The 55,492-nt window shown below is 65.8% G+C and carries 53 protein-coding genes, 1 tRNA gene and 3 pseudogenes (1 of these 57 cut by a window edge); 10 read left to right on the forward strand and 47 right to left on the reverse strand.

All coding sequences use genetic code 11. The features are described 5' to 3' along the window. Positions 1 to 71 precede the first annotated feature (71 nt). Positions 72 to 686, reverse strand: a complete 615-nt coding sequence (locus tag FHW94_RS00510) for a TetR/AcrR family transcriptional regulator (RefSeq protein ID WP_168553860.1) — start codon at positions 684 to 686, stop codon at positions 72 to 74. A gap of 91 nt (positions 687 to 777) precedes the next feature. On the opposite strand from FHW94_RS00510, the gene FHW94_RS00515 reads away from it, so the two are divergent. From FHW94_RS00515 to FHW94_RS00525, 3 genes are all read left to right on the forward strand, one after another. Next, positions 778 to 2,289, forward strand: coding sequence for an efflux transporter outer membrane subunit (locus tag FHW94_RS00515; RefSeq protein WP_210425428.1), 1,512 nt, complete (start codon positions 778 to 780; stop codon positions 2,287 to 2,289). Further along, positions 2,286 to 2,744 (forward strand): 3-hydroxyacyl-ACP dehydratase FabZ, encoded by a 459-nt coding sequence (fabZ, locus tag FHW94_RS00520; RefSeq protein ID WP_168553861.1) that lies wholly within the window; start codon positions 2,286 to 2,288, stop codon positions 2,742 to 2,744. Before FHW94_RS00515 ends, fabZ begins: the two co-directional genes overlap by 4 nt. Before the next feature lie 401 nt (positions 2,745 to 3,145). Then, the gene (locus tag FHW94_RS00525; RefSeq protein WP_168553862.1) at positions 3,146 to 5,143 is read left to right on the forward strand and encodes a GH32 C-terminal domain-containing protein; all 1,998 of its coding nucleotides are present in this window, start codon (positions 3,146 to 3,148) and stop codon (positions 5,141 to 5,143) included. Here FHW94_RS00525 and FHW94_RS00530 read toward each other — a convergent pair. Beyond that, on the reverse strand, positions 5,125 to 6,120 hold the full coding sequence (locus FHW94_RS00530) for a LacI family DNA-binding transcriptional regulator (protein WP_168553863.1): 996 nt from the start codon (positions 6,118 to 6,120) through the stop codon (positions 5,125 to 5,127). The two genes, FHW94_RS00525 and FHW94_RS00530, sit on opposite strands and share 19 nt — an antisense overlap. Positions 6,121 to 6,304: 184 nt before the next feature. On the opposite strand from FHW94_RS00530, the gene FHW94_RS00535 reads away from it, so the two are divergent. After that, on the forward strand, positions 6,305 to 9,172 hold the full coding sequence (locus tag FHW94_RS00535; RefSeq protein WP_168553864.1) for a TonB-dependent receptor: 2,868 nt from the start codon (positions 6,305 to 6,307) through the stop codon (positions 9,170 to 9,172). Positions 9,173 to 9,346: 174 nt separating this feature from the next. On the opposite strand, the gene FHW94_RS00540 is transcribed toward FHW94_RS00535, so the two are convergent. The 8 genes and pseudogenes from FHW94_RS00540 to FHW94_RS23130 all read right to left on the reverse strand — a co-directional run bounded on the left by FHW94_RS00540 (position 9,347) and on the right by FHW94_RS23130 (position 17,066). After that, the gene (locus FHW94_RS00540; protein ID WP_168553865.1) at positions 9,347 to 10,792 is read right to left on the reverse strand and encodes a glycoside hydrolase family 32 protein; all 1,446 of its coding nucleotides are present in this window, start codon (positions 10,790 to 10,792) and stop codon (positions 9,347 to 9,349) included. A gap of 55 nt (positions 10,793 to 10,847) precedes the next feature. Beyond that, complete coding sequence (locus tag FHW94_RS00545; protein ID WP_168553866.1) at positions 10,848 to 11,939, reverse strand: ABC transporter ATP-binding protein; 1,092 nt, start codon at positions 11,937 to 11,939, stop codon at positions 10,848 to 10,850. A 3-nt stretch (positions 11,940 to 11,942) separates the two neighbouring features. Beyond that, positions 11,943 to 12,830 (reverse strand): carbohydrate ABC transporter permease, encoded by an 888-nt coding sequence (locus tag FHW94_RS00550; RefSeq protein WP_168553867.1) that lies wholly within the window; start codon positions 12,828 to 12,830, stop codon positions 11,943 to 11,945. Continuing rightward, positions 12,827 to 13,876, reverse strand: a complete 1,050-nt coding sequence (locus tag FHW94_RS00555) for a sugar ABC transporter permease (RefSeq protein ID WP_168553868.1) — start codon at positions 13,874 to 13,876, stop codon at positions 12,827 to 12,829. The genes FHW94_RS00550 and FHW94_RS00555 overlap by 4 nt, the downstream gene beginning before the upstream one ends. Then, complete coding sequence (locus FHW94_RS00560; protein ID WP_168553869.1) at positions 13,873 to 15,156, reverse strand: extracellular solute-binding protein; 1,284 nt, start codon at positions 15,154 to 15,156, stop codon at positions 13,873 to 13,875. The genes FHW94_RS00555 and FHW94_RS00560 overlap by 4 nt, the downstream gene beginning before the upstream one ends. Position 15,157: 1 nt before the next feature. After that, positions 15,158 to 16,063, reverse strand: coding sequence for an ROK family protein (locus tag FHW94_RS00565; protein WP_168553870.1), 906 nt, complete (start codon positions 16,061 to 16,063; stop codon positions 15,158 to 15,160). A 400-nt stretch (positions 16,064 to 16,463) separates the two neighbouring features. After that, positions 16,464 to 16,660, reverse strand: a pseudogene (locus tag FHW94_RS23125) (IS21 family transposase); the annotation flags it as partial. 133 nt (positions 16,661 to 16,793) lie between these two features. Continuing rightward, on the reverse strand, positions 16,794 to 17,066 hold the full coding sequence (locus FHW94_RS23130) for a hypothetical protein (protein ID WP_179506203.1): 273 nt from the start codon (positions 17,064 to 17,066) through the stop codon (positions 16,794 to 16,796). 76 nt (positions 17,067 to 17,142) lie between these two features. On the opposite strand from FHW94_RS23130, the pseudogene FHW94_RS23135 reads away from it, so the two are divergent. Next, positions 17,143 to 17,434: pseudogene (locus FHW94_RS23135) on the forward strand (transposase); the annotation flags it as partial. A 342-nt stretch (positions 17,435 to 17,776) separates the two neighbouring features. Here FHW94_RS23135 and FHW94_RS00575 read toward each other — a convergent pair. After that, on the reverse strand, positions 17,777 to 18,442 hold the full coding sequence (locus tag FHW94_RS00575; RefSeq protein ID WP_168553871.1) for a TetR/AcrR family transcriptional regulator: 666 nt from the start codon (positions 18,440 to 18,442) through the stop codon (positions 17,777 to 17,779). 136 nt (positions 18,443 to 18,578) lie between these two features. Between FHW94_RS00575 and FHW94_RS00580 the strand changes: the two genes are divergently transcribed. Both FHW94_RS00580 and FHW94_RS00585 read left to right on the forward strand, forming a co-directional pair. Continuing rightward, positions 18,579 to 20,897, forward strand: coding sequence for a TonB-dependent receptor (locus FHW94_RS00580; RefSeq protein WP_168553872.1), 2,319 nt, complete (start codon positions 18,579 to 18,581; stop codon positions 20,895 to 20,897). After that, on the forward strand, positions 20,897 to 22,189 hold the full coding sequence (locus FHW94_RS00585; protein ID WP_168553873.1) for a family 1 glycosylhydrolase: 1,293 nt from the start codon (positions 20,897 to 20,899) through the stop codon (positions 22,187 to 22,189). Before FHW94_RS00580 ends, FHW94_RS00585 begins: the two co-directional genes overlap by 1 nt. A 188-nt stretch (positions 22,190 to 22,377) precedes the next feature. Here FHW94_RS00585 and FHW94_RS00590 read toward each other — a convergent pair whose 3' ends face one another. The 8 genes and pseudogenes from FHW94_RS00590 to FHW94_RS00625 form a co-directional block, all read right to left on the reverse strand. After that, positions 22,378 to 22,611 carry a DUF2274 domain-containing protein gene (locus FHW94_RS00590; protein WP_168553874.1) on the reverse strand — a complete coding sequence of 78 codons (234 nt, stop codon included), beginning with the start codon at positions 22,609 to 22,611 and terminating at the stop codon, positions 22,378 to 22,380. 10 nt (positions 22,612 to 22,621) lie between these two features. Then, positions 22,622 to 23,818, reverse strand: a complete 1,197-nt coding sequence (locus tag FHW94_RS00595; RefSeq protein WP_168553875.1) for a TrbI/VirB10 family protein — start codon at positions 23,816 to 23,818, stop codon at positions 22,622 to 22,624. Continuing rightward, positions 23,815 to 24,795, reverse strand: a complete 981-nt coding sequence (trbG, locus tag FHW94_RS00600; protein ID WP_168553876.1) for a P-type conjugative transfer protein TrbG — start codon at positions 24,793 to 24,795, stop codon at positions 23,815 to 23,817. The genes FHW94_RS00595 and trbG overlap by 4 nt, the downstream gene beginning before the upstream one ends. Continuing rightward, entirely contained in the window at positions 24,792 to 25,625 is an 834-nt protein-coding gene (gene trbF / locus FHW94_RS00605; protein WP_168553877.1) for a conjugal transfer protein TrbF, read from the reverse strand. Before trbF ends, trbG begins: the two co-directional genes overlap by 4 nt. Positions 25,626 to 25,630: 5 nt before the next feature. Then, on the reverse strand, positions 25,631 to 26,935 hold the full coding sequence (gene trbL, locus FHW94_RS00610; RefSeq protein WP_168553878.1) for a P-type conjugative transfer protein TrbL: 1,305 nt from the start codon (positions 26,933 to 26,935) through the stop codon (positions 25,631 to 25,633). A gap of 126 nt (positions 26,936 to 27,061) precedes the next feature. After that, a complete protein-coding gene (gene trbJ, locus FHW94_RS00615; protein WP_168553879.1) occupies positions 27,062 to 27,820 on the reverse strand; it encodes a P-type conjugative transfer protein TrbJ in 759 nt (252 codons plus the stop codon). A gap of 17 nt (positions 27,821 to 27,837) precedes the next feature. Beyond that, positions 27,838 to 29,235 (reverse strand): annotated as a pseudogene (locus tag FHW94_RS00620) (conjugal transfer protein TrbE); the annotation flags it as partial. Beyond that, positions 29,172 to 29,393: a DUF6771 family protein gene (locus FHW94_RS00625; RefSeq protein ID WP_168553767.1), complete on the reverse strand. Its 222-nt coding sequence runs from the start codon at positions 29,391 to 29,393 to the stop codon at positions 29,172 to 29,174. The gene FHW94_RS00625 and the pseudogene FHW94_RS00620, both read right to left, overlap by 64 nt. An 83-nt stretch (positions 29,394 to 29,476) precedes the next feature. On the opposite strand from FHW94_RS00625, the gene FHW94_RS00630 reads away from it, so the two are divergent. Continuing rightward, the gene (locus FHW94_RS00630; protein ID WP_168553880.1) at positions 29,477 to 30,076 is read left to right on the forward strand and encodes an SOS response-associated peptidase family protein; all 600 of its coding nucleotides are present in this window, start codon (positions 29,477 to 29,479) and stop codon (positions 30,074 to 30,076) included. A gap of 12 nt (positions 30,077 to 30,088) precedes the next feature. On the opposite strand, the gene FHW94_RS00635 is transcribed toward FHW94_RS00630, so the two are convergent. From FHW94_RS00635 to FHW94_RS00650, 4 genes are all read right to left on the reverse strand, one after another. Next, positions 30,089 to 30,439 (reverse strand): excalibur calcium-binding domain-containing protein, encoded by a 351-nt coding sequence (locus FHW94_RS00635; RefSeq protein WP_168553881.1) that lies wholly within the window; start codon positions 30,437 to 30,439, stop codon positions 30,089 to 30,091. Between the two features lie 70 nt (positions 30,440 to 30,509). Beyond that, positions 30,510 to 31,400 (reverse strand): S1/P1 nuclease, encoded by an 891-nt coding sequence (locus FHW94_RS00640; RefSeq protein ID WP_168553882.1) that lies wholly within the window; start codon positions 31,398 to 31,400, stop codon positions 30,510 to 30,512. 309 nt (positions 31,401 to 31,709) lie between these two features. Then, positions 31,710 to 32,951, reverse strand: a complete 1,242-nt coding sequence (locus FHW94_RS00645) for an integrase arm-type DNA-binding domain-containing protein (protein WP_168553883.1) — start codon at positions 32,949 to 32,951, stop codon at positions 31,710 to 31,712. Positions 32,952 to 33,116: 165 nt separating this feature from the next. Then, a tRNA-Leu gene (locus FHW94_RS00650) sits at positions 33,117 to 33,203 on the reverse strand. Positions 33,204 to 33,475: 272 nt separating this feature from the next. On the opposite strand from FHW94_RS00650, the gene FHW94_RS00655 reads away from it, so the two are divergent. After that, entirely contained in the window at positions 33,476 to 34,441 is a 966-nt protein-coding gene (locus tag FHW94_RS00655) for a complex I NDUFA9 subunit family protein (protein WP_168553884.1), read from the forward strand. Positions 34,442 to 34,601: 160 nt separating this feature from the next. Here FHW94_RS00655 and FHW94_RS00660 read toward each other — a convergent pair whose 3' ends face one another. From FHW94_RS00660 to FHW94_RS00700, 9 genes are all read right to left on the reverse strand, one after another. Further along, positions 34,602 to 35,273 (reverse strand): glutathione S-transferase family protein, encoded by a 672-nt coding sequence (locus tag FHW94_RS00660; protein WP_168553885.1) that lies wholly within the window; start codon positions 35,271 to 35,273, stop codon positions 34,602 to 34,604. 98 nt (positions 35,274 to 35,371) lie between these two features. Next, the gene (locus FHW94_RS23140; protein ID WP_246865834.1) at positions 35,372 to 35,797 is read right to left on the reverse strand and encodes a hypothetical protein; all 426 of its coding nucleotides are present in this window, start codon (positions 35,795 to 35,797) and stop codon (positions 35,372 to 35,374) included. Positions 35,798 to 35,836: 39 nt separating this feature from the next. Then, positions 35,837 to 36,280 (reverse strand): chemotaxis protein CheW, encoded by a 444-nt coding sequence (locus FHW94_RS00670; protein ID WP_168553886.1) that lies wholly within the window; start codon positions 36,278 to 36,280, stop codon positions 35,837 to 35,839. Positions 36,281 to 36,311: 31 nt separating this feature from the next. Beyond that, complete coding sequence (locus FHW94_RS00675; protein WP_168553887.1) at positions 36,312 to 36,683, reverse strand: response regulator; 372 nt, start codon at positions 36,681 to 36,683, stop codon at positions 36,312 to 36,314. Between the two features lie 20 nt (positions 36,684 to 36,703). Next, positions 36,704 to 37,258 carry a chemotaxis protein CheD gene (locus FHW94_RS00680; RefSeq protein WP_168553888.1) on the reverse strand — a complete coding sequence of 185 codons (555 nt, stop codon included), beginning with the start codon at positions 37,256 to 37,258 and terminating at the stop codon, positions 36,704 to 36,706. 3 nt (positions 37,259 to 37,261) lie between these two features. Next, the gene (locus FHW94_RS00685) at positions 37,262 to 38,302 is read right to left on the reverse strand and encodes a chemotaxis response regulator protein-glutamate methylesterase (RefSeq protein ID WP_168553889.1); all 1,041 of its coding nucleotides are present in this window, start codon (positions 38,300 to 38,302) and stop codon (positions 37,262 to 37,264) included. Next, positions 38,299 to 39,168: a protein-glutamate O-methyltransferase CheR gene (locus FHW94_RS00690; RefSeq protein ID WP_168553890.1), complete on the reverse strand. Its 870-nt coding sequence runs from the start codon at positions 39,166 to 39,168 to the stop codon at positions 38,299 to 38,301. Before FHW94_RS00690 ends, FHW94_RS00685 begins: the two co-directional genes overlap by 4 nt. Next, positions 39,165 to 41,447, reverse strand: a complete 2,283-nt coding sequence (locus FHW94_RS00695; protein ID WP_168553891.1) for a chemotaxis protein CheA — start codon at positions 41,445 to 41,447, stop codon at positions 39,165 to 39,167. The genes FHW94_RS00690 and FHW94_RS00695 overlap by 4 nt, the downstream gene beginning before the upstream one ends. Further along, positions 41,444 to 41,704: an STAS domain-containing protein gene (locus FHW94_RS00700; RefSeq protein WP_168553892.1), complete on the reverse strand. Its 261-nt coding sequence runs from the start codon at positions 41,702 to 41,704 to the stop codon at positions 41,444 to 41,446. The genes FHW94_RS00695 and FHW94_RS00700 overlap by 4 nt, the downstream gene beginning before the upstream one ends. Positions 41,705 to 41,973: 269 nt before the next feature. On the opposite strand from FHW94_RS00700, the gene FHW94_RS00705 reads away from it, so the two are divergent. Continuing rightward, positions 41,974 to 43,014, forward strand: coding sequence for a chemotaxis protein CheB (locus tag FHW94_RS00705; RefSeq protein WP_168553893.1), 1,041 nt, complete (start codon positions 41,974 to 41,976; stop codon positions 43,012 to 43,014). Positions 43,015 to 43,236: 222 nt separating this feature from the next. Here FHW94_RS00705 and FHW94_RS00710 read toward each other — a convergent pair whose 3' ends face one another. The 15 genes from FHW94_RS00710 to fliG all read right to left on the reverse strand — a co-directional run. Next, positions 43,237 to 43,608 carry a flagellar protein FliS gene (locus FHW94_RS00710; protein ID WP_168553894.1) on the reverse strand — a complete coding sequence of 124 codons (372 nt, stop codon included), beginning with the start codon at positions 43,606 to 43,608 and terminating at the stop codon, positions 43,237 to 43,239. Position 43,609: 1 nt separating this feature from the next. Then, complete coding sequence (fliD, locus tag FHW94_RS00715; protein WP_168553895.1) at positions 43,610 to 45,058, reverse strand: flagellar filament capping protein FliD; 1,449 nt, start codon at positions 45,056 to 45,058, stop codon at positions 43,610 to 43,612. Between the two features lie 30 nt (positions 45,059 to 45,088). Then, entirely contained in the window at positions 45,089 to 46,246 is a 1,158-nt protein-coding gene (locus tag FHW94_RS00720; protein ID WP_168553896.1) for a flagellar type III secretion system protein FlhB, read from the reverse strand. Between the two features lie 4 nt (positions 46,247 to 46,250). Then, the gene (fliR, locus tag FHW94_RS00725; RefSeq protein ID WP_168553897.1) at positions 46,251 to 47,033 is read right to left on the reverse strand and encodes a flagellar biosynthetic protein FliR; all 783 of its coding nucleotides are present in this window, start codon (positions 47,031 to 47,033) and stop codon (positions 46,251 to 46,253) included. Positions 47,034 to 47,048: 15 nt separating this feature from the next. Then, the gene (locus tag FHW94_RS00730) at positions 47,049 to 47,321 is read right to left on the reverse strand and encodes a flagellar biosynthetic protein FliQ (protein ID WP_168553898.1); all 273 of its coding nucleotides are present in this window, start codon (positions 47,319 to 47,321) and stop codon (positions 47,049 to 47,051) included. Between the two features lie 12 nt (positions 47,322 to 47,333). After that, positions 47,334 to 48,083 (reverse strand): flagellar type III secretion system pore protein FliP, encoded by a 750-nt coding sequence (gene fliP / locus FHW94_RS00735; protein ID WP_349237475.1) that lies wholly within the window; start codon positions 48,081 to 48,083, stop codon positions 47,334 to 47,336. A 155-nt stretch (positions 48,084 to 48,238) separates the two neighbouring features. Then, positions 48,239 to 48,511 carry a flagellar biosynthetic protein FliO gene (locus FHW94_RS00740; protein ID WP_168553899.1) on the reverse strand — a complete coding sequence of 91 codons (273 nt, stop codon included), beginning with the start codon at positions 48,509 to 48,511 and terminating at the stop codon, positions 48,239 to 48,241. Then, the gene (gene fliN / locus FHW94_RS00745) at positions 48,511 to 48,786 is read right to left on the reverse strand and encodes a flagellar motor switch protein FliN (protein ID WP_168553900.1); all 276 of its coding nucleotides are present in this window, start codon (positions 48,784 to 48,786) and stop codon (positions 48,511 to 48,513) included. The genes FHW94_RS00740 and fliN overlap by 1 nt, the downstream gene beginning before the upstream one ends. 25 nt (positions 48,787 to 48,811) lie before the next feature. Further along, entirely contained in the window at positions 48,812 to 49,717 is a 906-nt protein-coding gene (locus FHW94_RS00750) for a FliM/FliN family flagellar motor switch protein (RefSeq protein WP_168553901.1), read from the reverse strand. A gap of 43 nt (positions 49,718 to 49,760) precedes the next feature. Then, positions 49,761 to 50,360: a flagellar basal body-associated FliL family protein gene (locus FHW94_RS00755; RefSeq protein ID WP_168553902.1), complete on the reverse strand. Its 600-nt coding sequence runs from the start codon at positions 50,358 to 50,360 to the stop codon at positions 49,761 to 49,763. An 82-nt stretch (positions 50,361 to 50,442) separates the two neighbouring features. Beyond that, positions 50,443 to 52,362: a hypothetical protein gene (locus tag FHW94_RS00760; protein ID WP_168553903.1), complete on the reverse strand. Its 1,920-nt coding sequence runs from the start codon at positions 52,360 to 52,362 to the stop codon at positions 50,443 to 50,445. Between the two features lie 38 nt (positions 52,363 to 52,400). Further along, entirely contained in the window at positions 52,401 to 52,880 is a 480-nt protein-coding gene (locus FHW94_RS00765; protein WP_210425429.1) for a hypothetical protein, read from the reverse strand. A 7-nt stretch (positions 52,881 to 52,887) separates the two neighbouring features. Then, positions 52,888 to 54,210, reverse strand: a complete 1,323-nt coding sequence (locus FHW94_RS00770) for a FliI/YscN family ATPase (protein WP_168555369.1) — start codon at positions 54,208 to 54,210, stop codon at positions 52,888 to 52,890. A gap of 23 nt (positions 54,211 to 54,233) precedes the next feature. After that, positions 54,234 to 54,860, reverse strand: a complete 627-nt coding sequence (locus FHW94_RS00775) for a FliH/SctL family protein (RefSeq protein WP_168553904.1) — start codon at positions 54,858 to 54,860, stop codon at positions 54,234 to 54,236. Beyond that, positions 54,853 to 55,492, reverse strand: the 3' portion of a protein-coding gene (gene fliG, locus FHW94_RS00780; RefSeq protein WP_168553905.1) for a flagellar motor switch protein FliG. 374 nt of this gene lie beyond the right edge of the window; 640 of the gene's 1,014 nt are visible here — the last part of the coding sequence; the start codon falls outside the window, past its right edge; the stop codon is at positions 54,853 to 54,855. The genes FHW94_RS00775 and fliG overlap by 8 nt, the downstream gene beginning before the upstream one ends.

The following is a 55,492-nucleotide window of genomic DNA, read 5'->3' on the forward strand; positions in this document are numbered from 1 at the left end:
CAGATTTCGAGGGTCCATTTGTTTTCATGTGACCAATCTGTCAATAGGTCACAACTTAAAACTTGGGGCAGTCAGAGCGAAAGGCTGCGCAGGATCAGGTTGGCAACCTCGGTCTGCGCATCGGGCAGCAAGTCCAGGTTGCGTTCGAGGTGGAGCGGATCGACAAACGGCATCATCGCGTAGAAGATCGCGCGACAAGTCTCGTCCAGCGGCGTCTTGCGTTCGAATTCGCCGCTCTCCCGCCCGAGCCGGACGATCTCCTCGATCATCTCGCGCAAGGTTGCCTTATAGGCCTGGGCAGAGCCCCATTGCTCCGCCGCGGAATGGGCGGTGATGTCGTAGATCTTGCGATCGTGAAAGAAAAGCGCGACGCTAAGCTGGGTCAGCGTCTTGAACATGCGGCGAAAACGTTCTGATGCGCTGCCGCCTTCATCCACCGTTTGGCGTGTCTCCGCGGCGATCCGCTGCAATCTGCTGCTGCAGATCGCTTCGCCGATCGCCTGTTTCGATTCAAAGAAGCGATAGATGTAGGCCTTGGAAAAGCCGATCTCGCGGGCAAGGTCGGCCACGGTGGTCTTGGCGTAGCCATAGCGTGCGAAGCATTCGTTCGCCGCTTCGACGATCTGGTCGCGCACGGCATGTTCGGCAGGGCCGCGGGTGTGGGTTTCGGGCGTAGCATCAGACATGGATATCAGCATAAGCCGGGCCGAGTAGATTGACAACGAGTGACCAAATAATATAATGGTCACTACTCAATTTTCGCGGCTCGAGGAAAAGATGCGGTTGCTCCCCTTGATCATCACTGCCGGTTGCGCCCCCTTGCTGCTTGCGGGCTGTGCCACTGAAGGCGGCCATGCCCCGTTAGCGCTGGCGCCCGCTCCGACCCTGCCAACCGCATTCCAGGGCAGCGCGGCGGTGGAAGCGCGGCCGGTGGCGGCAGGCGCAGCGTCTGCGGATCTCATAGCCTGGTGGCACACGTTCAACGATCCCGTGCTCACCAGCCTGGTCGAGCGGGGGCTGGCGCAGAATCTCGATCTGCAGCAGGCGGCCGCCCGCGTGAGCCAGGCGCGCGCCGCGCTCAAGGGCGCGAACGCCGCGATGCTGCCCTCGGGCCAGGTCAGCGGGCAGGGCGGAGAGGTCTACCAATCCCGCGAGACGCCGATCGGCCGCCTCGGCAGTGCCTTCCCGTCGTTCGAGCGATCGACCCAGACTTATGAACTCGACCTGGGAGCAAGCTGGGAAGTCGATGTCTTCGGCGGCCGTGACGCGGCGCGCGATGCGGCGAGGGCGGATTGGCAGGCCTCGCAAGCGGGTGCGGTGGCAGCGCGGCTGGCCGTGACCGCCCAGATTGCCGATACCTATATCGGCATCCGAATGCTGCAGGCCCGGCTCGACGTGGCCAGAGCGCAGCTTGGCACCCAGCAACGCCTCGCCGATCTGGTAGCGCTGCAATATCGCAAGGGCTTTGCGGCAGAGCTGCAATGGAAGCAGGCGGAAGGCGCGCTGGCGCAAGTGCGGGCATCGATCCCCGCACTGCAGAACGAACTGGACATGACCCTCAATGCGCTGGATGTGCTGATCGGGGTGCAGCCGGGAACCACGCGGGCAGAGCTTGCCGCCAGCGCTCCCGTTCCCGCGCCGCCCGCGATTTCCACGGCGGGTGGGCCGGCGGCCATGTTGCGCCGCCGACCTGACATCATCGCGGCCGAGCGCACCCTCGCCGCGTCGAACGCGCGCATCCGGGTAGCGACGGCGGAATACTATCCCAAGTTCTCGCTGAGCGGCCTGCTCGGCACCGCGACAACCTCGGCCGGCAGCCTGCTCTCGGGCGGCGCGACGCAAGCCAGCGGCATTCTCGGGCTGCGCTGGCGCCTGTTCGATTTTGGCCGGGTCGATGCCGAAATCAAGGCCGCCAAGGGGCGCAATGTCGAAGCGCTGGCGGCCTATCGCCTCGCGGTGCTGCGCGCCTCGCAGGATGTCGAGGATGCCTTCTCCTCCCTCGTCCAGCAGGAAGCGCGGGTCCAGGCGCTGGGCGAGGGGGAAACCGCGCTGGCGCGTGCACGCGACGCGTCGCTGGCGGCCTACAAGGGCGGAATGGTCAGCCTGGTCGAAGTGCTCGACGCCGATCGCCGCCTGCTGGAAACCCGCGATGGCCTGGTCCAGGCGCGCGCTGCCGCCGCGCGCGGCGCCATCGCCTCGTTCCGCGCGCTGGGTGGCGGCTGGGATGCTGCGGCAGGCAGTCCGGCGCTGGCCCTGGCCGACATGCCACGGCCTGCCGCCCGGCCATGAGTAGAGGGCCCAGCCTGATCGGCGCAGCAGCGCTCGCTGCCGCGCTGCCGCATCGGTATCCAATGCTGCTGGTCGACCGGGTTGAGACGCTCGTTCCAGGAGAGCGCATCGTGGCGATCAAGGGGGTGACACTGAACGAGGCGTTCTTTGCTGGCCTACTTCCTGGCAATCCTGTCATGCCAGGCGTGCTCGTGGTTGAAGCACTGGCCCAGGCGGCGGGAATCCTGGCGATGGAAACCTTCGGGTTGAGCGGGTCGCGCCGCCTAGTTTACTTCACCGCGATCGATCGGGCTACGTTTACCCGGCCGGTGTTGCCCGGCGCGTTGCTTGTTCTCGATGTCGTGTTGCGTCAGCGCCGAGCGAACATGGCCAAGTTTGGCGGACTGGCGCGCGTTGACGGATTTGCCATGGCCGAGGCGCAGTTCACCGCTATGATCGGACCGGCGCCGGCCTGAGGGTTTTATCCCCGCTCGCAAGATCACGAACAGCAATTTGTCGACGTCGACATTTTCCAATTGACGCTCTTGCCGGGCTCGGTCACATTTCGCGGGAAGCAAGGGCACAGCCCGCGCCAAGAACGACTGGAGAGACCGTGCCCCTGAATTCCTCCATGCATCGCGCCGTTCGGTTGGGTGTGCTCGCACTTTCCTGCTGGACGAGGCCTGCCTGCGCCGATGCGCCGAAGCCGATCGCTGACAAGCCCCTGGTCGCATGGTCGTTCGAAGCGTCTGACTCTGGCGGTCCGGCGTATCATACCCAGTTTCCCCAACCGGATTTCGTTCCTGGCGTTGTCGGACAGGCCTGGCGCAGCGACGGCTTCTCGAGCTGGGCGTCGGGTGCTCTGGCGCTGGAGTCCGTGCGAGGCTTTACCGTCAGTACGTGGATTGCGCTGGAAAGTTATCCCTCGGGCTATGAGGCGCCAGTAGACCAGCTCGTTCCGGCATCGATCGTGCAACAAGCCACGCGGGACAGAGGCTTTGACATCTTCATCGATGCTTTTGGCCGTTGGGGCGCGCGCATCTCGACCGACGCTGGTGCGATACGCCTCCGGGCCAAGGGGCCGTTTCCGCTCAACGCATGGGTCCACCTCGCACTGACGTTCGATCCGCCTAGTGGGGAGGCATGCCTCTATCTGTCCGGGCAGCCGGTAGCCTGCCAGAAGCACCGGCCGACGACGTTTCGCGCTGCCGCGGTACCGTTCCAGATTGCCCACAGTTGGCAACAGGCACCGCTTGGCCTGTTCAACATCAATGGCCTCAACGCTGCCTATGACGAGGTGCGGGTCGATGCCGGGCGCTTGCCGCCAGTGGCCGTGGCGGCGGCGGCCGCGACTGTCAAGCCGCCTCCGGCCGTGCGATCGCTGATCGTCCCTGCCTCCCGCTTTGCCGGGGACTTGCAGCGTCCCACCTATCACGCCCTGCCGCCGGCCAACTGGACCAACGAGCCGCATGGGCTGGTCCGGCGTGGTGCGACCTGGCACATGTTTTATCAGCGCACGCCCAACGGGCCCTACAAGACCCTGATGACCTGGGGCCATATGCGCAGCGACGACCTCGTGCACTGGACTGATCTGCCATTGGCCCTGCGCCCGGAACTGCAGACCGACGATTTCGGGTTCGACATGAAGGGCATCTGGTCGGGCGACGTGGTCATCGGCCCGGCCGGATTCGCCTATGCGTTCTACACCAGCGTCAACCACAGCGCGGCCTTCTTCAACCCTGGCGTTTCGCTGGCCATCAGCGACGATCCGGGGCTTTTGCGCTGGACCAAAGTGGGGCCGTTGATCGACCGCACTGGCGCGCAGGACATGCGCGATCCATTCGTGTGGTTCGAAAACGGCGAGGCGCGGATGATCGTGGGGGCGGCGCTGGGCGGATCAGGCGGGCTGGCCTACTACCGGTGCGACAACCTGGCCAGCCGGCGATGCTGGAAACGGCAGCCGCCGTTGGCGCCCTTTGCCGCCATGGACGTCGGCTCGCAGATCTGGGAAATGCCGGTCTTCGAGAAGATCGCGGCAGACCGCTATATCCTGGTGGCCAACCCGATCGGCGGCAAGGTCAGCAAATATGGCGAGCCGGCCACGCGCGCGGTCTATTGGATCGGGCGCTGGGACGGCACGCAGTTCATGCCAGATAACGTCGAGCCCAAGATGCTGGATGTGGTGCCGGGCCATCTCAGCCCGACCGTTTCGCGAACCGCCGATGGCACCCTGGTGGGTATCGGCATTGTCGACGAGCGGCGTACGCCCGAGGCGCAGCGCCAGGCCGGCTGGGCGCATACGTTCGGCTTGCCGCGCGCTTGGCGCCTACTTCCCGATGGCAGGACGTTGGGCCAGTCGCCATTGCCCGCCCTGGCGAGCCTGCGCAATGCGGACGGCGCGATCGTCGTCGGCGCAGCCGGTGTGGGGGAGCGACATCTGGGCGATCTGGGGCATGCGATCGAGCTCGACGTCCAGTTCGCCACGCCACCGGCCACCGGACAATATGGCGTGATTCTGGCTGCGTCTGCCGATGGGCAGGAAACCACGCGCCTCTATTACGACGCGGACAAGCACGAACTCGTCGTCGACAAGAGCCGTTCAACGTTGGCCGCCACCGGAGAAGGGCCGCAGGTCCTGCGCGGCGCCTTTGACGAGGTCGCGTTTGGCAAGCCACAGGATTTTCACGTTTATGTCGACCATTCCGTAGTCGATGTGTTCATCAACGATGCGGCGGCGCTGTCCTTCCGCATCTATCCGACCAGGGCGGACAGCACCGGGTTCGGCATTGTCTCGAGCATGGAAACGGCCGCGAACGCGAGGGCCTGGCGGCTTCGCCCGGCGCCGGTCGTGCTGGATCAGGTCGAGGCGCGCTGAACAAGCGGGCAGGGCAGCCGCTCCACCGTCGGCTGTTCGTCCGCCTCGGCCAGCAACGCGAACAGCCGATCTGCGGCGCGCACGCCGATCTGGTAGTAGGGCAGGGCAACCGTGGTGAGCGGCGGAACCACTTGTTCCGAGATCATGCGGAAATCGTCGAAACCGACAATGGCGATGTCGTTGGGGATCCCGAGGCCCAAGCTGGCTGCGGCAAACATGCATTGCATGGCGATTTCGTCGTTACCGGCGAGGATGATGGTGGGACGCGAGGCAGCCGGCGCGTCCAGCAGCTGGCGCGCCGCTGCATAGGCCTGCATCGTTTCGCTGCCAATGGCGCCGGATATGCCCGGCACGATCCATTCCTCGCGAATCGGCACGCCGGCTTCGGCCATGGCGCGGGCAAAACCTTCGCGACGCAGGCTCGACGCCAGGATCAGTGGGTTGAGCGTGACGAACGCAATGGAGGTGTGGCCCTTGTCGAGGGCATGGCGCGCGGCGGCATAGCCGCCGTCACGGTCGTCGGGAACCACCGCAGGAACGTTTGCGCGCGCTGCAAAGCAATTGACCAGAACCGCGGGAATGTTGTGCACGTTCGGGTCGAAGTCGATTTCATGGTGATACATGGTGGCGAATAGCACGCCATCGATGCGGTGCTCCTGGAATGTGCGCCAAACGCGCTTTTCTCCTTCGGCCGTGCCGGATGTGTTGGCGATCAGCAGGCTTTGGTTTGCCTGGGAGACCCGTTCCTGCACGCCGCGGATGATTTCCACGGAATTCGGCGTGGTCGACACCACGTCGGTGATCAGCCCGATAACCCCTGACCGGTTGGTGCGGACCATGCGCGCGGCTAGGTTGGGAATGTAGTTGAGACGGGCAATCGCTTCCTCGACCCGGGCGCGGGTCTTGCTGCTGATGTTGGGCTCGCCATTGACGACCCTCGACACAGTCCTGTCCGACACGCCAGCCAGCGCGGCCACGTCCTTGATCGTCTGCAAACTGTCACTCCCGCATTGCGAACCGCACCTTAGCGGCAAATCCCTGCGCCGCCATCACATTGTCGACGTCGACATTTTTAGATTGACGACGTCGACAATGTGATGCTCTATCCGCTTCACCATCGACTCGGATCAATAACGATCAGGTAATGGGGGAGGAGACGAGATGATCATGCGTTCCAGTCGGCCAATGACCATACTGGTGGCGACCGCGTCCGTTGCGGCGCTGTGCGCGCCCTTGGCGGCACAGGCGCAGGCCGCGCCCGGGCGGGATGCCGCGCAGGACAGGGACACGGCGGCTGCGCGCGCCGCCAACCCCGAAATCGTGGTGACCGGCGTGGTGCGCAAGACGCGCAAGCTCGATACCACGTTCACCATCGACACGCTCAGTCAGGACGATATCAAGCGGCTGGCGCCGATCAGCACGGCGGACCTGCTCAACAACATTCCCGGTTTCTTTGCCGAAGGCAGCACGGCGGGCGAGCGCAGCAACAACGTGACGGTACGCGGCCTGCCCAGTAGCGGCTATCGCTATGCGCCGCAGCTGATCGACGGCCTGCCGGTCTACCAGGATTCCGACGTTCCGTTTGCCAACAACGACGTGTTCTTCTCCACCGACCTGATGACCGACCGGGTCGAGGTGGTCAAAGGCGGGCCGGGCGGGGTGCTCTATTCCAACGGCCTGGGTGCCATCGTCAACTATGTCACCAAGACCGGCGGTGACCGCTTCGAAGGCGGCTACAAGCTGGAGCTGGCGACCTACGATTTCATTCGCAACGATGTCTACCTGGCCGGCCCGATCAACAAGAACCTGCACTTTGCCGTCGGCGGGTTCTACCGCACATCCGGCGGCCTGCGCGACACCGGCTATACTGCCGACAAGGGTGGCCAGGTTCGTGGCAACATCACTTACAAGAGTGACGACGAGAAGACCACGTTCGGCCTCTACGTCTCGCACCTGAACGATCGCACGGCCGTCTACAACAACCTGCCGATCGAAGTGCCGGGGTTCAGTTCGCCGGGGACGGCGCAGAATCCGATCGTGATCGACCAGTCCACCGTGAAGCCGATCGGCATCAATTTCCAGAACGGCACGCTGCTTTCGCCCGCCACGCGCTACATCACGCAGATCGATGACAGTGGCCGCGTCACGACGGCGGACTTGGCCGACGGCATCCATCCCGATTTCACCACGATCACGGCCAAGTTTTCCAAGGAACTCGATTCCGGCTGGCGCTTCGATGTCGACGCGAACTACACCTCGGGCACGTCGGGCTTCAATGCGATGTTCGCGGGCAACGATGCGGCCACGGCGGCCTCGTTCCTCAACAACCGCTGGATCGGGGACGTTCTCCAGCCCGCATTCGATGCCAATTTCCAGGCGTCGGAAGGCCATCCCAACAATGCCTCGTTCTATAACCGCAATATCCTGGCGACCTATTTCAACGCGCTGAGCCCGGCGGATTTCGACGCGCAGTACCGCACGCCGCTGATCAATGCCGGCTTCAGCAATTTCGAGCAATTGCGCGCGCAGTATGGCGCAAACCAGAATATCGCCGGGCCGGGCGGCTCGCTGGGCGCGTTCTATGCCCGCAATGGCCAACCCATTGCGGCGGGCAGCAACCTGAGCTTCCAGATCCCCTGGATCGTCCGCTCGCGGCTTTCTAGCGCGGCACAAAACCTGAAAGTGCAGAAGGAGTTCAGCCTGTGGGGCAAGCATAACCTGACCCTGGGCGCCTATCACAGCACCAACAGCGACGATTACAATTTCCAGCAGAGCCTGGTGATCACCACACTGGCTTCGCCGGTCGAACTGGTCGACCTCTACATGGTCAACGCCGCCGGCAGCAAGGTCGGCCCGGCGCTGTCGCTTAATGGCAGCTATCTGCCCGGTTTTGCCGGCAACGCGGCAAGTGGGGATGCGGAGAACGCGGCGCTGTTCATCCAGGATCACTGGGAAACGCTGGGTGGGCGGCTGCGCATCGACGCCGGTTTCCGCTGGGAGACCGAGAAGCTCAACGTCCGCTTCCAGACCCGGCAATGCTGCACCAGCTTCCTGCCCGGCGGTGCCGAGACGGGCAACCGCGCCTATACCCAAGTGCAGACCCTGGGCGCGCCGCAATATCTCGATGAGCGGTATTACGGCCATGGCTGGTCGGTTGGCGCCAACTACAGTTTGATGCGCAACCTGGCGGTCTATGCGCTGGCCTCGCAATCGTTCCGCCTGCCCAGCTTCAACGATGGGGTCGCCTTTGCGCAATCGGCGCCGATGGGCAACCCGGTGGAGCATATCGACCAGTACGAAGGCGGCGTCCGATTCCAGAGCCGGATCTTCGATTTCTCGGCAACCGGTTTCTACAACAAGTTCACGCCGCGCACGCTGATCAACATCTACCAGGATATCAATGCCCCGGTCTGCACCGGCGGCGGGACCGTGGCCACGACGGCGACGATCACGTCCTGCCCCAATGTCTATCAGCCCTATTCCTATGGCACCACGAACTATGGCACCGAACTCGAACTGGTGGTGCGCCCGCCATTCATTCCGGGGTTCGATATCAAGGCCAACGTCGTGCTGCAAAATCCAAAGGTCAACGGGTCCAGCTACACCATCGTGAACCAGGTGGGGAACAGCTACCAGTATGGCACGGTCAGCCAGGATGGCCGCCGCGAAGGACGCCAGGCCACCACGACGCTCAATATCCAGCCGCGTTGGGACATGAAGCCCCTGACCGGGCTGCCGGTCAAGCTCTATGGGCAATACGAGTATCGCTCGGCGCGCTATTCCAATTCGCAGGATCTCAATGTCACGATCTATCCGTCGTACTATATCGTCAATGCCGGTGCGTTGATCGATCTGACCGACAAGCTCTCGATCCAGTTCCACGTGGCGAACTTGACCAACCAGCTTTCGTTCACCGAGGGCGATCCGTTGTTCTTCGATCTGAAGGCCCCCAACGGGCAGGGCAATCGCGGCGTGGCGCGGCCGCTGTTCGGCCGCACCGGGCGCTTCACGCTCAACTACCGGTTCTGACCAGCAGCCTGCCGCTGCCGGTTCCGCCATGCCAGCCAAGCGAGGAAGGGTCTTTGTCGACCCTTCCTTTTTTGTATGCGTGTGGCGTGTCGCGCCGATCCGCTGGATGATGCGGGTGCAAAAAAAGGCGCCCACCGCTTTGGCTGCGGTGGGCGCCGGTTGCTCTTGGCGCGGTCAGGCTTCGGTCGGCACTTCGGCCGGCAAGGCAAAGTCGATGCGCGCGCCGGGGTGCGCGATCAGTTCGACCGTGGTTTCGCCGAGCGGGAAGTGGCAGGCGGTCAGCACCACGGCGCCATCGTTGACGAACAGTTCGACCGACGAGGCATCGACGATGATGGTCATCTCGATCGTGTCGCCCGCCGGCATGGTGCAGGCGGTTTCCGCAGCGAAGGCCTCGACCGGCAGGGCGGGGTGACGGCCACGCCGCAGGCGGATCTGGTTGGCGGCAAAGTCCAGCGTGATGGCGATCCCGCTGTCATCCTGCCCGGCGATGGCAAACGTGCATGCGCCCTGCGAGGCCCTGTCGGCCCGCAGCAGGACCTGGCCGCGCAGCGGCTGCCCCTCGCGGTCCAGCCTGTGCCGCTGGCCATCAGCGAGGACGCCACCGAACCCGTACTCGGGCAGGCGGTCGCGCACCTGGCGGGCCGGGCGTTGGGCGAGGACCATGGTGCCGCCGATGTCTTTGACGTGCAGTTCGCGGGGGATGGTCATTGCACCGCGCCAGGGATGGGTGGGGTAGTCCTTGCCGGTGAGATGATTGCTCATCCAGCCGATCCATAGCGGGCCGTGCGCATCGCCGGGAAGATCGGACCAGCATTGGGCGGCATAGAAATCCGGCCCCATATCCACGATCTGTGCGGCACTGCCCGCGAGCGGCGTGAACCTGTGGCCATCGAATGTGCCGATGAAGACTTGCGCGCCGGAAGCACCGCAGACCATATCCTTGTCGACATCGACCTTCAGCGCCCAGGCGCTGCCGCTCTGCCCCGCCATCGGTGCTTCGAACAGGTCGGGGCATTCCCATTGGCCGCCGGTGTGGCCGGCCGGTCCGAATTCCGATGCGAGCTGCCAGTCGATCAGGTTCGCGGAGCGGTAGATCTGCACCTTGTGATCGCGCGCCAGGGCAACCACCAGCACCCAGGCCTGGCTGGGGGCGTGCCAGAACACCTTGGGATCGCGAAAATGCACTTGCTCTGCGGTGATCACCGGATTGCCGGGATATTCGATCCAGGACCGCCCGCGGTCGTGGCTATAGGCCACGTGTTGCGACTGGCGCTCCGTGGCGGGGTGAAACGCGGTGTAGAGCGCGACCAGCGGCGGCGCCCAGTCGATCCCGAAGCCACTGGTGTTGGCCCAATCGACCACCACCGATCCGGAAAAGATCATGAATTCCCGCTCTGGCATGGCGACGGGCAATTCTTCCCACTGGACAAGGTCAGTGCTGATCGCATGGCCCCAACTCATGTGGCCCCAATCCTTGCCATGCGGATTGTATTGGAAGAACAGGTGATATTCGCCCTCGAAATAGACCAGGCCGTTGGGATCGTTGATCCAGTTGCGCTGCGGCGTGAAATGAAAGTCTGGCCGATAGTGGGGGGTGGCTTCGTCAGGTGTGGTCATGATGCATTCCAAAATGCCCGTTGGGCCGTGCCCATGCGGAGGGCAGCGGTGATGACTATGCGGCCAGGCGCGGCAGGGTGACGCCGTCGCTGGCAAACAGGTGGGCGCGTGCCGGGTCGAACGTGACGCCAACCGCGTGTCCGGCGGCAACCGTGTGGCCGGCGCCCACGCGCACGGCCACCGGTTCGGTCCCCGTGCTTTCGACAAACGCGAACGTGTCGCTGCCCAGCCGTTCGACCTGCAGCACCGCACCGGCGAAATGGCCGTCTTCGGGCGCGCAGAGCGTGCAGTCCTCGGGCCGGATGCCGATCGTCACCGCGCCGGCGTGGGCGCCATGGTGCGGGAAGGCGAGAACCTGCCCGGATGCGGCGATGCGCACGGCCAGGGCATTGCCGTTCAGGCCCAGGGCCTGCGCAGGCAGGAAACCCATCTGGGGAGAGCCGAGAAACCCCGCGACGAACCTGTTGGCCGGCCGCTCGTAAAGCTCCAGCGGCGCGCCGATCTGTTGCACGGTTCCTGCTTCCAGCACCACGATCCGGTCGGCCAGGGTCATGGCCTCGACCTGGTCGTGCGTGACATAGACCACCGTGTTGCGCAGCCGGTTGTGCAGGCGGCTGATTTCCAGGCGCATCTGCACCCGCAGCGCGGTGTCGAGGTTGGACAATGGCTCGTCGAACAGGAAGACCGCCGGATTGCGCACGATCGAGCGGCCAATCGCAACCCGCTGCCGTTGCCCGCCCGAAAGCTGGCTGGGCCGGGCATCGCGCAGCGCGCTCAACTGCAGGGATTCCAGCACAGCATCCACGCGGCGCTGGCGTTCGTGGGGATCGATCCGCGCCAGTTTCAGGGCAAAGCCGACGTTTTCCGCCACGGTCATGTGTGGGTAGAGGGCATAGGATTGGAACACCATGCCCACGTTCCGCTCTGCCGGCGTGCGATCGTTGACCACGACACCATCGAACCGGATTTCACCGGCATCGACGGATTCGAGGCCGGCGATCATGCGCAGCAGGGTCGATTTGCCGCACCCGGAAGGGCCGACCAGTACGATGAACTCGCTGGGCTGGATCGCCAGGTCGATACCCTTGATGATCTGCCTGTCGCCAAAGCCCTTGCGGACATCGTTCAATTCAACCTGTGAAGGCATGACTTATCCTTTGACTCCGCTGCCCATCACGCTTTGCACGAACCAGCGCTGGAAGAAGACGAAGGCCAGGAACACCGGCAATGTTGCCAGCGTGGCATAGGCCATGACCTCGCCCCATTCGGTTTGAAAACGGAAGAACTGTTGCAGCCCGACCATCAGCGGCCGCGCCTCGGCGCTCGGCACCACGATGACCGGCCACAAGTATTGATTCCACGCGGCAAGGCCCTGGATGATCGCCACCGTCGCGAACGTGGTGCCCGAAAGCGGCACGATCACATGGCGGAAGACCTGGTAGGGGGTGGCGCCATCGACATAGGCGGCTTCGTCGAAATCGCGCGGAATGTCGTTGAACGCCTGGTAGAAGAAGAAGATCGAGAAGGCATTGGCCACGAACGGCACGATCTGCACCAGCCGGGTATCCAGCCACGACCACTGGATGGTCAGGCCACCATCGAAACCCAGCGTGGGCAGGGAGGCAACCAGCAACATCATCGGCACGGCGATGGCTTCGAGCGGGATGATCAGCATGATCACGATCAGGCCCAGCACCAGGCCCTTGCCGCGCCATTCCAGCCGGGCGAGCGCAAAGGCGGCAAGGCTGTTGACGAACAGCCCGGCGCCGACCGTGGACACGGTGATGAACGCGGAATTGAGCGCGTAGGAGCCTATGCCCGACGTGGCGATCACGTCGCGATAGTTCTGCAACGATACCGCCCCCACCGGCAGGAAGGCGCGAAAGGAGCCAAGATCGCCGAAGATCTGCTGGTTGGGCTTGAACGAGGCCATCACCATGAACACGAACGGCGAGACGAACACGATCACGAAAAGCAGGGCGATGGCATAGAGGCCCACGCGCACGGCGGCCGTGCGGCTGTTGATCGGCCGCCTCATCGCGCACCCGCGCGCCGCGCAAAGAAGCGCTGTTGGAGAATGGCCAGCGTGGCGATCAGGACGAAATAGACAACGGTTACGGTAGAGCCATAGGCGATGTCCTGATCGCGGACGCCGCGTTCGATCGCATAGAACATGACAGTGCTCGTGGCATTGGCCGGCCCGCCCTGCGTCATCACGTCGACCTGGGTGAAAAGGCCGAAGGCGGCGATCGTGGTGATCACCACGACGAAGGCGATCGTGTTGGACAGGCCGGGCAGGGTGACGTGGACAAAGCGTTGCAGCGGCGTGGCGCCGTCGATCCGCGCGGCATCGTAAAGCTCGGTGGGGATGGCCTGGAGACCCGCCAGGAAAATCAGCATCTGCAGCCCGGCGCCCTGCCAGGCAGACATGATGACGATGGCAGGCATGGCCGTGGCCGGATTGCCGAGCCAGTCGATCCGCGTGCCCTGGCCGCCCGAAAGCCAGCCAAGCGCCTGATTGACGAGCCCCAGATCGCGGTTGAACAGGAACGCCCAGATGACTGCGACGACCACCATCGACATGACGACCGGCGAAAAATAGATCGTGCGGAAGGCGCGCTGGCCGCACAATCCGGCATTGACCAGCAGGGCCAGCCCCAGCGCCAGGCCGCATTGCAGCGGCACCACCATGACCGCGAACAGCGCCGTGTTAAGCAGCGAACGCATGAACACCGGATCGCGCGCCAGCAGCACGAAGCGCGTGCTTTCCCAGGTCATCGCGCCAAGCGGGCGGTAGGGCCGCAGGGTGGGGCTGGGCCGCGTTACGTCACGAATGCGCGGGAACGTCACATGGCCATCACTGCTGGCGAGGCCATCCTGGCGCATCACTTTCAGGCCGAGCAGCCGTTCATAGTTGGCGAGGCCGACAGCCTGCACATGCTGGGGCGACAGCAGCTTCTGGTTGGTGAGCGTAAGGGCGATCGCCATCGCGAAGGGGATCACCAGGAACGTGATCAGGCCCAGCATGGCCGGCGTGCCGAACAGGAACGCGAGGCGCCCCTTGCGTGCCCATCGCGGGGTCATTTCGTCTTCTCCGCAGCAGGCGCATAGCCATTGTTGTCGGCAATCGACTGGTCGATGGCGTCGGCGGCGTCGTCCAGGGCGTCGCGCGGGTCCGTGCCGTCCATGATGTCGCGCGCGGCGTGGTACCAGGCGTTGGAAATCGCGGTGAATGCCGGCGTGGCGGGGCGGGGCCGGGCAAAGGCGCGCGACATGTCGTAGAACACGCGCCAGTCTCCCCCCTTGCGGAAGCGCTGGGTGCGCTGCGCCGCGGCTTCGGTTGCCGGGATCATGCCCGCCGCCGTGGCCATGGCGGCGATCTCCGGCGTGCTGATGAGATGGCGGATGAACGCCGCGGCTTGCGCCGGCTGCGTGCAGGTAGAACTGACCGCCCACTGCCAACTGCCGCCGCCGATTGCCACGCCATGGCCGAAGTCTGGCGGCGGCAGGATCAGCAGGTCGTTGCCGAAGGCCTTTTCAAGATCGGGGGCTCGCCAGTTTCCGGTATAGGCAAGGGCAACGCGGCCCCGCATCAGGCTCTGGTCGTCGGGCTCCAGGCGCCGCGCCCATTCGTTGGCGAACAGCGCGTGGAACCAGGCCGCCCAGGCCCGGGCCGGCGCGCCGTTGAGCACGCCGTCTGCCGTGCGATTGGTCTTGCGGTCGATCAGGTCACCGCCAAAGCTCTGCAGCATCGGGCTGTAGGCATAAGTCCACCAGTTCGGGTTGGGTTCGCGGGTGCCCAGGTCCAGCGGCACCTGCCAGCGTCCCGTGGCCTTGAGCTTGCGCAGCACGTCGTCGAATTCCGCGCGCGTCCACGGCTGTGCCAGCGTGGGGATGCGGGCGTGGATCTGCGCCAGCGTCGATCGCCGGGTGAAGATCGCCAGCGCCGCGTCGAACTGGCCGACCGCATAGATATGGCCCTGATACTGGCCAAGCGCGGGTGGCGCGATGGCGGCAAACGCCTGGCGGTCGATCAGCGTGTCGAGCGGGCGGATGTGCCCTGCCCAGACGAACGCGGGAACCATCGGGCTGTCGACCGTCAGCACGCAGGGCAGGCGGCCGGCCATGGCGGCGGCCATGATCGATTGCGGATAGGACCCTTGCGGAATGGTCTGCGCGTCGACGGCAAAGTTGTTCCGGCCGGCGGCGAAGCGGGCGATCATCTGCTGGTTGGCGGCGGCTTCCTCCGGCCCGGTCTGGTGCTGCCAGACATGGAGCACGCGCCCGCCTGCACCGGGCTTGTCCGTGCAGGACGCGGTGGTGGCAAGTAGGGTGCCGATGCACAGGCGCAGTATGCGGCGCATGTCAGGCGTCCCCGGCCGCGCGCCGGGCCATCGCCATCGCGCCGATCAGCGCTGGCGACGTTTCGAGCAGGGCCGTCGGCATGATGAATGTCTCCGTCGCCACTGCGCGTGGGCCCAGGGCATAGCCGGCCATCAACCGGGCAAAGCCGGCGCGCACGCGATCGACCAGGAACGGCGGCGACATGACCCCGCCGCCCAGCACGATGCGATCGAGCCGCAAGGTATAGGCCAGGTTCACACATAGTGCCGCGATATAGTGTGCGGCCATGTCCCAACCCGGATGATCGGGCGCCAGTTCCTGTGCCGCGCGACCCCAGCGTGCCTTCATGGCCGGCCCGGAAGCCAGGCCCTCAAGGCAATCGCCGTGGAACGGGCAGGTGCCGGCAAAGCCATCGCCCGGTGCGCGCGAGACCTGGAGATGTCCGATTTCCGGGTGAGGGAATGTCTGGCGCAATTGGCCGTCCAGCACGACGCCAACCCCAATCCCGGTGCCGATGGTGACATACGCAAAATTGGCAAGACCGGTGGCCTGGCCTTGCAATCCTTCGCCAAGTGCCGCGGCATTCACGTCGGTATCGGCAACTACCGGGGCGCCGACGGCACTGGCCACGGCGCGCACGATATTCGTTCCCGACCAGCCAGCCTTGGGCGTGGTGACCAGGCATCCTAACGATGGGGATGCGGGATCGAGGTCGATCGGGCCGAACGCGGCCAGGCCCGTGCGGACTGCATCGCCGTGGCGTGCCTGCGCGGCCCGGAAGAAGTCCGCAATGTCGGCAAAGGTTTCAGCCGGTGTGCGGGTGGGGAAGGCGGCCTGTGCCAGCACGTCACCCTCGGGCGTGCTCAACGCACAGACGAACTTGGTTCCACCCGCTTCGATCGCGGCGAGATTTCTTGGTGTGGGCATGGGCGATAACTCGTTGCCGGAGCGGAATGAGGGCAGCGGGTGCGGCCAACCCGCAGCCTGGGACGGGCGTTGCGGGAATGGTCCTGGCACTGCGGGTGGTGCGGCCGCAGGCCAGACGTGCAGTCAGTTTCGACCCACGCCGGCATCTTCCATGCGCGATGCTGTTGCTGTCATCCGTCCTCTCCGGCTTCTTCCGATGAGATGATTGTGTAAGCTGCTCATGTCGACGTCGTCAACAGCTAATTGTCGACGTCGACATTTACGCATTTATGCATGCTCTGTGGAAAATTCTGAGCGCTCGGGCACCCGTCGTTGCGGCGTGAACGGGGCAGGGGGCAATCGTCGGGCCGCATGTTCCGTCCCGTTGAACCGCCAGTGCGTGCCCGTGTGCGCCGTGGTGGCCGATTTTGTCGTCCGTTGTCATCATGCTATCAAAAACTCCGCACTGTGGCACGCCGCCCGGCACCCGGAATGCCTGCGCCAAGGCAACGAACAGCATCTAGCTGCGCTGAACTTCGTTTCCTGCGACTGCAGCGGGTGAGCCCGCATCATGACAGTGCGGCTGTGCGAACGCTTGGTATGGGCCACCTTGACCTTGATCCGCTTGTGGAGCGGCGTGCAAAATTGGGTCTGACTCAAATTCCGTGCAATTCAGATCATACTGGCGCCATAACTTTGGTATAGAGTAGGTCGATCTTGGCGCAGCCGTACATCTGTCGCTTGATGGCTTTCAGGCGGTTGACCTTGCCCTCACTTGTCCGCTGGACCACGGCGTCGAGATTGCGGTGGCGACGGCGTCCTTGTCAGCCTGAACGCCGGCGGCAAAGGCAGCAACTTTGTATATGACGATCCACGGATCGAGCCGCGCCTTGTCTTTCGAGCGCATCATCCCGTGGAAGCGATCGAGAGCCTCGCGCGCGGCTATCGGCGTTGGCACGGCCTGTTCGATTCCTGCGTTGATCAATGCGGTCTTGACCGAGCCGGTGTTGCGCTCGGTGGTCATGCTGCGCGCTGATCTGACCCCGGAAAACTGGATCGCCTGGAGTTAGAGTTTTTTGCCGTAATCTCCCCCTGGCTGGGAGGAGGGAGCGGACGGCGTTCTCTTTACGGATATCTGCCGCAAGGCAGGGTCAGCCAGGCGATCTACTTCAACTGGAAGAAGAAGTGCGACGGCATGCTGCCGCCAGACATGCGGCTGCTGAAGCAGGTAGAGGACGAGAATTTCAAGCTGCGCAAGCTTGTGGCGGTCCTCCCGCTCGACAAGAAGATGTTGCAGGACGTCATCCGCAGAAAACTGTGAGGCATGCTCGCAAGCGCGAGTTGGCAAACGGGTTTCGCAGTGACTTGGGCGTGTCGATCCGCCGGGCTTGCCAGCGCCTGGAAATGGACACCTCCGGCTGACAGTCGGTAGGCACCGGAGTGATCGACATGCACCTGCCCAGTGTGATCCACCGCCGGCATTTTCAGCAAGACGTAGCTGTTCACGAGATCAAGCGGCGTGCGCGCTTGTCGCGCAACACGACCCCCCAAACGTCTGCGCGCGGACGCCGTGGAGCCGGTGCTCATGGTTCTTCACCGACTGAGCAAGCTGGACCTGTCCATCTGATTCCTTATGGTATTGAACCAATTGGCCTGGCCCGCGATTGGTGCGCTGGACCACGGCGTGGTGATCGCGGCTGCAAGGCATAGCATTGATGTGCACCCGCGAGGTTACTACGACGTTTGCTGTTCAAGGGACTGAGCGAACCTTGCCAGCAAAGGTTCGAGTTCATCAATGCGGCCGCTAGGCGCTGCAAAGGACAACAGGCTGCTTAGCAATGCCACCGGCGTGCGGGTGTCGATGCCGGTGGGCATCACCAGGTTCGCGATCGACAGGCCACGCACCGACCAGACCATCAGCCGCATAACAGCTAGGGCCGTTTCTCGACCTCCGCCAAGGCCCATTTGCACCGTTGCAAGTGCGGCGTCTTCCACGTCAGCCTGCCGGTTGCGTACCAGCTCGGCAAGTTCTGGATCGCTGCGACTGGCCTGAAGGATTTCCAGCACGGCAACGCCAGCCGGTCGGTCCAGTACGTCGAGCAGGATCGCAGGCCAGTCCTGCACCTTTTGGCCGGTCAATCCCTGCGCAACCAGTTCCTCATAGATGATTGCTTCGCGTCGATAGACTTCGGCAACCACTTCGGCCATCAGCATCGCCCGTGTGCCGAACTGGTGCAATATGGCACCCCGGCTCACGCCTGCCTGCGCTGCAATCAGCGCCGTACTGGCAGCCGGATAGCCGGCTTGGTGAATTACGGCGATGGCTGCGTCGATCAGCGCCTCGCGGGTTTCTGCTGTTCGTTCTTCCTGGCTGCGGCGCCTGCGCGTCTGCTCTGTCATGGATCCATCCTGTGTGATGCAGGAAAAGCACAGGACACTGCGTACGATCAAGCTGTAACTAACATGCGTTCTTGACTGAACGTAAATTGACGACTAGCCAGCTGTTCAACAAAACTGTCCTGAAGGGAGGATCCTGATGTCCAAGTGGACGAAGCTGGCCGGTGCTGGCCTGCTATCGATCGCGCTCGCCATGCCTGTTGCCGAAATTGCCCATGCCAAAGCTGGCGGCGACGACCAGGCAGCCCTTGCCGTTGGCGAAATCATCGTGACAGCGCAGCGCCGGCCTGAACGTCTGCAGACCGTGCCGGTCAGCGTCACCGCTGTTTCATCCGATGCGCTCAAGGCGCGCGGGCTCAACGATCTTTCGCAGATGACTCTCGCCGCCCCAAGCCTTCAAGCCGGCGCGGACAACAATTTCTCGGTACGCGGCGTTGGTACGTCGGCCTTTTCGAACTCGATCGAATCGAGCGTCGCTTTCGCCCAGGACGAAGTGAACCTGGCCAACCCCGGCCTGGTTTACAGCTTCTACGATCTTTCGCAGGTCGAAGTGCTCAACGGGCCACAAGGCCTGCTGTTTGGCCGCAACGCTTCTGCTGGGCTCGTCAACGTCAGCAGCGCGCGTCCGGAACTGGGCAAGACCTCGGGGCAGTTCGACCTTGAGCTCGATACGCGGCCGACCGCGGCCAGCCGGTCCAACGGGGTGGTGGCGCGCGGTGCGGTAAACCTGCCGCTGGGATCAAGTGTCGCGCTGCGCGTGGCCGGCTTCAACGAATACCAGCGTCCGATCACGGCGTTCACTGGTCCTGTTGATGCCGGCGCGCGCAGCGAACTGGACCTGCGGCGGTTTGGCGTGCGGGCCAGCCTGCTGTACAAGCCTGACGACGCCTTCAGTCTGCTGGCAATCGGAGAGATCGGCCAGGACCGTGGTGTACTGGGGATGTTCGACATCGCCTATCGCGAATTGGGCAGCGGCAGCGTCAACGCCGCCGCGCTGACCGCCAGCGGAATCACCGCAGGGCCGGACAATATCACCGTCGCGGGCAACGGCGGCTATTACCGTGACCTCGATCGCCGCGGCGTGCAAGCCAAGGCGAGCTATGTCTTGGACAATGGCCTTGAAATCAGCGACATCGCCGCGTGGAAGAGCTTCAACCGCAACCAGCAGCTCGACACCGACGGCACGGTGCTCAACGGCGCCGACATCAATGCCAACGTCAGCCGTTTCGACCAAGTCAGCAACGAACTGCGCCTGGCCTTGCCAAGCGACCGCCGGCTGAGCGGGCAGGCGGGTCTCTATGCGTTCCATTCGCGACTGCGCGAAGCCTCGCAGATAGCTGGTAACAACTATTTTCCCGCGTTTCTGCTGCCGCAGTTCCCGTTCTGCGTGGGAGCGACAGCGGTGCCGGCCTGTCCGGGCAGCAACGACTATTTCCTCGGCACCGATCACCGTGTGTTGCAGACCAACGACAGCCTCGCCGCGTTCGGTCAGCTGACCTACAAAGTGACGGACCACCTGCAACTGATCGGCGGCGGGCGCGTGACACGCGATATCGTCAAGATCGACCTTGTCCAGAACGAGGGCGCCTATTTCGTCGCGTTCGGATCTGTGCAGCCGGGCCGCAGTGAGCGGACCACCAACACCAATTTCAGCTACAAGCTGGGCGCGCAATACACGTTCGGGCGCGATGCGATGGCCTATGTCACATATGGCCGTGGCTACAAGGGCCCCGGCTTCAACAACACCGAAGCCAGTGTCATTGCGCCCTTGGCGATCAAGCCGGAAACCAATCAGAACCTGGAAGTGGGGCTCAAGACCAGCTGGCTGGGCCGCAAGTTGACGGTCAACGTCTCGGCGTTCCGTTCCATTTTCGACAATTACCAGGTGCAGTCGTTCGACCTCACCACGTCCTCGTTCGTCACCCAGAACGCGGCGACGGTGAAGACCAGGGGCATCGAAATGACCCTGACCGCGCGTCCCGTGCCGGGCCTGGCGATCAACGCCAACGCGACGCTGTTGGATTCGCACTTTGGCGATTTTGCGGGGGCGCAGTGTTATCCGGGGCAAGGCTGCACGACCTACAACGCGGCGGGACGCAAGACCCCGCTGGCGCCCGCGTTCACCGGGACGCTCGACGTCTCCTACGAGTTCCAGACCAGCGGCGCGCTGCGTCCTGTCGTGTCGGCCAACTATTACCACCGCGCTTCGATGAACTACACGATCCAGCCTTACAGCGGCACGACTTATGGCGAGGCCGATATCCTGGGCGGCAGCGTGGGCGTGCGCGGGGACAATTGGCGCGCTTCGGTGTTCTGCAAGAACTGCACCGACCAGCGCGTGCCGGTGGCACTCGGCCTCGAATCCGCCGATGGCAACGCCGGTATCGCCACGGTCCAGCAGCGCTTTGGGTTGAACTCGTTCCGCACCATCGGTTTGCAGCTGGGGTATATGTTCTGATGGACTTGACCCGGCGTCAGGCGCTGGCCGCGACGGCCACGGCGGCGAGCCTGCCCCTGCTGGCGCCGGCCGCGGCAGCCAGAGCAGCGGCCGCTCGGTCCGGCTTCATGTTGGGTGCGGGCACCTCGGCGTTCCAGGTGGAGGGCAACAACGTGAACAGCGACCTGTGGCTGGTGGAAGGGCTTGCCGAAGCCGGCTTTGCCAACCAGTCGGGCGATGCCTGCGACCACTATCATAGCTATGCCGCTGATATCGCGCTCGTTGCGGGGCTGGGGCTCGATACCTATCGCTTTTCGATCGAATGGGCACGGGTCGAACCCCGAGAGGGTGCGTTCTCGCGCGCCGAGTTGGACCATTACCGCCGAGTGTTGCAGGTCTGCCGGGCCGCCGGCCTGCGCACCGTGGTGACATTGTTCCACTTTACCGCGCCCCTATGGGTCGCGCGTCAGGGCGGCTTTTCAAACCCGGCGATCGTGCCGCTATTCGCCCGCTATGCCGCGCGGGTGGCCGAACATTGTGGTGATCTCATCGATTGCTTATCCACCATCAACGAGGCCAACATGTCGTTCGTGGATTATGTGACGCCCGAAGGCGCGAGGCGAGTGCAGCATGCTGCGGCACGCGCCGTGGGCGCCGAGCGATTCGGCACGTTCCTGCTTGATGATGTGGCGGCATCCAAGCCCATCGTGCGAGAGGCGCACGTGGCGGCGCGCGAAGCGGTGCGTCGTACCCGGCCAGGGCTTCCGGTGGGGATCACCCTGGCTATGGACGATCTTCAGGATGCGCGGGGTAGTGAAGGGCACGCCGCGGCCATGCGCGAAGCGCGCTATGGTGCCTGGCTAGCACTTGCGCGTGACGACGATTATCTTGGCGTGCAGAATTACACGCGACAGCTGGTTGGGCCGCAAGGCGTGGTTCCGCCGCCGCCCGGCTCCGTGTTCACGCAGTTGCATCAGGAAGTTCACCCCGCGTCGCTCGGCAACGTGGTGCGCTACGCGGCCTCTGTCGCAAGGGTTCCCGTACTGGTCAGCGAGCATGGGATCGGCACGGCAGACGATGCCCTGCGCATTCGCTTCATCGACGAAAGCCTTGCGGGGCTGCGCGCTGCCGTGCGCGACGGCGTCGCCGTCACCGGTTATATCCATTGGTCCCTGCTCGACAACTATGAGTGGGCCTTTGGCTATCGGGCACAGTTCGGACTGGTCGCTGTGGATCGTGCAACTCAGCGTCGCAGTCCCAAGCCAAGCGCGCAGCACCTTCGTCGCTTGGCCCGCGCTGCAAAGCTGGCCTGACGAGCTAACTGGGTTATATAGCAACTGAAAATGGCGGCCCTTCAGGCAGCGATATGCCGGCATCAAAGAGGTAGTTTAGCCACTAGTGATCGACGCGAAGGCGACAAGATAGGGCCGCCCATTCGATGCTGCGTGGCACTTGGCCTCGTCGATCCGCTTGAAGCGGTCACGTTCCTTCGCCGGCCGCGTCATTTTGACTTCTCGCGAGCGAGGGCTTCGCGGGCACGGAGGAAGCCGCGATCGCTGTCCAGAAAGGCAGATAATATGGCCGGGATCAGTTCAGCGACGGGTTCCTCGCGGCCATAGGTGTCGGCGTAGATCCGGGCATAATCGGCCAGGGCAAGGTGCAGGTCGGGCATGACCATGACCGTCAGTTTCACCGGTGTGCGATCGGGGATGCGAGCCAGCTTGAGTTCGGGCATCGAAGGTCTCCTATGGCTTCCAGGGTGCCAGGATCAGATCGCGATGCACGACAAGTCGAATGGGGGCTCCTGGGCGTATCGTGATCGTGGGTTGGATCTGCAGATTTCGGGATGTGAGCTGGTCACCGGCGCGCGAGACATTCTGTTGCGTCGATTCCCGGATCGCCTGGACGAGATCGCTTTCGCCGGTGAATGTCAGGTTAGCACCCACCCCAAGCATGGTGGAGACCGCCACACCCTTGAGCAGCGACCACGTGTGGTAATCGACTTTGTCCGAGAGGCCCGCGTAGCCAGACGGATCGGTCGCCGGCACATTGTCGATCCGGATCGAACTGCCGTCTGGCAAGACGATCCGTTGCCAGACCACGAGCGCGCGGCTCTGCCCGAACGCCACGACCGAGTCATAGCTGCCGATCAGCCGCGCCCCCTGCGGAATGAGCAGGAGACGCCCGGTGGCGCTGTCATAGGTGTTCTCGGTAACCTGCGCGGTGACCAGCCCCGGTAGGTCGGAGCGCAAGCCGGTGATCAGGCTCGCTGCAATCACGCTGCCGGCCGACAGGGTATACGGTGATGGCGGTGGCATCTGGACATGCGGATTGACGTCGCCACGCGGATCAAGATTGCCGACGAACGCTTCCTTGCGTCCCTGCGCATTGGGATCGTTGACCGGATCGAGCGCCAGTTTCGACGGACTGGGCTGGGCGCTCTCTGCGGCCGACGCCCTTGCCATCGTTGCATCTGGAGGAGGGGCTGCTTGCCGGTTCTGCACCAGCAAACCGGACTCGCGTGCGGCTTTCACTTCGGCGAGCTGGCGCTCATGCTCAGCGGCCTCGGCCTGCTGGCGTTGCTGGTCGCTCGGGTTGACCTCGACCGCCAGTTGCTGCTGGCGATCGAGGATCGGTTTGCCGAGATCACCAGGAAGCGGCGGCCCGAGCCGTGGCACATCGCCGTAGGTTGCCGGCAAGCCGTTGAGCGTGTCGCTGGAAGGGTGCTGGTCGGGTTGCGACAGTTCCTCCCGCCCTGCGGCACCGTGGAACAGGCGTGGCTTCAGCGCCAGCCAGGTCACCGTCACGAGGCTGATCGATCCCACCGCCGCGATGGCGATGATGACGCTGCGCTTGAATCGGATCGCGCGCGGCGGGCGCGAACGCAGCGCCAGGCTCTCGGGATCGAGCTTGGCAGGCGATGTCGCCGCCGCTTCGGTCACGACGGCCTCCGCAGGCTGGTCGCTTCACCGGTCCGGCTGATCCGCACCACATCCTGATGCTTGAGCCCGAGACGCAGCTCTGCCGCATCGAATATCCGGTCGACGATGTAATAGCGACCCTGCACACGGTAGTTGACCAGTTGGGCATTGCCCTTGGTGTCGACCAGGAATAGCGGCGGCGCCTCGCTTTCGCCGAGGCTGGCCGGGAACTCGATGAACGTCTGCCGTCCGTCATCGAATGCGCGCAGTGGCCGCCACCCAGGCTTGTCGCCAGTGATCGCATAACCGAAATGCAACTGGTCGACGGACAACCCCGAAGCCACTGGTTGCGTCGCGCGCGCCGCTTCGGCCGCAGCCTTGAGCGCGATCAGCGCGTCCTGCGGATAAGTCCACGATAGTGCCGACATGGCGGTGCGCGCCGTGCTGGTCAGCGCGAGATGATAGGTCCGGCGATCAGTTGTCACGACGATGTTGGTGGCGAGCCCGGCCGAGAAGGGCTTCACCAAGACATGCGTGCGTTTGGCTTCGCCTGAATTGCTGCCACTTCCTCCGGATGTGGTGTCGCCGATCACCCAGCGCACGGTGTCACCCGCCGCCACCGCCACCAGCGTCTCGCCGGGCTGGAGCGCGATGTCGGTGACTTGTCCCGGCGCGGTCAGCACGTGGTAGATCGCGCCATCGCTGTAGGGAAAGACCTGAACCGCATTGAGATAGCCGCCGGTTGCCGGTTCGAGCGTCGCGGCGCGATTGGCGGCGCGGACACGCCGTTCGGCTGGGGAAGGGGAGATATGCCGGCGATGCGATACCGGCTTGGTCGCTTTCCGTGGTGGCGAGACGAAAGGGGCACTTGACGGCGTCGCTACCGCTGCCGTCTGCACCGCTGGCTTGGCCGGCAAGGATGGGACGCTCGAGGGGGTATGGGGCGGCGCGGGAGCCGCGACGGCCACGGCCGTTGCCGCGAGAAAGGCGATTTTCATGGCTGGGTCTCCTGATTTGCGGCGGCGCCGAGATTGGGATCGAGCGGCGATCCGGCGGGGATGCTGGCGGGCGGCGGTAGCGCCGCGCGCGCTGGCGTAACGGCGGTTGGCGTCGCTGGTGACGAACCGGTGGGCTCGAGCTCGCGGCTCCAGTCGATGGCGTCGACATAGATGCCGAGTGGGTTCTTCCGCAGCGTATCGGCGCTGGTCGGCGGTACCATCTGCACGGTCAGGATCGCGGTCCAATGCGAGCTTCCTGCCTGGGCGCCGCGCTCGTAAGCGGTCTCGACCCATTTGAGCTGGAACGACTTGTCCGAAGCGCGCACCACGCTGGTGACCTGCACCGAGACGGTGCGCTCGCCGATATGAGCGAACGGATCGGCGGCGCGGGCGTAATCGCCAAGGAATAGGCTCCCGCGCTTCGTCGTGAAATCATACGCGGAAAGCCAGTCCTGCCGCATCAGCACCGGATCGAGCGAGACCGACCGGACATGCTCGATGAACCGGGAAAGGAACCAGGCCACCTGGCTGTCGGTCGGCTGGTAATCCTTGTCGGCGGGCTGGACCGCGCGCGCTTCACCCAGCTTGTCGACCTCGACCACATAGGGCACGACACGGCTTTGCAGCGACTGCCAGAGCAGGCCGCCCGACTGCGCAGTGGTTAGGCCGAGGCAGCCAAAGGCCATCAGCCGCCAGTTGCGGGCCTGGACGCGGGCCGAGCCGATGCGTTCATCCCAGAGCTGTGCGGCCCGTTGATAGGGTGTCTCGGGCTCGGGGGTATGTCCGTATCGCTGCACGGCGCGTCGGAACAATGTCGAATGCGAAAGCATGGGGATCAGTCCTCCCTTTCCTTGATGTCGGGGGGCGCGCCGTGTCCGCCACGGTCGCCCGATTGGATGGCATGCAGGGCGGTCTGGCGGTGGTGGCGGGACCTCTGCTGGGCTTGCATCGCGCGCGCCCAACCGGGCATCGGCGATGAACTATCCGTGGGTTCCGCGGCGGTGGAAGCCGTCTGCCCGGTCATCGCGTTGAACGCGGCCCGGCGGCCGGACTCGGCCGCTTCGCCCAGACCGAACGCGGCGGAGAGGCGCGACCGCGCGGCACCGGCCGCAGCGCTTGCCATGCCCCCAATCCCGGCGCCGACGCTGGACGAGCCGGCGCCCTGCTGCCCAAGGGTGTAAGCGGTCGAGGCGGCCGAACCCATCGCGGTGCCGGCCCGCACGGCGCCAAGGCCGGCTGCAGCGAGACCGCGCGCCGCACCGGCCACCCCTGCGCCGCCGAGATACAGGGCTCCGCCTGCGCCAAGTGCGGTACCGAACGCTGCGCCCGCGCCTAGCTGTGGCGCACCGGCGACCAAGCCCGATGCGATACTCGGGCCAAAGATGCCAAGCCCGAGCAGAGCCAGGCTGGCCAGCACCAGGCTCATTGCCTGGCCGATGTCGGGTTCCTGGCCCTGCAGCGCGGTGGTGAACTGGGTGAAGTAGTTCGAGCCGATGCCGACGATGACCGCGAGCACCATGACCTTGATGCCCGAGGACACGACATTGCCGAGGACGCGTTCGGCGAGAAAGCTGGTGCGGTTCCACAGCGCGAAAGGCACGAGGATGAAGCCGGCGAGGCTCGTCAGTTTGAACTCGAGAATCGTGACGAACATCTGCACGGCCAGGATGAAGAAGGCGAGGATCACGATCAGCCACGCGACCAGCAGCACTATGATCGTGAGGAAATTGTCGAAGAAGGTCGTGAAGCCGAGGTACTGGTAGACCTGCTGCAGCAGCGGCCAGGCAGCGGAGAAGCCGGTCCCGGCAAGGCGGCCGGGCTTGAGCAGGTCGGCAGCGGTGATCGTCCCACCGCCAGCGGTCACGCCGGCCTGGGCGAACGAGCGGAAGATCACGTCCGACAGCGTCGAGAAGCTGTTGATGATGAACGCGAAAGCGCCGATGTAGAGGATCTTGCGGATCAGCCGGCCGAGCACATTGTCCTCGCCGCCCAGCGCCCAGAACAGTCCGGCCAGCGTGATGTCGAGCGCGATCAGGGTGCGTGTCAGAAAGCTGACATCGCCGCCCAAAAGCCCGAACCCGCTGTCGATATAGCGGATGAAGGCCGCCATGAACTGGTCGATGATGTTGAGGTCGCCCATGCGCTTCGCGTCCTGATGCTGGCTTCAAAAAGTGCTGTGGGACCCAGTCTTGGGGAGTGGGAACCGGATCCCGCGGCGACGGCGGCGAGAGGTGCGCGGTATCGCCGCCGCACTGGCCGGCCGTGCCTAGTGGGGGGTATAGGCATGGCCGGAGCCGAGGAATTTCGTCGAGGCGCTCCGGGCATCGCTGCGCGACTGGGTCTGGTTCGCGCGATCGATCGCCTCGGCGCGATATTGTGCTGCCATCAGCGTCTGGATCTGGAACTGCTGCTTGGCGACCAAGGCGAGAAGCTGGTTGGTCGCCTGGCTGGCCTGCAGCGCTCCTTCGGCGCTCTGGCTGCGCGCGACGATGCCGGTCAGCGTCGCCTGGTCGGCGGCGATATTCTCGACGACCTGCGCCTGCACGGCCATGGTCTGCGCGAAAGCCGCGCGCGCAGTGTCCATGCGCGTCCGGGCGCTTTGGACCTGCTGGCTGGTGGTCAGGCTTTGCGCGGAGCTGTCGGGGTAGAGCGAGCGGAATTGCTGGTCGAGGCTGGCGACCTTGAACTGGATGCCCTGCGCCTGGCCCATCAGCTGGTCGATCTGTTGCATGGTCTGCTGGAGCGCCTGCAACTCGGGGAAGCTGATCCGGCCCAAGTTCTTCGCTTGGTTGGCAAGGCTCTGCGCCTGGTTCTGCAGCATGCGGACCTGGTTGTTGATCTGCTCGAGCGTGCGCGCGGCGGTGAGGATGTTCTGGCTGTAGTTCGAGGGATCGAACACGGTCCATTGCGCCCGGGCCGGCTCGCTTGGCGCGAGTGTGACGAAGCCGAGCGCAGCGATGACGGTGCTGCCGATTGCGCCAGCGATGAGGTTTTTCTTGATAGTCAGCATTCTGGCCATGGTCATTCTCCGGGGGCAGGAGTTCAGGAAGGGGTGGATGGGGCGGCGCCGGAAAACGTGCCGATCAGGTCGGCCGCCCAGGCTAGATCGACAGAGCGCAGGAAGTGGCCAGCGAAGCCCTCCGTGCCGTGTTCGGCGAGAATGGCATCGATGCGCTTCTGGCTGGCGGGATCGGACGAGCCGCAAAGCGCCAGTGCGACCGGACCCAGGCCGAGTTCGAACAAGCGATTGCCACGCGCCGATTGCAGATAATAATGTCGCTTCGGCGTGGCGCGGCTGACCAGTTCGATCTGCCGGTCGTTGAGGCCGAAGCGTTCATAGGCGGCGCGCGACTGCGGTTCGATGGCGCGGTCGTTGGGCAGCAATATCCGCTGCGGGCAGCTTTCGATGATGGCGGGCGCTATGCTGCTATCGGCGATGTCGGCCAGGCTCTGTGTCGCGAACAGCACCGCGACATTCTTCTTGCGCAGTGTCTTGAGCCATTCGCGAATGCGGGCGGCAAACAGCGGATGGTCGAGGAAAATCCAGGCCTCGTCGAGGATCAGCAGCGTTGATCGCCCGTCGAAGCGTTCCTCGAGCCGGTGAAAGAGATAGGTCAGCACCGGCGCGACCGCTGCGCCCATGCCCAGCAGCGTCTCGGTCTCGAAGCATTGCACGTCGGCGAACGCAAGCCGTTGCTCGGCGGCATCGAGCAGCGCGCCGTATGGTCCCTCCAGCGTGTAGGGCTGGAGTGCGACACGCAGCGCGTTCGACTGGAGCAGGAGGGCAAGCCCGGTCATGGTCCGCTCCTCGCGCGGCGCCGAGGCGAGACTGCCCAATGCCGTCCACAGAGCGTCCTTCACGGCGGGATCGACGATGACCCTCTCATGTTCGAGCAGGGCGGCGATCCATTGTGCCGCCCAGCCCCGTTCGGCCAGGGCGTCAATACCGGCGAGCGGCTGGAAGGCGAGCGCCTGCCCGTCGGTTTCGATGCTGCCGAGCGCGTGATGCGCGCCGCCCATCGCCAGCACCGCCGCGCGGGCCGAATTGCCCTTGTCGAAGACGTAGACCTGCGCGCCGCGATAGCGCCGGAACTGCAGCGCGATCAGGCTGAGCAGCACCGACTTACCCGCGCCGGTCGGCCCCACCACCATCATGTGGCCGACATCGTCGACATGGGTCGAGAGGCGAAACGGGGTCGATCCGGCCGTCTTGGCCTGCAGCAGGGGTGGGCCGGCAAGGTGGCGGTTGCTGTCCGGTCCGGCCCAGACCGCCGAGAGCGGCATGAGATGGGCGAGGTTCAAGGTATGGACGAGTGGCTGGCGCACGTTCGCGTAGACTTGTCCGGGCAGCGACGAGAGCCACGCCTCGACCGCGTTCATGCCCTCGCGAATGCAGGTGAAGCCGAGACCGTTGACGATGCGCTCGACGCTGCGGACCTTTTGGGCGGCGCGGCCTGCAAGCGTTCGGCGATCGCGCCGGCGAGCTCGCGCGCAGCGTCCTCGCGCAAACTGGGGGAAGGGGAGGTAATGCCGACGCGCGCCCAGCCTGGGGCCTCGAGGATCGCGTCCGCCATGATGTCGAGGTCGATTCGTTCCATGGCGATATTGGAACATAATGGGAACAAACGCGCAAGCCAGCCCGCGATTTGACTCTGCGCGGCGGGCGGCTGACACCGGGGCGATGTGCAATTTGTATCGCCTGCGCGCCAACCAGGCCGAAGTGGCCCATATCTTCGCGGCCGAGGCCGTGCCGGGCGTGAACCGTGCCGACGAGGTCTATCCCGGCTATCCCGGCCTGGTCATCGCGCATGGGCGCGTGGGCGCCATGAATTGGGGCTTTCCCGTGGTGCTCAAGGGCAAGCAGGGCCAACCGCTCAAGCCCAAGCCGGTCACCAACGCCCGCGACGACAAGCTGCACACGCCGTTCTGGCGCGACAGCTTCGCCCGCCGGCGCTGCCTGATCCCGGTGAGCCAATGGGCGGAGCCCGAAGGCGAAGCGGGCCGCATGACGCGCATCTGGTATGGCATGCCCGGCGGCGAAGTCTTTGCCATCGGCGGGATCTGGCGCCAGACCGCCGAATGGGGGCAGACCTATGCCATGGTCATGGTGGAGAGCAGCGCCTTGATGACCGACGTGCACGATCGCATGCCGGTGGTGCTGCGGCCGGATCAGTGGGGCGCCTGGTTGGAGGGTGAGCCTGAGACGGCCTTTGCGATGTGCCGCACCTGGCCAGGTTCGCTATCGATCGAGCGTACCGGGGATCGCTGGGCGGGGCGTTAACGCTTCAGCGCATCACCGTTTGCGATAAGGTTCGCACGCTATGCCGTCCGCATCTGCATCCAGCTCTGTGCGGTAACCAGCTTGCCCCTTGTGGATCGGGGTCACACCGGCTGCGCGGGCCGCGTTGCAATCGGCGTAATAGACGTCCAGGGATGATTGCAGCAAATCCCATTCGCCGGCCGGGCTTGGATTGTGGCGAGAGAAAAACCACGTGGAGCCGACGGTTGCTGCGGATAATGCGCAGGCAAGCAAGGCAAATCGCACGTTGCTCATCTTTCCCGCGTGTCGCGGCCGGGGGCGATGATTGCGGTATCGCTCCCCAGGGCGGATCGGCACCGCGCGAAATGGCTTTTTGAAGCTCATGGCGCCGCTATGCACGTCGAGAGTAAATGTCCCGTTTAATCAACGGATCTGTGCATAGGGCGAAGAGGTCTTATCCCTTTGCTCCAACGTCCGCGACCGGCGCCAACGCCTGATTGAGCACCTGCGCAAGGCGCCAACCAGCCTTGGCCAACTGCTCCGCCGCAACGCGGCGCGCCTGGGCATCATAGCCTGTCGGCAGCGCGATCGGCGCGCGCGTGTCGTCGCATCCGGGCTGGGACTGCACGGTGTAGACAGCCTGCTTGGCAAGCCCGAACGATTGGCGCGCCCAATCTTCCGGCGTGCCGGTTGACCAGGCGGCCATCTCCTGCCGCGTGATCCGCTTGCCCAGCTGCTTGGCCAGGGCTTTCGCGTCGGGATCGATCTCGCGGACGATCACGGTGTCCCAATAGCCATGAAGGTTGACCGTGCGCGGGCCGCCCAGGGCCAGGGCCACGCAATTGCCGCCCCGGTCGTGGTTGTCCGATGCATGCAGGGGCTGGTGCAGATCGCCCACGAAATGCAGCACGAACTTGAGCGCCAGCAGGCGCTCCTGCGGGCTGGTGGCCGGCGCGGCCAGTTCGCGGGTGAACTGCTCGAGCTTGGTCACGATGCACTCGGTGGCCCGGCCGGCGCTGGCCGGCGCGTCGCTGGGCGGGCTTTCGGGGCACGCCTTGGCAAGGTCGCCGTCGTCCAGCTCGATGTCGGCGAAGTGCCAGTTCTCGGTGTCCTTGTGCTCGCGGCGCCAAGCATCCGCCCAGGTAGCGCGGGCGGCCATGTCCGGTGCGGTCAACGTGTCCTGGTCGGTGGCGAGGATCGCATCGACGCGACGCCGCGCCTCGGGCTTGAGATACTGGCGCGCGATCAGGGCGACGACCTGGTGCCCCTCGCTGCCCCAGGCAAGCGCCGGGGCGGGGGACAGGGCGAGGGCGGCAAGGCACGGAAGCAGCAGGGAGATTCGCATGGGCTGCGCCCTGCCACAGTGCGGGCCGGGCCGCCTAGGACCTTGCGACGGACTGCGCAGTGGAAGGGCGTTGTCAGCGATCGTGACGGCCATGTCGACGAGATGCAGCAGGTTGCTGGGTCGGAGCTCCGCCGCGGTTAAAGCGCGGCCGCGCCACAGGCGGGCAGCGTCAACGCGACGGATCAACTGGAATAGCCAAAGGCGGCTTGAGCACGATTGTGAAGCGCTAATGATCGCTTCAATCTTAGGACAAGTCAGCCGTGGCGTGGCATATCTGCTGCAAGTCTGAGCATTGAGCTGTCGGAGGGGCTATCCCGAGGCGAAAGACTTCTGGCCACCGAAATTGGGCTTGAGCACCTTTGCGCCATTGCGCAAGCGGTCCAGCTCGTCCGACCAGAACTGCATCAATGCCACTCGCTCATTCCAGTACTCTCCCCGCGTATACGCGCGGCGGACCCCGTTGTTTTCCATATGCGCCAACTGGCGCTCAATCGCATCTGGATTGAAACGTCCGGTCTCGTTGAGAAGCGTGGCCGCCATTGCCCGAAAGCCATGCGCGGTCATTTCCTCTTTCCCAAACCCAAGGGCCCTCAATGCAGCATTGACCGTGTTTTCCGACATGGGCCGGGCAGAGGTGCGGAATGATGGAAAGCAATAGCGGCCTTGGCCTGTCAGGTCCCACAGGTCCTCAAACAGACCTGCAACCTGTGATGATAAAGGGACGCGGTGCGGCCGACGCATTTTCATCTTCTCGGCTGGAATATTCCACACGCTCCGGTCGAAATCGAACTCTGCCCATTCGGCCTGCCGAAGTTCGCCGGGGCGCACGAAGAGGTGTGCTGACAGCTTCAAAGCGAACAGCGTGATGGCATGCCCGGAATAGCCTTCGATCGCGCGCATGAGATCTCCGGCCCGATCCTCGGTGGTGATGGCGGCAAGATGTTTGGCTTTGGGAACAGCCAATGCGCCGCGTAGATCGCGCGCCGGGTCCCGCTCTGCCCGCGTTGTGGCGATAGCGTAGCGGAAGACTCGGCTGAGTACGCTACGCATGCGCCGAGCGCTTTCATGGCGGCCTGTCGCCTCGACCGCGCGCAGAACGGCTAGGACCTCTTGCGCATTGATCTTGGCTACTGGGCGATTTCCGATTCGTGGATAAGCCTTGTCGAGGAGCCAACGCAGTTTGTTGAGCGTTATCTCGGCCATGCCCTCGCGCACGTTCTTCGCCACCCACTCCTCGGCGACAACCTTGAAAGTGTCGTTTTCTTCGACGCGAGCGCGGGCGGCATCGACTTTCTGCTGGTGTGAAGGATCGATGCCTGCTGCGAGAAACCGCCGCGCGTCATCTCGGCGAGCGCGGGCGTCAGCGAGGCTGACTTCGGGCCAGGCTCCGAATGCAAGCGTACGATGCTTTTCAAGATAGCGGTAATTGAGGCGCCACAGCTTCGTGCCGTTGGGGCGGACGAGGAGATAGAGGCCACCGCCGTCCGACAGCTTATAGTCGCGCTCATGCGGTTTGGCGCTGGCGATGGTGGTGACAAACAGGGTTCCCATGAGGGTATCGTCCTAGTTAGGGACGAATATCGATACCCTCGGATATACCCGCATTTTTCCCGATTGGTGCCGAATTCGCCCGTATCTGACTGGACGATCATAGCATAAAATCTGGCTGATTTCAGCCACTTCACGGACGTTTGCGGACGTCCGTGGAATGCGAGATGGTGCCCAGGAGAGGACTCGAACCTCCACGCCCTTACGAGCGCCGCCACCTGAAGACGGTGCGTCTACCAATTCCGCCACCTGGGCACTTTCTCTTCGGAAGAGGCTGGAAGCGCTCTCCGTCGGTGGAGTGGGCCAATACGGGTGAGGCCGGGGGGTGTCAACACGGGTTTTGCCATTTCGCTGTCATCTTTTTTTCCACAGCCGCACAATTTTGCCGCTGGTGGGCACCCGCGTTGATACGGAGCATTGAAGCCGGGGGCGGGCCTGTGCCAAAGGCTGGCCATGTGTATTGCGGGTTGGCGGCTGTGCCGTTTCCCGTGGCGTGACATGAACTCGGCGAAATGGACAGGCAGGCAATGAGCAACGCAAATCCAGGCAAGGCAGGCGGGCGCGATCTGGCAGACAAGCTGGTGGTGCTGGTGGGTGGCAGCGGCTTTTTCGGCAGCCATCTGGCGCAGGAACTGCTGGCGCGCGGCGCGCGCCTGCGCGTGTGCAGCCGCCATGTCGAGCGCGGCTATGCGATCAAGGCGCTGGGCAACCTGGGGCAGGTGCAGTTCCTGCGCGTGAACGTGCAGAACGAACGCTCGCTCGCCGCCGCGTTCCTGGGCGCCGATGCCGTGGTCAACCTGGTGGGTGCGTTCAAGGGTGATCTCGATGCCGTGCAGGGACGCGGCGCCGGCCGCGTGGCGGCGCTGGCCAAGGCGGCCGGTGCCCAAGCGTTCGTGCATGTTTCGGCGATCGGCGCCGATCGCACGTCGAACGTGGGCTATGCCCGCACCAAGGCCGAAGGCGAAGTGGCCGTGGCCGAGGCTTTCCCCGGCGCGGTGGTGGTGCGCCCTTCGATCCTGTTCGGCCAGGACGACACGTTCCTCAACCTTTTTGCCAAAGTGATCAGCCAGTTCCCGGTGGTGCCGGTGTTCGGGCCGGACGCGCGGCTGCAGCCGCTGTTCGTGGACGATGCCGCCTGCGCGGTGGCCACGATCCTCGGCGATTTTGCCAGCCATGCCGGCAAGACTTTTGAACTGGCGGGCCCCGAAGTGCTGACCATGCTGGAAATCAACCAGCGCATTGCCGCCGCCCAGGGGCGCAAGCCGGTGCTGGTGCCGGTGGGCGATGCCGCGGCTGGCCTTTTCGCCAGCCTGCCCGGCACGCCGCTTTCGCGCGACCAGCTGGCCCTGCTCAAGGCCGGTAGTGTTGCCGGCGGCACTCTGCCCGGCCTGGCCGACCTGGGCCTGCGCGCACGGCCGCTCGGGCTGCTGCTCGACCGCTGGATGCTGCGCTATCGCAAGGCGGGGCGTTTCGGTGTGAAAAGCCTGGGGTAAGAGGCGCCATGGCCGATCCTCCCTGCTGCGTAGCGGCGGGGAGGGGCACCGCCCGCGAAGCGGGTGGTGGAGGGGGCTCTTTCCCGCGTTGCGCGAGCGTTCACCCCTCCGTCAGGCCTGCGGCCTGCCATCTCCCCGGATCTTGGGGCATCCAGGCCCCTTACGCGTTCACATCGGCATAGTGCGCGGGCGGCTGGATCACGTCCATCCGTTCGGACAGCAGCGGGCGAAAGCTTGGCCGGCTTTTGAACACGGCATACCAGTCGCGCGCCTGTTCGTGGCCGTTCCAGTCGATGCCGCCCAGGTAATCGGCCACCGAAAGCTGGGCCGCGGCCGTCAGGTCAGCCAGGCTCATCGTCGATCCCGCCAGCCAGGGCCGGTTATCGATCAGGTGGTCGATATAATAGAGATGGTCGTGCGCCAGGCGCAGTGCTTCGCGCAGGGCGCGCGAATCGGGGGACTGGCGATAGACCAGCCGCTTCTTCATCCGCTCTTCCAGCAAGGGCATGGTCACGTCGGCGAAGAAGTTTTCATCGAACAGGGCCACGAGGCGGCGAATCTCGGCGCGGTTGGTGGCCGTGCCGTTGATCATCGGGTTCTTGTCGTTGGTCTCTTCCAGGTATTCGCAGATCGCCCGGCTATCGACCAGGGTGATGCCGCGCCCTTCGTCGCGCAGCACCGGGGTGCGCACGGCAGGGTTCAGCTTCTGGAATTCTTCGCGATAATCCCATGGATTTTCACGGATCAGTTCGTAGGGGATGCCCTTTTCCGCCATGAGCAGCCGAACCTTGCGGCTGAACGGGCAAAGGGGAAACTGGTAAAGTTGCCACATGCCATCTCCATGGACGAGGGGCACGGGCCAAGTCCAGCACCCTGGCGCGCCAGCGACGTTTTTTTACGCCGGCTGGCCTGCGCTGGGCGCTGGCCGCATCAATGGAACATGCGCATGCGGTCGCGCAGCACGTCGATCCCGATCTGCTCGATCGCCTTGACCGGGCAGTCGGCTTCCAGCAGCTTGGCGAGCGAGCGCTGCTTTTGCGCGATCAGGTCGATCGCCTGAAGCACGTCCATGTGCCGCGTGGCGATCTCCATGTCGGTGCACAGGCGCCCGCCCAGGTCTTCCACTTCCAGGGCCAGTTCCTCCAGCACCACGGCGATCTGCTGGTGCGTGGCATCGCGCAGGTCGGCTGCATGCTGGTCGGTTTCGGCCTGGCTGGCACTGGGCACGGGCACGGCGTCGAAAGGCACGAAGCCGTCAGCATCGACCGCTTGCACGGATTGGCCGCCGGCCGCGGCTCCACCCGGATGCGCGCCCGGATCGGGCTCGGGCCAAAGGTCGGTCGTGTCGATGGGCATCGAAAGGCTCTCCGGGACGTCGCGTCAGATGGTGTCGGATCAGGCCGCTTCAGCCATGGAATCGCTGTCGGCCAGGGCCGCCAGGTTGAGCACCATGACCATCTTGTCCTCGATTGCGGCAAGGCCATCCAGGAACGGAACCACCGTGTCGCTGCCCGAAGAGGGCGGCGGGGGCTGCATCGCTTCGTCCGGCACGGTGACGATGTCGCTGACCGAATCGACGATCCAGCCGCCGATCTGGCTGCCCAGCTGGGTGACGATGATCGCGTGGCGCGGCGTTGGCTCGGTGGCGCGCCAGCCCAGCCGCGCGGCAAGATCGACCACCGGCAGCACGGTACCGCGCAGGTTGACGACCCCGGCCACATAGTGCGGCACGCGCGGCAGGCGCGTGGTTGGCGTCCATGCGCGAATTTCGCGAATGGCCATGATATCAAGCCCGAAGACCTGGCCTTCCACTTCGAAAGTGATCAGTTCGCGGATCATTGCATGTCTCCCATCGGGGTTGCGGTGACGGTCAGTGCGAGACGCGGCGCACGGCCGCGACCAGCTTGGCTGGATCGAACGGCTTGACGATCCAGCCGGTGGCCCCCGCCGCACGGGCGCGGGCCTTTTTCTCTTCCGAGCTTTCGGTGGTCAGCACCAGGATCGGGCGGTCGCGGTGGCGGCTGCCCTCGCGCAGGCGCTCGATGAGGCCGAACCCGTCAAGCCGGGGCATGTTGATGTCGGTGATCACCACATCGACTTCGTTGAGTGCCAGCCAGTCGAGCGCGGCCATGCCGTCCTCGGCCTGTGACACGTCGAAGCCTTGCGAGGTGAGTGCGTGGTTGAGCAGGGCCCGCATCGACGGGCTGTCGTCTACGGTAAGGATCCGGGTGGTATTGGTCATGCCTGGACTCGCTTTTCCATTCAGAACAGTTCGACGTCGCCGAGCGATACGGCCGGACGTGCGGTGGGTTGGACAGGGGGCGCAAGCCGGTCTTCCACAGTGCGGAGGCGGACCTGGCCCGATGCCGGGCGGAAATCGACACGCCGCGCCTGCGTTCCGCCCAAGTCCTCGCGCATCAGCGCGATCCCTTCGTTGGCCAGGAACTTGCGCGCGAACTCGGCATTGACCGAGCCGATCTTCATCATGTTGCGGTTGACGTTGGCGCCGCCATAGAGGTGGGCCTTGAGCTTGGACTTGCGGGCACCCTTGGCCAGCATCTCGTTGACCAGAAGTTCCATCAGGAAAAGGCCATAGTGCTCGTCGACCGCCGTGTCGTAGCCGGCGGGCGGCTCGGCCAGCAGGAAGTGGTTCATGCCGCCCACCCGCGCATCGGGATCGAACAGGCATGTGGCCACGCAACTGCCCAGCACGGTGGAAAATTCCACGGTGCCGTCGGCACTGGCCAGCGCCTGACCCTGCATCACCGTGACGCGTTCGAGCCCACTGGGATTGGGCAGGATGGGTTTGTGGAACATGGCTCAGGCCGCCTTGCTGAATGCGTGGCGGGCGATATGCCCGATCGGCGCCACCACTTTGGCCGCACCCAGCGAGATCGCCGCGCGTGGCATGCCAAAGACGGTGCAGGTCGCCTCGTCCTGGGCAATGGTGCGCGCGCCTTTTTGCGCCATGGCCAGCAGGCCCTTGGCCCCGTCGGACCCCATGCCGGTGAGCAGGATGCCCACGGCCTGGGCGCCGACGACTTCGGCGACGGAGGAAAACAGCACGTCCACCGAGGGCAGGTGCCCCGAAACCGGTTCGCCCCGCCGCAGCTTGGCATGCAGGTTGGTGGTGCCGCCGATGCCCAGGTGCCGATCGTCGCCCGGTGCCAGGTAGACGTTGCCCTCGCGCAGCGGCATGTCGGGTTCGGCCAGCTGGATGCGGGGCGGGCAATTCTGGTCGAGCGTGCGCGCCACGGCCGGGGCGAAGCGTTCGTTGATGTGCTGCACGATCAGCGTGGGCGGGCAATCGGCCGGGAAATCCGACAGCAGGATCTGCAAGGCTTCCACCCCGCCGGTGGACGAACCGATCGCGATCAGGCGAGGCCGATCGGCAATCGACAGGCGTGCCTGGCTGGCGATGCGGCTGGTCGGCACGGCCGGCGCGGGGGCACCGCGCGGGGCAAACCGCACTTTGGACGCGCTGCGGATCATGTTGGCCAGGCGCCCGCTGTCTTCCAGCGTCATGCCCTGGCCCATCTCGCTCTTGGCATAGCAATCCACTGCACCGAGCGCGAGCGCGCGGGCCGTGGTATCGTTGCCCTGCTGGGTGGCGCCCGAGACGATGATCACCGGGGTGGGCCGCAGCTGCATGATCTTTTCCAGGAAATCCAGGCCGTTCATGCCGGGCATTTCCACGTCGAGCGTGACCACGTCGGGGTCCAGCTCGCGGATCATCTGCCGCCCTTCGGCGGCATTGGCGGCGGCGGCCACCACTTCGATATCGGGTTCCTTGGACAGCCGGTTCATGAGGATGGCCCGCATCGTGGGCGAATCCTCGACAATCACCACGCGGATGGTCATGCTGCCCTCCTCGAATAGATCGTTGGTCCCATGTTGGACAGCGTCTCCAGAGCCGGGCCAGTGACCCGCTCGCTATGGCCGATGTAAAGATGGCCGCCACGCACAAGCTTTTCCGCAAAGCGCGCCACGAGCCGTTCCTTGGTTGGGTTGTCGAAATAGATCATGACGTTGCGGCAGAAGATCACATCAAAGGCGCCGGCCATCGGCCAATCGCCCAGAAGGTTGAGGTGGCGGAAGCGCAGCAGGGCTTGGGCTTCCGGGGCGATCGTGGCGTCGGTGCCGTCGGGCACCGTCCAGGCCCGGCGCAGCGGCTCGGGCACGGGCTTCAAGTCTTCCTGGCGATAGCGCGCCGCCTGCGCCTTGGTGATGGCGTGGGTGGCGATGTCGCTGGCGAGGATGCGAATGTCGCGCCGCGCCAGCTTGAGCCCTTCGCCCCGGTCGGGGCCCAGGAACGTCATGACCAGCGACCAGATTTCCTCGCCGCTGGAGCAGCCGGCCGACCAGATTCGCACTTTGCCGCCGCGATCGAGTTGCTCGATCAACTGCGGGCGCACCACTTCGGCAAAGTGTTCGAAATGATGGGCTTCGCGATAGAAGAAGGTGTGGTTGGTGGTGAGCGCGCAGATCGCCTTGGTGCGTTCGGCCGCATCCTCGCGGATGCGCAGGACATAGGCGCCAAAGGTCTGGCAACCCGAATCGCGCACCAGCGGGGCCAGCCGCGAATAGACCAGCATGGCCTTGCCCGGCGGCAGCACGATGCCGGCCTCGCGATGGGCGATCTCGCTCACCGCCTTGAAATCGGCGGCGTCGTAGACCCCCGGGCTCACGCCGGGCAGGCTCGCTTCAAAGGCGGATTGAACGCTCATGCCGCTTCGGCCAGGCCATGCGGATGCGAGAGGTCCATCTGGCCGTGTTCGGCCAGGCTGCGGGCGACCAGGCCGTCGACGTCGACGATCAGCGCGACGCGGCCATCGCCCAGGATCGTGGCGCCGGCCACGCCCTCTACCGAGCGGTAGTGCGTGTCGAGGCTCTTGATCACGACCTGGCGCTGGTCGACGATCGAATCCACCAGCAGGGCCGCGCGGCCCGCGCCTTCGGTTTCCACCACGATCAGCACGCCATCCTGCGGCAGTTCGACCGCGCCATTGGCGCCCACCGCCACGTGCAGCGGCACCACGGGGATGAAACGGCCGCGCACGTTCATCATCGCGCGGTTGGAACCCAGTCCCTTCACGTCTTCCACCGAAGGGCGCAGCGATTCCACCACGTTGGCCAACGGCACGACCAGCGTCTGATCCCCGACATTGACCACCATGCCATCGGAAATGGCCAGGGTGAGCGGCAGGGTCAGCGTGAACGTGGTGCCCACGCCGTGTTCGGATTCGATGGTGATGCGCCCGCCCAGGTCCTTCACGTTCTGGCGCACCACGTCCATGCCCACGCCGCGCCCGGAAATGTTGGACACGGTCTGTGCCGTGGAAAAGCCGGGGGCAAAGATCAGCAGGTCGATCTCTTCCTTGGACAGCTGCGCATCAGGGGCGACCAGGCCCTTTTCGATCGCCTTGGCCAGCACGCGCTCGCGGTTGATGCCGCGCCCGTCGTCGCCGATGCGGATGAGGATGCGGCCCGAACGATGCTCGGCCGAAAGGGTGAGCGTGCCTTCCGCGCTCTTGCCCGCAGCGATGCGTTCCTCGGGCTTTTCGATGCCGTGGTCCACCGCATTGCGGATAAGGTGGGTGAGCGGTTCGCCCAGGCGTTCGATCACCGTCTTGTCGAGCTCGGTGCTTTCGCCCGAAACTTCCAGCCGCACGTGCTTGCCGGTGCTGGCGGAAAGTTCGCGCATGATGCGCGGCACGCGGCTGAACACCGAGCCGATCGGCTGGGCGCGGATGGCCATGGCACTTTCCTGGATATCGCGCGTGAGGCCGTCGAGCACGGCGATTTCCTCGCTGGCGGCCAGGCCCTCGCTCGACAGGCGCTGGGCCATCATCGCCTGGGCGATGACCAACTCGCCCACGGCGTCGATCAGCTTGTCGAGCTTGGACAGTTCGATGCGGATCGATTGGCCTGGAGCAGGCGGCGCGGGCGGCGCGCCGGCCGCCGAAGGGGCCGCGGCGGCGGGCGGGGGCGGGGCTGCAGCCGGGGTGGCCGCAGCGGCCGGCGCGGCCGGCGCCTCGGCAGCCGGGGCCGCCGTCGCAGGGGCTGCGGGCGCCGCCGGGGCAGGCGCGGGTGCGGGGGGCGGCGCGGCCGCGGCCGGGGCCGGCGGCGGCGCGGCCGCGGGCAGGCGCACCGCCGGCATGGCGGCATCGGCACCGATCGCGATCTCGCAATCGTCACCCACGAAATCGAAGATGTCGCGCACCGCGGCGTCGTCGACGCTGGCGGGCATGCGGAACGTCCAGCCCAGATAGCCGACGCCGGGATCGAGCGCATCGAGATGGGGCACGGCGGACACATCGCATTCCGCGCAGACGCCGCCCAGTTCGAGCACTTCGCGCAGCATCAGCATCGGTTCGCTGCCATTGCGCATGGCGCCGGCATGGGGGCGCATCTTGACGATCCACGTCGACGCGGCCTCGTCGGCCTGGTCTTCGCCGCCGTCGTCGGCCGTGCCACCACCGGCCATGGCGCCGGCAATGCTGTCGAGCATCGAATCGAAATCGAGGCCCATGTCGTCGTCGAAGCTGCTGCCGCTGCTGCTGCTGGCCGGTTCGGCCGGCGCCGGCTCTGCCGCCGGGGCATGCGCGGCCGGCGCTGCGCCACCGGCATTGGCGGCCATGGCGGCGGTGAGTTCGGCCTGGAGCGCGGCATCGTCGGGCGTCTCGCCCTGGCCGCGCGCGGCCATGACATGGTCGCTGAGCGTGTCGAGCGCGCGCAGGAGCAGGTCGATCAGCGGCTCGGTAATCGCCACGGTGCCATCGCGCACGTCAGACAGCAGCGTCTCGAACGTGTGGGTATAGGCCTGGAGCGCGATGAAGCCGAATGCGCCGGCGCCGCCCTTGATCGAGTGGACGCCGCGGAACACCGCGTTGACGGTGTCGGCATCCTGGGTGCCTTCCTTGCAGGCGGCCAGGCCCTGTTCGGCCGCGGCGAGCGATTCTTCGCACTCGGCGAAGAAGATCGCCTGGATTTCCTCGGCGTTCATGCTTGGGCTCCATCGAACAGTTCGGCTTCCAGTCCGATCTGGCGGGCCGTTTCGCGCAAGGCGGGCGAGGGATCGATCACCGCGCCATCGCCACTGCGGCGGGCGCTGACCAGCACCTGGAACATGGCCTGGCCCACGTGGGTGCAGGCCGTGCCGTCGATCTGCATCGGGCCGGCGCCCAGCGCGGCAATCAATTCGGGCAGCAGCGCTTCGGCGGCCGCCCGGTCGCAGCGCGGTGGCAGGGTGATCGTGGGCATCGCGTCGGTTTCCCCTCGATAACGCAAGGACATCTTCATCGGCCGCGGCGTGGGCGAATCGGCCATGTGCCAAGGGTTTGGCGCGGGCCGTGGCGACACGGTGGCGGGCGTTCGACAAAGGCTTAGCGGGAATGGGGAAAGGCGCGCTTTCCGCCGACTTAGGGTGAGATACCTAGGGGCGCGGATGGAATTTGCACTGGCCTGCCTCTGTAAGGAAGTCGGGCAGATGGCGCCGGGCAGTTGGCGCCCAGACGAAGGTTTCACGATCCATGCACGAAGCTCGCGTTCTTGTGGTGGACGACTCAGCGGCAATGCGCGCGCTGTTTTCGGACATCCTCGATCAGACCAAGAATGTCGTCGTCGTCGGCGCTGCCTCCAGTGCGGCCGATGCGCGCGATCGCATCGCGGATCTCAAGCCCAATGTGATCACCCTGGACGTGGAAATGCCCGGGATGAGCGGCATCGAGTTCCTGGAAGAACTGATGGGCAGCAATCCGCTGCCGGTGGTGATGCTCTCCAGCCTCACGCAGGCCGGCACCGAAACCTCGCTCAAGGCGTTCGAGCTGGGCGCGGTGGAATGCTTTCCCAAGCCCTTGAAAGCCACGCCCGAACAGTTTGCCAAGACCGTGGGCAAGCTGGGCAAGATCGTGCTGGCGGCGGCCAACAGCAACGTGCGCGACCGCTCGAAGCTGCAGGCCAAGCGCGAAGCGGCTGCTGCCGAAGCGCCCAAGTTCAGCTGGAACGGCCGCTTCGTGGCGTTCAGCGCCTCGATGGGCGGAATCGACGCCTTGACCACGATCCTGTCGGAATGGCCCGACGAATGCCCGCCCACGGTGATCTGCCTGCAAACCGAACCGATGCTGGCCGAAACCTTCATCAAGCGGCTCGATACCGATCTGGGGTGCAGCGTGAAGATCGCCCGCGATGGCGCGGCGCTGGCGCAGGGCACGATCCATATTGCCGCCGACCCCGAACGCCACGTGGTGATCGAACCGGGCCAGCCGCCCAAGATCCGCCTGATGGAGCGCGAGCCGGTGGAAGGGTCGCGGCCTTCGGCCAACCTGCTCTATGGCTCCATCGCGCGGGCCGGCATCCCCGCGGTGGGCGCCGTGCTGACCGGCATGGGCAACGACGGTGCCAAGGGCCTGAAGCTGCTGCGTGACAGCGGCATGGACACGATCGTGCAGGACCCCAAGACCGCGCTGGTGAACGAAGCGCCCGCCGCCGCGATCGATATGGGTGCCGCCGGCCGCCAGGTTTCGCTCGACGACCTGGGCGCCGCCGTCATCGCGCTGTGCAACCAGAACTGACCGCCTTCGCGTTTTCTGGCCAATCCCCTCCTGGCCATAGCCGGGCATGGTCCGCCCCCGGACCATGCCCGGATCTTGCCCGGCGCTGCGTGCCCCCGCAGCGCCGGGCTTTTCTGTGGGCCACCGCGCTGCATGTGCCAAGGCCCGGGGCAGGATCGCTGCACCGGGCCTTGGCCTGTGCTCGGGGGATGAGGACGAGAGGGCGAGAGGGCCGGCGGGCGATCAGTGGCCCATCATGGCCTGGCGGATTTCCAGGAAATCCTTGCGGATGGTTTCCATCTTGGCACCGTCAAAGCGCAGTGCGCTGTCGAGCACGGTGCGGCGGGCCGACTGGTAGAGCTGGATCAGCGCCGGCCCGGCCGGGCTTTCGCCGTCGACACCCATCTGCAACGCGGTGAGCGCGGAAACCGCGCGGGTGAGCGCGGCGCTTTTGGCGGCGTTGTCGCCGGTGCGTTCGGCATAGATCGCGCGGCCGAGCGAGCCTGCCACCTGTTCCAGGCACAAGTCCACCAGCTGGCGCGGGTTGGCGCCGCGCACCCGCGCTTCGAAATCGACGCGGCGATAGGCTTCCCCAGGATCGCGGTGATGGCGCATGTCAGCTCGACTTGTTGTTCCACGCCGTGATCTGGTTGGTCAGGAACGTCAGCGTGGATTGGGAATCCGAAACCTTGGTGGCCAGGGTGGCATAGCGCGTGACCAGCTGGGTGCGCAGCGTTTCCTGCTTGGTCTGCAGATCGGAAAGCTGGGTGGCCAGCGTGGTCTGCTTGGTGCTGAGCGACGCGATCACCCCGCCCAGCGAGCCCGGATCGGTGGTGGACGCCACGTTACGCGAAATCTTGTCGAACGTGGCGTAGACGCCATAGACGCCGTTGGTGAACATCGCCGTGACGCCGCTGGGGCTGTTCGTCATCGTCTTAGTCAGCACGTCGGTATCGAGGGCGAACGTGCCGTCGCGGTTGATCTTGAGGCCGAGGTCACCCAGCGTTTTCGGCTGGCCAGAGGCTGCGTTGGGCATGACCACCGTGCTCGACAGCGTGCTGAGCGTCTGGCGCAGCGATCGCGCGCCGGCGTTGTTGTTGAGCGAGCCGCTGTTGGCATCGGTATCCGATGTCAGCGTGCTGACCACTTCGTTCAGCGCGCTGACCAGGTCGCTCATCGCCGTCTGGATCGCGCTGGACGGATCGGAAAAGCCGATCGTGGTGGGCGCGCCGACGTTGGTGCCGGTCAGCTTGAGCGAGACGCCGGGCGCGGCGTCGGTGATGGTATTGGACGTGGACGTGCGCGACACGCCATCGAGCGAATAGATCGCATCGGTGGCCGTGGACTTGATCCGCGTGGTGTCGCTGGGCGTCCAGGCCAGGGTGGACAGCGTGGTATCGCCAGCGTCGGGCGTGGTTTCGATCTGGAAGCCGTTGGCTGCGCCGTCCGCCCCCTTGATCACCAGCTGCGCGCCCGATGCCCCGGTGGCGACATAGGCCGAAACGCCCGCGTTCGCGGCATTGATCTTTTGCGCCAGGGTGGTGAGCGTGTCGCTGCTGGTCAGCGTGATATCCACCTGGTTGCGGCTGCTGTCGGCGGTGAAGGCGCCGCTGGCCACCGTACCGAAGCGCAGCGTGAACGTGCCCGAACCCACCGCGCTGGCCGCCGAGGCCATGGTCGGGCTAACCAGCGTCTGCCCCTTGGCCAGCTGAGTCACTTCCAAGGTGGAGGTGCCGCTGCCGCTGAACGTGCCCTTGGTCACCGTGGCCACGGCCGTGTTGGTGATGGTGGGGGTGATCGCCAGATCGCCCTCGCGCACGCGCGTGCCCAGCGACGTGGCCAGCGAGTTGAGCATCGACTTGAGCGTCGAGGCATCGGAGATCTGCGTGGCGATCTTGTTCTGCTTGGCCGTGACCGCATCGATCCGCGCGGCGAATTGCGCGGCGGAAAGCTGTTCGGCAAGGCCGGAGCTGTCGATCGTGCTGCTGCCCAGCGACGCCAGCAGCTTGGCCGTGGCGGAGGACGACGAGGTGGACGACGTGGTGGTCGATGAGGTCGTGGTCATACCGCCAAGAACGGCCGTTTGTTGAGCGGATTAAGGGGTAATCGTCTCGGGCCGTCCATCGGCATCGAAACGCAGCGACACCGGCACGTTGACCATCGGGGCAGGCGGCGTTTCCCCGCGCTTGAGCGACATGACGAAGGCCAGGATTGCCGCGATAGGGCCATAGAGTTCCTCGCAGATCACCTGGCGTTCGCGCGTGGTGTAATAGACCGAGCGGGCCAGCGCCGGATATTCCAGCGTGGGCACGGAAAGTTCGGCGGCCAGTTCGCGCATCGCCAGCGCCTTTTCCCCGCGCCCCTTGGCGAGCACGATCGGGGCGGGCGCCACCTGCGGATCATAGGCCAGCGCCACGGCAAAGTGGGTGGGGTTGGTGATCACGAACTGCGCATCGCGCATCGCCTTGTTGACGCCGGCCATGGCGATCTGGCGCTGGCGGCCGCGGATGGCGGCCCTCTTTTCAGGCGACCCTTCGCTTTCCTTGGTTTCGTCGCGAATGTCCTGAAGGCTCATGCGCAGGCGCATGAAGCGGCGCACGAACTGCACCGGGAAATCGATCAGCGCGATGATCACCAGCCCTGCCGAAAGCAGCACCAGCAGCGACAGCACCGCGTCCCAGGCATAGCCGAGCTGGCCTGCCAGCGCCCCTTGCGTGATCTGCCCGCCGCCCAGCCCGACCAGCGCCGCCAGCCGCCCACGCAGCCAGATGTAGGCCAGCACCCCCAGCAGCATTACCTTGGCCAGGCCCTTGCCCAGCTCGATCAGGCCCTGCATCCCGAACATGCGGGTGAGGCCCTTGAGCGGATCGAGCCGCGAACCCTTGGGCGCCAGGTTTCCCGCGTTCCACCGACCGTTGGAAAAGGCCAGTTGCGACACCAGCGCCACGGCCATCAGCGCCACGCCGAGCAGCAGGACCGGCGGCATTACCGCGATCAGCGCGCCGGCAATCCGCTGCGCCGGATCGAAATGGTCGAGCGTATCGCGATCCCAAGCAAAGCCGCTGCGCGTGACCTGGCCCAGTTGCCCCAGCATCCACGGCCCGGCCAGCCATAGCCAGGCAACACCCGCCAGGACGCCGGCCGCCGTGCCCAGTTCGCGCGAGCGCAGGACATCGCCATTACTGGCTGCATCGCGTTTGCGCTTTTCAGTTGGGGCGAATGTCTTTTCGCCGCTGCCTTCGCCTTCGGCCATGGCGCTATTTCACCAGCAGGGCCTGCGCCTGGCCCAGGCCGAGCGCGACGAGATCGGTCAATGCATCGGCGACCAGCGGTGCCGAGGCGACGAGCGCGCCGATCCCCGCCAGCACGCCCAGCGGCAGGCCCAGCGCAAAGATGTTGAGGCTGGGCGCCGAACGCGCCAGCACCCCGAACGTCAACTGGACGAGCAGCAGCAAGAGCACCAGCGGCAGCGCGATGGCCAGCGCCGAAACGAACATCTGCGTGCCGAACCCGGCGATCAGGCCCATGCGATCGGGCGTGAACCACCCGCCACCGGGCGGAAACGCGCGATAGCTTTCCACCAGCAGGGCAAACCATTGCAGATGCGCGCCAAGACCCAGGAAGATCACCGTCAGCAGGACCGAGAAATACTGTCCCAGCGCGGGCGAATGCGCGCCCGAAACAGGATCGGCGGCGGTCGCGATGCTCATGCCCATGCTTGCCCCGATCAGTTCGGCGGCAATGACCGGTGCGGCAAAGGCGAATTGCAGGACAAAGCCCAGCGCCAGGCCAATCACCACTTCGCCCGCCACATCGAGCAGGCCGGGCAGCGAGAACAGCGCCGGTGGCGCGGCAATCGCCGTCCAGTTGCACAAGAGCACCGCCAGCGCGCCGGCCAGCACCACGCGCACGTTGGCCGGCACTTGCTGGCTGCCGAACAGCGGCACGGCGAACAAGGCGGCGCCGCAGCGCGTCATCAGGAAGACCATGCGCCAGAATTCCGCTTCCAGCGCGCCGAACCCGAAGTTGAGCGCAATCATGGCGCCATTGCCCCCTTATTGCCCGTTAGCCGCGATCTGGGCGAACACGTCTTTCATGAAATCGCCGATCAGGCCCAGCATGGCCCCGCCCAGCAGGACCAGGATCACGGCCGTGACCGCCAGTTTGGGCACGAAGGTGAGCGTCTGCTCGTTGACCGAGGTGGCCGCCTGGATAATCCCCACGACGAGGCCCACGGCGAGGCTCGCGATCAGCACGGGGGCGGCGACCAGCGCGGTGATCCACAGCATGCGATCAGCCAGGGCGAGGAGCGATGCGGTATCGTCCATGGTCTTGCGCCCCTATCCGAAGCTCGATGCCAGGCTGCCCATCAAGAGCGCCCAGCCATCGACCAGCACGAACAGCAAGAGCTTGAACGGCAATGACACCACCGTGGGCGACATCATCATCATCCCCAGGCTCATCAGCACCGAAGACACCACCAGGTCGATCACCAGGAACGGCAGGAACAGCATGAAGCCGATCTGGAACGCGGTTTTCAGCTCGCTGGTGACGAAGGCGGGCAGCAGGATGGAAAAGGGAATGTCGCGGCTGGCGGTGAAATGCGGCGCCTTGGCCATGTCGGTGAACATCAGCAAGTCGCGCTCGCGCGTCTGGTGCACCATGAAGGCGTGGAATTCCATGCCCGCCGCGCCGATCGCCTGTTCGGCGTTGATCTGCCCGGCCGAATAGGGCTGGATCGCGATGGCATTCACCCGATCGAGCGTCGGCGCCATCACGAACAGCGAGAGGAACAGCGACAGCCCGATCAGGATCTGGTTGGGCGGCGATTGCTGCAACCCCAGCGCCGTGCGCAGGATCGAAAGCACCACCAGGATGCGCGTAAAGCTGGTCATCATTAGGATCAGCGAGGGCAGAATCGTGAGCAGCCCCATGATCAGCAGGAGCTGCAACGAGAGCGACAGGCTGCCCTGCGACTGCGCCCCGGCGATCTGGCTGAACGCGCGATCGAGCGCGCCGGGGAGGGCGGTTGCGCCGGGGGTGCTTTGGGCCAGGGCCGGGGAGGGGAGGAAGAGGAGGGCGAGCAGGATGCGCCCGCTCCTCTTCAGAGGACGGGGCTGGGGGGTGGTGAAGGCCTGACGCGCCGGTGCAAGGGCGCGCACCACCCCCCGACCCCCTCCTCTGAAGAAGAGGGGGAGACGATCGGCCGTTTTCGTGGAAGCGGGGTGGTCGAGGTTCATCGCGCTCACGCGTCCTGCTCCCGCGCGCGCGCCGGCGCTTCGGCCAGGCGGACGAGGCCGGTCTTGGAGGTGGAGACCAGAATCTCGCGGTCGTGGAATTCGATCACCGCGAGGCGCAGGGTGGGCGAGAGCATCTGGGTTTCGATCACCTTGACGGTGCGCTGCCCGGTGGGGGTGCCGAACTTGCCTTCGAAACGCTTTGCCAGGCGCAGCGAGCCCCAGGCGAGGCCGCCGATGAGCGGCAGCACGACGAGCAGCTTGAGAATGTACCAGACCATCACGCCACGTCCTTGCGCGGGGCGTTTTCGGTGCCGGCCAGCTCCACGATGCGCAGGCCGAAGCGATCGCCCTGGGCGACCACTTCGCCGCGCGCGATCAGCTTGCCGTTGACCATCACGTCGAGCAGTTCGTCGGTCAGCCGGTCGAGCATGACGACGCTTTCCTCGCCCAGCGCCAGCACGTCCTTGAGCTTCATCTCGGTGCGGCCCAACTCGACGGTGAGGCGCACGTCGACATCCTTGAGGAAATCGAAACCGCGCGGTTGAAACGGCATTGTGAGAACCCCCAAAAAGAGAAAGCTAGAAAACCTGTGAAAGCTGCACCGCCAGGCGATCATCCACTGCGCCCACGGTGCCATGGGCGATGGTTTGCCCGGCCACGCGCAAAGGCACGGCGCGCGCCACCGGCACGGGCAGGATCTGGCCCACTTCCAGCGCCGAAATGGCCGCCAGCGGCAGGCGGATATCCACCAGCACCGCGCTGAGCGGCAGCGGCACATCGGCAAATGGCTGGTCACGCGGATCGGCCGGGGCGTGTTCGCTGCTGGCGGGCGGACGTTCGCCATTGGCAAAGAGCGCAGCCAGCGTATCGTAGGGAAACGCCATTTCGATCGCCCAGGCCGGGCGGCCCGGCTCGGTGATCGAAAAGACCAAGGCTACGATGTTCTCATCGTTGCCGAAGGGCGCCAGGTGATCGATATTGCCCTCGCGGCGCAGCGGGCGGATGGCGCCGGCATCGTCCGCGCCCAGTGCTGCGGCCAGGCGCCCGGCCAGCATCGCTTCCAGGCGCTGCACCATCAGCTCGGCCGACAGTGGCAATTCGCGCGGCAATTGCTGCGGGGCAATGCCGGCGCCGCCAAAGGCGCGATCCACCAGGCGCAGCACCGCTTCGCCCGCCACCATGCCCAGGATGCGGTGCTGCCCCGGGCCGGCACCAAACAGCGTGTAGGCGCCCAGGTTGCGATGCCCCATCACCTGCATCGTGGCATAATCGGAATAGACCGTGCGTTCCGGGCGGCTGCATTCCACCGACGGCTCTTCCCCGCCCAGCAAACCGGCCAGGGCCCCCGCCAGCTCGCGTGAGAACCGTTCGGCCGTGCGCGTCAATGCCGTCACCAGGTCTGCCTGGCTCGGGCCGGGGCGCAGCAGTTGCGCGCAGTGGCGGGCCACCACGCGCTCTGCCACGAATTCCCGTTCAGGCTTCATCGTCTTCGTTCCCCATTGCCCCCAGCGGGGGATTTCCCGTTTGTCACTGCACGATGAACTGCTTGAAATAGACCGCGTCCACGCCGCCAAAGCCTTCGGTGTCGGTCAGCACCTTGTTGATCGCGGCGGTCATGCGCGCTTGCAGGCGCTGCTTGCCCTGGGTGGTTTCCACATCGGTATCGGGCGTATCGGCCAGCACGGTGAGCAGCGCCGAACGGATCGCCAGCTCGTGCTTCTTCATCCACATCACCACGCGATAGTCGCGCCGGGTGGATGCCGCGATCGAGGCCTGGATCAGTCGGTCGCTGTCCTTGAGGTTCGAGGTGAAATCGTCGGAGAACGAATAATAGACGGTGCGGTATTCGCTGCCGCCTTCGCCTTCCACTTCCTTGGCGCCGCCTTCGCCTTCGCCGCCTTCCTTGGCCACGGGGGCATAGGGGTCTTCCTCGCCCTTGCGGATCAGCTTGGGCTTGTTGTCTTCGTGCACGATCACTTGCGGACCGCCCAGGATGTGCATGGCAAACAGGGCATAGACCCCGCCCCCGCCCAGCGCGAGGGTGGCCACGACCACGCCGATGAGCACCATCGGACCGCCCTTCTTCTTCTTGGGCGCGTCCTTGTCCTTTTCCTTCTTGTCGCTCATGCCGGATCCTTGATCTTCAAATCGCCATCGGGTTCACACCAGCCTTGCGGGTGCAAAGGGCGCGAGGGGCGCAGGGGCGGGTTCAGGCGAACACGCCGCCCTGCGCGGAATCGGTTTCATCGCCACTGCCGCTGCCACGCCGTGCGGACTGGTTGGTGGTTTCGGGTGCGGGCGCGCGCGGCGCCGGGCGGCCATCGCCCCCCTGGCTGCCGGCATTGGCCTGGCCTTGCGCCTGGCCCTGCCCGGGGACCTGGCCTTGCGCGGCATTGCCGGAGGTTTGGGAGCCGGCGGTTTGCCCACTGCCGTTCTGGTTCGCCAGGGTGCCGGTATCAGCCCGGCTGGCCGCCAGCACGGCCGGGGCAAATCCGGGATCGGCGCTGGCCATCGTCACCGTGAGGCCATCGTCTTTCTGGCGAAATTCCAGGTCGATGCGGCCGAACGTGCCGTGGGCCAGGGTCGCGGCCACCGCAGCGCCAGGGCCATCCTCGCGGGCGCGGGCCACGGCATCGACCAGCGCGGCCACTTGCGCGCCAGGGATGGCGGCAGTGGCTGGCGCGGGCGAAGCGGCCGGTGCCGCGCCGAAATCTGGCGATGGCACGGTGAAGGCGGCGGCCGGCGCGGCGGGCAGGGCCGCCGTTGCGCTGGCGGGTGCCGGCGCCGCAGGCGTTTCCGGGGCCTCGCCGGGGTCTGCCGCCGCCAGCGGCGGGGTGGCCGTGTCGGTAGCGGCCGCCGTGGCGGGGATGGTGGCTGCGGCAGGCCGCATGGTGGTTTCGGTGGTGTTGGTGGCCGGGGCCTTGGCTACGCGCGCGGCCAGCACCTGCTGGATCGATGGGATGGGCGCGGCCTGAACTGGGGCCGGTGTCAGAACCTGGGCCTGCACTTGTGCCGGCAACTGGCCCGGCACCGGGGTTTGCAGCGGGGCGGCAGCGATGATGCCGGCACTATCGGGCGTCAGCGCGATCGTTGCGGTCTGGCCCTGGGCGTCCTGCGCGGGCCGGAAGGTGGCGACGAGCGGGGCGAGCGGCACGGCGGCCAGGGTCGCTTCGACGGGATCGGCGGGGACCGCCGCCGTCTTTGCGGAAACCGGAGCCGGGGCGGCAACCGATGGCTCGGTGCGGGGTGATGGCACGCTTTGGGCAAGCGCGTTCGGCGCAGGCAGGTTTGCGGCTGGCGCGCTGGTGGTGGGCCCGCTGGCAGGCGCAGTGCCGGGCAGCGCTGGCGCGGCCTGCGAATCGGCCAGCACCAAGGGCGTGGGCGCCGTGGCGGCGTCGGCCAGTGGCAGCAATGTGGCATCCTGCGTTGGCGTGGCAAGGCTTGGCACATCGGCCAGCGCTGCCGGCGTATCGGGCGCCTCGGGTGTTTCGCGCGCGTCGTCCGCCACCTTGGCCACGCCATGGTTGGCGGCGTGGCGGCCGGCGAGCACGCTGGCCATCGCCTGTGCCGGGGCTGTCTGGGCCGCAGGGACAGACGCGGGTGCAGCGGGTGGAAGCACGACCGGGGCAGCCAGTGCTTCGCTTGGCGCGGCGTCTGCCACGGGCACGGGCGTTGTCACCGATGCCGCCGGCGCGGGCTTGGGCACGGGCAAGGATGTGGCCAGCGGCGTTGCCACGGGCAGCGTTGCCGCACCTGCAGCCGGCTGGGCCGGCGCGGCATTGGCCGGCGGCGTTGCGGGCAGGCTCGCTACAGGGGGGGCAATGGTGAAGGGGCTGCCGCTTGCCGGCAAGGTCTTGCCGCTTTCCGGCAAAAGGGTTGCCGTGGCGGTCAACTCTGGCTTGGTGGCAAGGGCGGCGTCAGCCAGGGGTGCGGGCAAGGCTCCCGGCGGTGCCTCGGCCAGGGCCGGGGCCGCTGGCGGCGCGGCGAAGGCGGGGTCCGCATTGTCTAGAAACGCTGCAAATCGGCCGGTTTCGCCGGGCGGAGTCATGCCCGCCAGGGTTGACACGGTTCCACCCGCCAGGCTGGCAGACGGGGCAGAAGCGGCAAGTGGGGCAGCAATCGAAACCATCGCGGGGCAAGCTCCTGGGCGGGTTGAACACGGTTAATTCAAGAGCCGTGCCAATCGCGCGAAGGGGGCGTAGGGATGGTTTCGGATGAGGGCTCTTCGCGGTTGCGCGTGGGCCCCAGCGGGGTGCTTGCCTGGGCTTGCGCCCGCGCCAGCAGCCGCGCTTCGGCGGTGATGCGATCGGCGACGGCGGCGCGGCGGCGCTCGGCCGTGGCCACTTCGGCGGCGCGGGCATCGGCGATGCGGCGGGCGGTGTCGATCTCGCCGGCCGTGCTGCGCGCGATGTGCTCCAGACCGGCGCGAAATGCGCCCAAGTGCGCGAGCGCCGCACCATCGCGGGCATCGGTGCGCGCGGCATAACTATCTGCCAGGGCGCCAGTGCGGCTGGCCAGGTTCTGCAACTGGGCCAGCGTGCCTTCGGCCTGGCCGGCCGCGACCATGGCCTGCCGATGGCCGATCTCGCGCAAGCGCTCCAGCCGGCGCAGCCGCGCCAGCCGTTGATGTTGGGCCTTGATCGACATGGGAGGATCAGCCGGCCAGCAACTGGGTCAACTGGGCAATCCCGATATCCATCGGCACGACTTCGCGCGCCTCCTGCATGAGGAAATCAGCCAGCGCGGCATGCATGGCGATGGCCTGGTCCAGCTGCGGATCGGCGCCCTGGCGATAGGCGCCCATCAGCACCAGGTCGCGGTTGGCCTCGTATGCGGCGACCAGCGCGCGGAACTGGCGAGCCAGGGCCTGGTGCTGCGGGCTGGTGATGTCGGTCATCACGCGGCTCAAGGAGGCGGGAATGTCGATGGCGGGATAATGCCCGCGTTGCGCCAGATCGCGCGAGAGCACGATGTGTCCGTCCAGGATCGAACGCGCGGTATCGACCACGGGATCGTCCTGGTTGTCGCCATCGGCCAGCACGGTGTAGATTCCGGTGATTGAGCCGCCGCTGGCCGCCGAATTCCCGGCGCGTTCCACCAGCTTGGTGATTGTGGCGAGCGCCGAGGGCGGATAGCCGCGCGCCGCGCCCGGTTCGCCCAGCAGCAGCGCAATCTCGCGCCCGGCGTGGGCCACGCGCGTAAGGCTGTCCATGATCAGCAGCACGCGCCGCCCTTGCGCGCGGAAATATTCGGCCAGCGCCGTGGCCATCATCGCCCCGCGAATGCGCAAGTTGGGGGCGTGGTCTGCTGGCACGGCGATCACCGCGCTGTGCGCGCGTTTCGATCCGGCCATGTGGCGTTCCACGAAGTCGGACACTTCGCGCGCGCGTTCGCCGATCAGGCCCACGATCACGATCTCGGCCTGGGCGCCGTGGGCGATCATGTCGAGCAGCACCGATTTGCCGACACCCGATCCGGCCATGATGCCGATGCGCTGGCCCACGCCGAACGTGGTCAGCGCGTTGAGCGCGCGCACGCCGGTATCGAAGGCCTGGCGCACCGGGCTGCGATCGAGCGCGCCGGCGCGCACGCCGCCCGCTGGCCATTCGTGATGGGTGGGGAGCGGTGGGCCGCCGTCGATGGGATGGCCTTCGCCATCCACGGCGCGGCCCAGGAAGGCTTCGCCCACCGGCACCATGCCGGGCCGCCCTTCGGGTCGCACCCTTGCGCCGGGGCGCAGCAGGACCGGATCGCCCAGCAGCATCATCAGGCTGCGCCCGTTGCGAAAGCCGATCACTTCGGCGGCCAGATCGCCGCGCCCATGGACAATGCGGCATTGCGTGCCGATCGGCACCGACAGGCCCGATACTTCCAGCAAGCCGCCATCGCACGCGCTCAGCAGCCCGAAACGGCGCGGCGCCAGATCGGGATGGGCACCGGCCAGCCGCGTCAGCAACGGTAGCGCCGGGTGCAGCATGGCTGCAGCATCGTCCTTGCGCATCAGCATTGGCGCAGGGCTTCATCCAATGCGCGGCGCCATTGCGCGGGCCCGTCTTCCACGCCGCCCATTGCGCCGTCCACCCGCACCGTGCCGCGCTCCAGCGTGGAATCGGGCTCGCAATGCCAGTCTTCGGGCAAGTGATTGCCCACCAGCGCCAGGTCTTCCGGGTGCAGGCGGATCACGCGTGCATCTTCGGCGCGGGCGAGCATCTGCGCGGCCCGGCGCACGCGCGCCGCCAGCCCGACAGGATCGATCGCGGCATCGGCCAGCACCACGTCGCACAGCGCCAGCACGGTCTGGCGCAGGCGGCTTTCCAGCACGGCCACCTGGCTTTCGTCCATGCGGCGCAGCGCGGTGTCGATGCGATGGCGTTCGGCATCCTGCGTGGCAGCCAGGGCCTGCGCCTCGGCCAGGGCGGCGGCATGCCCGGCGGCAAAGCCATCGGCATGGGCGCGCTCGATCGGGTCCTCATGCTCGGGATCGGGCATGGGCGCGAAATCGGCGGGCGGTGCGGGCGCCTGGCGGGCAAAGCGCGGATCGAGCGTGAACCCACCCGATTGGCCCGGCACCGCGCCCCAGGCGCGCAAGGCGCGCTCGGGCACGGGGATGCGCAGCAGATCAGACATAGTCATCGTCACCCGAACCGAACACGATCACCCCTTCGGCCGAAAGACGGCGGGCGGCGGTGATCATCGCCTTTTGCGCCTCGGTCACTTCGGCGCGCTTGAGGCGGCCACGCGCGGCGATTTCGTCGCGCACGCCATCGGCGGCGCGGCTCGACATCGCGCGGAAGAACACTTCGCGCTGTGGCTCGTCGATGCCCTTGAGCGCGGCGATCAGCGTGTCGCTGTCCACTTCGCGCAGCATGGCACCCATCGATTGCGGATCGAGCACGTAGAGATGTTCGAACTTGAACATCTCGTTCTCGATTTCCTTGGCCAGCGCTTTGTCCATCTTGGTGATTTCGGGCATGACCCGTTTTTCCACCGCCTTGGCCGCCGCGTTGATGATCTCGGCCGCCTCGCGCGGGCCACCCATGGTGAGCGCGGCGCGGCTGTGCACGGCCACGATGCGGCGGGTGAGCACTTCCTCCAGCATCACCAGCGCCTCGGCCGAAACCTTGCCCAGCGTGGCCACGCGGTGCACCACCTGGGTCTGGATGGTTTCGGGCAGGCCGTGCAGCACGGCAGCGGCCACATCGGGGTCGATCTGCACCAGCAGCACGGCGATGGCCTGGGGATGCTCGGCCTTGACCAGC

Origin of the sequence: Novosphingobium sp. SG720 (assembly GCF_012275365.1) — a bacterium.
GTDB lineage: Bacteria > Pseudomonadota > Alphaproteobacteria > Sphingomonadales > Sphingomonadaceae > Novosphingobium > Novosphingobium rhizosphaerae.

Bases quoted from the DNA above. Each gene is read 5' to 3' on its own strand.
- FHW94_RS00510 (WP_168553860.1), bottom strand. From the start codon at position 686: ATGTCTGATGCTACGCCCGAAACCCACACCCGCGGCCCTGCCGAACAT.
- FHW94_RS00515 (WP_210425428.1), top strand. From the start codon at position 778: ATGCGGTTGCTCCCCTTGATCATCACTGCCGGTTGCGCCCCCTTGCTG.
- fabZ (WP_168553861.1), top strand. From the start codon at position 2,286: ATGAGTAGAGGGCCCAGCCTGATCGGCGCAGCAGCGCTCGCTGCCGCG.
- FHW94_RS00535 (WP_168553864.1), top strand. From the start codon at position 6,305: ATGATCATGCGTTCCAGTCGGCCAATGACCATACTGGTGGCGACCGCG.
- FHW94_RS00540 (WP_168553865.1), bottom strand. From the start codon at position 10,792: ATGACCACACCTGACGAAGCCACCCCCCACTATCGGCCAGACTTTCAT.
- FHW94_RS00545 (WP_168553866.1), bottom strand. From the start codon at position 11,939: ATGCCTTCACAGGTTGAATTGAACGATGTCCGCAAGGGCTTTGGCGAC.
- FHW94_RS00550 (WP_168553867.1), bottom strand. From the start codon at position 12,830: ATGAGGCGGCCGATCAACAGCCGCACGGCCGCCGTGCGCGTGGGCCTC.
- FHW94_RS00555 (WP_168553868.1), bottom strand. From the start codon at position 13,876: ATGACCCCGCGATGGGCACGCAAGGGGCGCCTCGCGTTCCTGTTCGGC.
- FHW94_RS00560 (WP_168553869.1), bottom strand. From the start codon at position 15,156: ATGCGCCGCATACTGCGCCTGTGCATCGGCACCCTACTTGCCACCACC.
- FHW94_RS00565 (WP_168553870.1), bottom strand. From the start codon at position 16,063: ATGCCCACACCAAGAAATCTCGCCGCGATCGAAGCGGGTGGAACCAAG.
- FHW94_RS23130 (WP_179506203.1), bottom strand. From the start codon at position 17,066: ATGACCACCGAGCGCAACACCGGCTCGGTCAAGACCGCATTGATCAAC.
- FHW94_RS00575 (WP_168553871.1), bottom strand. From the start codon at position 18,442: ATGACAGAGCAGACGCGCAGGCGCCGCAGCCAGGAAGAACGAACAGCA.
- FHW94_RS00580 (WP_168553872.1), top strand. From the start codon at position 18,579: ATGTCCAAGTGGACGAAGCTGGCCGGTGCTGGCCTGCTATCGATCGCG.
- FHW94_RS00585 (WP_168553873.1), top strand. From the start codon at position 20,897: ATGGACTTGACCCGGCGTCAGGCGCTGGCCGCGACGGCCACGGCGGCG.
- FHW94_RS00590 (WP_168553874.1), bottom strand. From the start codon at position 22,611: ATGCCCGAACTCAAGCTGGCTCGCATCCCCGATCGCACACCGGTGAAA.
- trbG (WP_168553876.1), bottom strand. From the start codon at position 24,795: ATGAAAATCGCCTTTCTCGCGGCAACGGCCGTGGCCGTCGCGGCTCCC.
- trbF (WP_168553877.1), bottom strand. From the start codon at position 25,625: ATGCTTTCGCATTCGACATTGTTCCGACGCGCCGTGCAGCGATACGGA.
- trbL (WP_168553878.1), bottom strand. From the start codon at position 26,935: ATGGGCGACCTCAACATCATCGACCAGTTCATGGCGGCCTTCATCCGC.
- trbJ (WP_168553879.1), bottom strand. From the start codon at position 27,820: ATGACCATGGCCAGAATGCTGACTATCAAGAAAAACCTCATCGCTGGC.
- FHW94_RS00625 (WP_168553767.1), bottom strand. From the start codon at position 29,393: ATGGAACGAATCGACCTCGACATCATGGCGGACGCGATCCTCGAGGCC.
- FHW94_RS00630 (WP_168553880.1), top strand. From the start codon at position 29,477: ATGTGCAATTTGTATCGCCTGCGCGCCAACCAGGCCGAAGTGGCCCAT.
- FHW94_RS00635 (WP_168553881.1), bottom strand. From the start codon at position 30,439: ATGAGCTTCAAAAAGCCATTTCGCGCGGTGCCGATCCGCCCTGGGGAG.
- FHW94_RS00640 (WP_168553882.1), bottom strand. From the start codon at position 31,400: ATGCGAATCTCCCTGCTGCTTCCGTGCCTTGCCGCCCTCGCCCTGTCC.
- FHW94_RS00645 (WP_168553883.1), bottom strand. From the start codon at position 32,951: ATGGGAACCCTGTTTGTCACCACCATCGCCAGCGCCAAACCGCATGAG.
- FHW94_RS00655 (WP_168553884.1), top strand. From the start codon at position 33,476: ATGAGCAACGCAAATCCAGGCAAGGCAGGCGGGCGCGATCTGGCAGAC.
- FHW94_RS00660 (WP_168553885.1), bottom strand. From the start codon at position 35,273: ATGTGGCAACTTTACCAGTTTCCCCTTTGCCCGTTCAGCCGCAAGGTT.
- FHW94_RS23140 (WP_246865834.1), bottom strand. From the start codon at position 35,797: ATGCCCATCGACACGACCGACCTTTGGCCCGAGCCCGATCCGGGCGCG.
- FHW94_RS00670 (WP_168553886.1), bottom strand. From the start codon at position 36,280: ATGATCCGCGAACTGATCACTTTCGAAGTGGAAGGCCAGGTCTTCGGG.
- FHW94_RS00675 (WP_168553887.1), bottom strand. From the start codon at position 36,683: ATGACCAATACCACCCGGATCCTTACCGTAGACGACAGCCCGTCGATG.
- FHW94_RS00680 (WP_168553888.1), bottom strand. From the start codon at position 37,258: ATGTTCCACAAACCCATCCTGCCCAATCCCAGTGGGCTCGAACGCGTC.
- FHW94_RS00685 (WP_168553889.1), bottom strand. From the start codon at position 38,302: ATGACCATCCGCGTGGTGATTGTCGAGGATTCGCCCACGATGCGGGCC.
- FHW94_RS00690 (WP_168553890.1), bottom strand. From the start codon at position 39,168: ATGAGCGTTCAATCCGCCTTTGAAGCGAGCCTGCCCGGCGTGAGCCCG.
- FHW94_RS00695 (WP_168553891.1), bottom strand. From the start codon at position 41,447: ATGAACGCCGAGGAAATCCAGGCGATCTTCTTCGCCGAGTGCGAAGAA.
- FHW94_RS00700 (WP_168553892.1), bottom strand. From the start codon at position 41,704: ATGCCCACGATCACCCTGCCACCGCGCTGCGACCGGGCGGCCGCCGAA.
- FHW94_RS00705 (WP_168553893.1), top strand. From the start codon at position 41,974: ATGCACGAAGCTCGCGTTCTTGTGGTGGACGACTCAGCGGCAATGCGC.
- FHW94_RS00710 (WP_168553894.1), bottom strand. From the start codon at position 43,608: ATGCGCCATCACCGCGATCCTGGGGAAGCCTATCGCCGCGTCGATTTC.
- fliD (WP_168553895.1), bottom strand. From the start codon at position 45,058: ATGACCACGACCTCATCGACCACCACGTCGTCCACCTCGTCGTCCTCC.
- FHW94_RS00720 (WP_168553896.1), bottom strand. From the start codon at position 46,246: ATGGCCGAAGGCGAAGGCAGCGGCGAAAAGACATTCGCCCCAACTGAA.
- fliR (WP_168553897.1), bottom strand. From the start codon at position 47,033: ATGATTGCGCTCAACTTCGGGTTCGGCGCGCTGGAAGCGGAATTCTGG.
- FHW94_RS00730 (WP_168553898.1), bottom strand. From the start codon at position 47,321: ATGGACGATACCGCATCGCTCCTCGCCCTGGCTGATCGCATGCTGTGG.
- FHW94_RS00740 (WP_168553899.1), bottom strand. From the start codon at position 48,511: ATGGTCTGGTACATTCTCAAGCTGCTCGTCGTGCTGCCGCTCATCGGC.
- fliN (WP_168553900.1), bottom strand. From the start codon at position 48,786: ATGCCGTTTCAACCGCGCGGTTTCGATTTCCTCAAGGATGTCGACGTG.
- FHW94_RS00750 (WP_168553901.1), bottom strand. From the start codon at position 49,717: ATGAAGCCTGAACGGGAATTCGTGGCAGAGCGCGTGGTGGCCCGCCAC.
- FHW94_RS00755 (WP_168553902.1), bottom strand. From the start codon at position 50,360: ATGAGCGACAAGAAGGAAAAGGACAAGGACGCGCCCAAGAAGAAGAAG.
- FHW94_RS00760 (WP_168553903.1), bottom strand. From the start codon at position 52,362: ATGGTTTCGATTGCTGCCCCACTTGCCGCTTCTGCCCCGTCTGCCAGC.
- FHW94_RS00765 (WP_210425429.1), bottom strand. From the start codon at position 52,880: ATGTCGATCAAGGCCCAACATCAACGGCTGGCGCGGCTGCGCCGGCTG.
- FHW94_RS00770 (WP_168555369.1), bottom strand. From the start codon at position 54,210: ATGCTGCACCCGGCGCTACCGTTGCTGACGCGGCTGGCCGGTGCCCAT.
- FHW94_RS00775 (WP_168553904.1), bottom strand. From the start codon at position 54,860: ATGTCTGATCTGCTGCGCATCCCCGTGCCCGAGCGCGCCTTGCGCGCC.